Raw genomic sequence first — 47,683 nt, 5'->3', positions numbered from 1 at the left:
CGCGCCGGCGTGGTCTGAACCCTCCCGTTTCGTACTCATAGCGGGAAAGGGGAGCGCTCTCTTTCCCGACAGGAGTACGAAACGGGTAAACGGCGACTTCAGCCCAGGGTGGCGCCCGCATCGGTAGCGCGGCGGTCCCGCGCGTTCGTCGGCCTCCGCCCCCGCGCCCCGCGTGGCACTCCGCGACAGTTCCTCTTGCGCGTTTTGGCTACGTGATGCGATTTGTGAACGTTCAACTTCGCAAGTAGTTGCCAGAACGCGTGGCAGGGAAAGGCGAAGGCGCCGCTGCCCGGATGTGGGCGGCGGCGCCTTCGGAGGTGGTGCGGGGGTGCTACTGGCCGCTGGCGGCCTGGCTGGAGACGACGGCGGCGACGACGGTCGCGGTCACCGCGGCGTTGATCGCGGCCAGCGCCTGCGAAACGCCCTTGGCGGCGGCGTCGTCGCTGGCCAGCTCCTTGAGGCGGGAGCGGGCGTCGCTGCCATCGCCGCCGGGGTACACGTGGCGGCCGAGCTTGCAGGCGTGCAGCAGCGCGCCGAGCGCGGCGGTGCGGTCGTCGCCGTCGGCGCCGCCGAGCACGACCTTGTCCAGGCGCGCCTTGATCTCCGCCTTGGCGGCCGCGTCCTTGACGGGGAAGCGGTGCACGGGGATGAGGCCGAGGACCTTCTTGCTGTTCTCCTCGATCACACCGGCGTTGGAGAGGCGGTCCGCGTAGGTGTCGCGGGTGTGCTTCTTCGCCTTGTTCAGCCAGGAGGACGGCTTGACGGGCTCGCCCTTCTCCACCAGTCCGGCCAGCGCGGAGTCGAGCGCGGCGTCGCCGACCGGCTTGGCGTCGGTGACGACGATCTTCTTGTCCTCGAACGCGATGCGGTCGGCGAGGGCGAGTTCGGTGAGTTCGGCGCCGGCGAGTCCGAGCACGACGGCGTCGCCCGAGTGCAGCTTGCCGTCCTCGTCGTCGAGGGCGAGCAGGAACAGTTCCTCGGGAAGGGTCCTGGAGGTCATGTCGCGCATTGAACCACGCCTCACGTTTGCCCCATCGACGGTATGTCCATCGGAAGGTGGACCAAGCGGCCCAATGTCCTCCGATGTTCGCCGGGTGTTCCCAGAGCGAGCTGGCCGACCTTTGCCCGCTTGAGCGAAAGGTGCGCCGGGTGCTCCCACGTCATGCCGATTCCGCCGTGCAGCTGTACGGCTTCCTCGGCCGCGCGAACGGCCAGCTCCGCGCACTCCGACTGGGCCAACGCCACTGCGATATCGGGATTATCCGAGCCTGTGGCCAGGGTTTCCGCCGCGTGCCGCGCGGTGGCCCGAGCGCACACCAGCTCCAGCCAGAGGTCGGCGAGCCGGTGCTTGATCGCCTGGAACGAGCCGATGGCCCGCCCGAACTGGTGACGCTCCTTGACGTAGCGGACCGTCTGCTCCAAGCACGCCTCCGCGATGCCGACCTGCTCGGAGGCCAGCAAGCCCGCGCCGACGAGCAGCGCCGACTCCACCGCTGCCACGGCGCGATCACCCGATGCGATGACAACACCTGGGGTGGATGCCAAAGACACGTCGGCGATGCGGCGCGTCATGTCGAGCGACACCACCTCGGTCACGGTGACGCCGGGGGAGTCGGCCCGCACCGCGTACAGCGCGGGACCGGATACCGGAACGACGAGCAGTGAGGCAGCTCCCGCGTCCACCACAGACGTCACCCGCCCGGTGAGCAGGCCATCCTCCTCGGACACCGTTGCGGGGAAAGGAGATCCGGGCGCCGTGGTGAGCGGAACGGCGAGCGCCCCGACTGTGGTGCCCGAAGCGAGCGAAGCCACCAGGTCGGACTCGCAGGCCAACAGCGCGGTGGTCGCGAGCACCGCGCTGCCGAGGAACGGCACGGGCGCGGTGGAGCGACCGAGCTCCTCCAGCACCACAGCTGTCTCGCGCAGCGAAGCGCCCTGACCACCGTGTTCCTCCGGCACGTGCAGACCCAACGCGCCGAGCGAAGCGAGCAGTTCCCACAGGGAAGCGTCGTACGGCGCGGCGGATTCCAGGCTCGCGATCACCGCCGAGGGCGGGCAGTGGTCGGTCAGCACCGCGCGGACGCTCGACCGGAGATCTTCCTCGATCTCGGTGTACAGCAGGTTCATCGCGGGAGGTCCTTCCACGGGCCGGAGTCGGAGCGCGGTTCGGTCGGCAGCCCGAGCACGCGCTCGGCGATGATGTTGCGCAGGATCTCCGAGGTGCCGCCCTCGATCGAGTTGCCCTTCGCGCGCAGGTAGCGGTAGCCGGGGCCGCGCCCGGTGAAGTCGACGATGTCGGGGCGCCGCAACGTCCAGTCGTCGTAGCGCAGGCCCTCCTCGGCCATCAGCTCGACCTCGAAACCGGAGATGTCCTGGGCGAGCTTGGCGAAGGCCAGCTTCATCCCGGAGCCCTCCGGACCCGGCCCGCCCGCCGCGAGCTGCTGGCCCAGGCGCATCCCGGTCAGCCGCAGCGCCTCCGCCCGCGCCCACAGCTCGACCAGGCGCGCGTGCAGCTCGGGCGTGCGCAGTTCCGGGCGCTGCCGCCAGGTGCTGGCGACGATGCCGATCATCCCGCCCTCGCGCGGGATCGCCGCGCCGCCGATCGCCACGCGCTCGTTCATCAGCGTGGTCCGCGCGACCTTCCACCCCTCGCCGACCTCGCCGAGCCGGTGCGCGTCGGGAATCCGCACGTCGGTCAGGAAGACCTCGTTGAACTCCGCCTCGCCGGTGATCTGGCGCAGCGGCCGCACCTCGACGCCGGGCGCGGTCATGTCGCAGACGAAGTAGGTGATGCCCTGGTGCTTCGGCAGCTCGGGATCGGTGCGGGCGAGCAGGATCGCCCAGCGCGCGGCGTGCGCGCTGGAGGTCCACACCTTCTGGCCGGTGACGATCCAGTCATCGCCGTCGCGCACCGCGCGGGTGCCCAGCGCCGCCAGGTCCGAGCCCGCGCCCGGCTCGCTGAAGAGCTGGCACCACACCTCCTCACCCGTCCACAGTGGACGGAGGAAGCGGTTCTTCTGCTCATCGGTGCCGTAGGTGAGCACGGTCGGCGCCGCCATGCCGAGCCCGATGCCGATCCGGCGCGGGTCGTTGTCGGGCGCCCCGGCCTCCTCCAGCTCGGCGTCGACGACCCGTTGCAGCTCCCTCGGCGCGGCCAGCCCGCCGAGCCCGACCGGGTAGTGCACCCACGCCAGGCCCGCGTCGAAGCGGGCGCGCAGGAACTCCAGGCGGTCGGTGGTCCTGGGGTCGTGCGCGGCGAGCAGGTCGCGCACCCGGTCCCGCGCCCCCTCGGCCTCCCCGCTGAGTGCAGAATGAGTCATTGATCGAATCTAACGCCGATGGGGGTCCTCGTGGAGTCCGTCTTCGGACCCGGGCTGGTGACCAGGTACTACGGCGGCCATGAGCTGTTCCAGCAGTCGGCGGACGAATCCCAGGACGACCCCGTGTACGTGGTGCTGGACCTGAGTTCGGGCGGGTTGTACGTGGCCACGGCATGGGACGTGCGAACGCTGCGCGGCTTCCCCGAACGCCTCTACCCGATCCCGCCGATGAGCAGGCGGGCAGCTGACGAACTGCTGGACCGGATACACCCGCTGGCCGACCGCGTCCTGCGCGACACGAAGCTGAACCCGCCGGAGACCGGGCCGGACGCCCTGGCCGCGGACGCGGAGATCCGGCGGATCACCGAGGCGTTGAGCGAGGACGACCTGGCCGAGGCCGACAAGGTCCACCTGTACCAGGTCGAGGAGGTCGTGCGCGGCGACGAGGCCGAGGCGTTCGGGATCACCGCGGACACGACCTTCGCCCGCCTGCTCGACATCGAGCAGGAGATCCTGGACCGGATGCCCCGGCGCGAAGGTGTGTGGGTGTGCCCCGGACTGAAGGACTACCTGTTGGACCTCGAGAGGGCTACGCCAGGCGGGTGATCTCCACGTCCACCTCCAACGCGGAGGCGGCGGCGCCGGAGTAGATCCCCTTCAGCGGTGCCACGTCGGAGTAGTCGCGGCCGAGGGCCACCCAGACGTGCCGGTGCCCCACGGGGATCGCGTTGGTCGGGTCGTAGCCCCACCAGCCGCCGGTCCACGCCTCCACCCACGCGTGGCTCTCGCCCTTGACCGTCTCGCGCACTTCGCCGTCGGGGTTGGTGTGCAGGTAGCCGGACACGTAGCGCGCGGGAATTCCTATGGAGCGCAACAACAACAGGCTCAGGTGTGCGAAGTCCTGGCACACGCCCTCCTTTGCCTGCCACGCGTCAACGGCCGAGCTGCGCACCGATGTCCGACCCTGCTGGTAGGTCAGGTGTTCGTGCACCCAGGTGGCCACGTTGAGCACCGCGTCGGCCGGGCTCGCCCCACGGCGCAGCTCACGCGCCACGGCGGCCAGCTCGCGGTGGCGCGGCACGGCCGAAGTCGCCTCCAAGTACTCGGTGTACCGGTCGACGACGTCCTCCGAGCGCAGCCGGTTCCAGGTCGCGGTGGTCACGGGATCGGCCGCGGCCGCGGTCTCCACCACCGACGAGCCGACGATCTTCAGCTCGGTGTGCGGCGCGTGCAGGTCGAAGGAGGTGACCACGTTGCGCCAGTAATCGGTGTAGCGGTAGGCGCGCGTCGCCGGGGTGGTCTCGACGCGGTTGACCACGACCTCCTGCCGGTGATCGCCGCGCGGGGTCAGCCGCACCTCGTTGAAGGACTGCACGACCGGCGCGGAGTAGCTGTAGCCGGTGCTGTGCACCACGCGCACGCGCCAGCTCACGAGACCACCTCCGCGTTGTTCCACGCCACCCACGGCGCGGAGTGGAAGTACTGCAACGACACGGCCTCGCCGACCTCGTGGATCATGTCCTGCAACGCGCCGAGCCGACTGGGCAGGTCCTCCAGCAGATCGGCCGGGCGCAGGAACTCCAGGTCGCTGCGAGCCCGCCCGAGCAGCCGCAGCGCCTCCGCCTTCGCCCCGATCCGCACGCTCGGCCGCTGGTCCAGTTGCTCCAGGCACGCCTCCGCCTGGCGCAGCGCGTGGAAGACCGAACGCGGGAAGAGCCGGTCCAGCAACAGGAACTGCACGACCCGGCCCGCGTCGATCGCTCCGCGATAGGTCCGCAGGTAGGTGTCCTGGGCGCCCGCCGACCGCAGCACCGTCACCCACCCGGGCGAGGAGAGCTTGTCGCCGACGCGGGACAACAGCAGGCGCACCACCATGTCCACGCGCTCCACGGAACGACCCAGCACGAGGAAGCGCCAGCCGTCGTCGCGGCTCATCGTGGAGTCGGCCAGCCCGGCGAACATCGCGGCGCGCTCCTCGATGAAGGAGAAGAACGCGTGCGGGCCGACGCGCCGGGCGTAGCGCTGCCGCTCGGCGATGGCGTTCCAGGTCGCGTTGAGGCATTCCCACATCTCCGTGGAGACCACCTCGCGCGCGCCCCGCGTGTTCTCCCGCGCGCTGGTCAGCGACGACGTGATGGACCCGATCTGCTCGGGGGAGTAGGCGACGAGTTCGGTCAGCGACCACGCGTCCAGCGACAGGTGCTCCGGTGGCGCGATGCCCAGGACGCCGAGCAGCTGGCGGCTCGTCGAGTCCGGGTTGACCGTGGCGTCCTCCAGCAACTGGTGCACCGAGACGTCGAGGATGCGGGCGGTGTCGTCGGCGCGTTCGACGTAGCGGCCGATCCAGTACAGCGATTCCGCGTTGCGTGCGAGCATGTCGTCCTCCTCCCGGTCACTGCTGTTGTTGTTGCGCGGCGGTCAGTTCCGGTCCCTGTTCGGTGACGCGGCCGTCCACCGCGTGCGAGCCGACCAGGCCCGGATCGCCCAGCTCGCGTTCCACTGTGGACGATCGAGACGCCAGTACCCACGTGTCCTTCGAGCCGCCGCCCTGCGAGGAGTTCACCACGAGGCTGCCCTCCGGCAGTGCCACCCGGGTCAGCCCGCCGGGCAGCACGAACACGTTCTCGCCGTCGTTGACCGCGAACGGCCGCAGGTCCACGTGTCGCGGCGCGAGCCGGTCGCCGACCTTCGTGGGCACAGTGGACAGTTGCACCACGGGCTGCGCGATCCACCCGCGCGGGTTCTTCTTCACCCGCCTGCGCATCGCGGCCAGCTCAGCGCGAGAAGCGTTGGGGCCGAACACGATCCCGTAGCCGCCCGAGCCCTCAACCGGCTTGATCACCAGCTCTTCGAGGTGGTCGAGCACGTGCGCGCGCTCATCAGCCAACCAGCACCGAAACGTGTCCACGTTGGGCAGCAACGGCTTCTCGTTGAGGTAGTACTGAACGATCTCAGGAACGTAGGTGTGCACGAGCTTGTCGTCCGCGACGCCGTTGCCCACCGCGTTCGCGATCACCACGTTGCCCGAGCGCGCCGCGTTGATCAGCCCGGCGACTCCGAGCACCGAGTCCGGCCGGAAGTGCACCGGATCGAGGAAGTCGTCGTCCAGGCGTCGGTAGATCACGTCGATGGGCCGCTCGCCCTCGGTGGTGCGCAGGTAGACCACGTTGTCCCGGCAGAACAGGTCGCGGCCCTCCACCAGCTCCACGCCCATCTGCCGCGCCAGCAGCGAGTGCTCGAAGTAAGCGGAGTTGTGCACGCCGGGTGTCAGGACCACCACCGTCGGATCAGCGGCGTTGGGCGCGGCCGAGGCGCGGAGCGCGCGCAGCAGGTGCACGGCGTAGTCGGAGACCGGCCGGACGCGGTGCCGCGCGAACAGATCCGGGAACACCCGCGCCATCGTGCGGCGGTTCTCCATCACGTAGGAGACCCCGGACGGGCAGCGGACGTTGTCCTCCAACACCCGGAACGTGCCCTGCTCATCGCGGACGAGGTCGATCCCGGACACGTGCAGCCGGACCCCGTTGGGCGGCGAGATCCCGAACGCCTCGCGGTGGAAGTGCTGGCAGGAGGCGATCAGCCTGCGCGGCAGCACCCCGTCCCGCAGGATCTGCGCGTCCCCGTAGATGTCGGCCAGGAACGCCTCCAGGGCCCGCACGCGTTGCACGATCCCGCGTTCGAGCTTCGCCCACTCCGCAGCGGTGATCACGCGCGGGATGAGGTCAAGCGGGAACGGCCGCTCCTGGCCGGAGAGCGAGAACGTGATGCCCTGGTCGACGAACGCCCGGCCCAGCGCCTCCGCCCGCGCCCCGAGATCGGCGATCTCCGTCGGTGCGATCGAGTCGTACAGGCTCCGGTAGGCGGGGCGGATGCCGAAGTCCGTCGCGAACATCTCGTCGTAGGCGCCCGCGTGCGGTCGCGTGGGGTTGAGGTAGCCGTCGAACAACGCGCTCGTGATGACCGGGTTCATCGTCCACATCCCGTCTGAGCTGGGCGGCACCCTGGGAGAGACAGTGTTGACCACGCGTTTGCGCGCGAACACCCCTGAACGGCTGATCACCTGCTCCGGGGTGCGCCTACGGTCCTCCTGAACGGCGCACCGGAGAGGAAACAGATCGTGGCCGCACGGGAGAACCACCTTGAGATCGCCACGGAGCTGTTGCGCGCGGCCAAGGCCGAGGGAGCGGGCGCGATCGAACTCGTCGAGGCGCTCCGTGAGCGGTTGGGTGATCTGTCCACGATCATGTTCGTCGCTTCGTTCGGAGGCGCGTTCGGAATCTCCGTCAAGGTGCTGATGGAGGCCCACACCTGGCAGGGCTTTCACGGGCCAGGACCGCTGCACCTGACCGACGAGCAGTTCGTCGCGCTGCTGGCGCGGTGGGTCTGAGCTGTGCCCGCGACCACGACTTCGTCCCTGAGCGGCTGATCGGACTTAGGGTGGGGCGTGACCATGCCTGCTTGGAGGCGAACTACGACGAGACCGGGCGTGGAGCGTCAGGTGATCGAGTTCTTGGAGAGCGTGGCATGAGCGACGAACTGAGCGGACTGCCCGCGTACTTCACCGCAGACGAGGCGGCGGCGGTCGGCCTGGACGAGGCCCGACTGCGGTCTCTCATCGCTGCGGGTGAACTCGCCAAGCGGGAAGACCTCGACCACTACCACCGGACAGGGCACCGGGAGTCGCTGTGGCTGCACATCCACGACGCCACGGCTTACGTGTCGGGATCGGTGGCGTGCCTGGGAAGCGCGCTCGCCCGGCACCACCTGACCGACGTGATCCCGAAGCGCGTGCAGGTCGCCGTTCCGCGCGGGACCGTCGTGGAGCGGCTGCCGTGGTTCCCGATCGAGGTGATCGAGTTCGACGCGCGGACGTTCAAGGTCGGTTGGCAGATGGACGAGGTGAACCGCGGCTGCGACGCCCCGGTGTACTCCAGGTACCGCGCGCTGGTCGACGCGATCGTGCGCAGGGACCACATCAGCGAGGACATCGCGCGCGAGGCCGTGCGCCGCTACAAGACCAATCCGGCCAACCAGCACGAGTTGACGAAGCAGGAGCTGACCGAGACCGCGGTGATGCTCGGCGTGGAGCGTCAGGTCGCGGAGTTCATGGAGAGCACGACATGAGCGACCTGTGGCTGCGCATCCACTGCGCAACGGCCGCACTGCCGGAATCGGTGGCGTGCCCGGGAAGCGCGCTCGCCCGGCACGAGCTGGCCGAGGTGATCCCGAAGCGCGTGCAGGTCGCCGTGCCGCGCGGCACCGGCATCACCGGGAAGCCCCGCGTGCCCGTCGCGCGCGAGGCGGTGCGGCGCTACAAGGCGAATCCCGCGAGCCGCTACGCGATCGAGCGCGGAGAGCTGTGAGATGGCGCGGCAGGTCGGGGTCGAGCGGCAGGTGACGGAGTTCTTCGAAACCGTGCCGTGACCCGCACCGTCCACAGTGGAGACTGCGCGAACCGGGGAGTGCGCACCCGGTGCGAGCACCGGAGCTGAGCCCAATACCCTTGGCGGATGCGCAGGAACACCAAGGCGGGGGAACGCGCCGTCATGCTGGGCGCCCTCGTCGCCTCAGTGGCCAGGGACGTGATCGTGGAGTCCGAGTGCGGGCTCACCGAGTCCGAGGTGCGGCTGCTGTGGATGGTCGACCCCACGGCACCCCCGAAGATCATCGGTGAGTACGCCGAGCTGATGCGCTTCGACCGGGGCTCGCTGAGCCTGATCGGCGGCAAGCTGGAGCGCATGGGCCTCGCCGAGCGCGTGCCCTTCCCGGGCGACCGCCGCTTCCGCACGCTGAAGCTGACCACGGCCGGGCGCAGGCTGCGCACCCGCCTGATCAAGAGCGCCGCCGCGCTGCTGCCGCTGGAGGCGTTGACCGCCAAGGAGCAGGAGCGCCTGGTCACCCTGTTGACCAAGGTCCTCGCAGCCGTCTAGCGCGGCAGCTCCAGCGTGACGACGGCGCCGTCCCCTGACTCGGCGTTGGCGAAGCGCAGCTCCCCGCCGAGCACGCGCGCCTGCGCCACGGCGATCGTCAGCCCGAGCCCGTGCCCGCCACCGCGGTCGCTGCTGCCCGTGCGGAACCGGCTCGGCCCGTCGCGCAGCAGCTCCGCGGAGAAGCCGGGCCCGTGATCGCGCACCCGCAGCACGGCGCCGTCGACCTCGACGACCACCGGCGGCCTGCCGTGCTTGCGCGCGTTGAGGAGCAGGTTCACCAGCACGCGCTCCAGCCGCCGGGGATCGGTGCGCACGGGCTCCTGCCCCGCGACCACCACCTCGGCCTCCGGCAGGATCGCCGCGACCCGGCGCCGGACGAAGTCGCCGAGCACCAATTCGGTCAGCTCCGCGCGCTCGGTCGCGGTGTCCAAGCGCGCCACTTCGAGGATGTCCTCAACCAGCCCGCGCAGCACGCGCACGCGGTCGCGCACCATCTCCGCCGGGCGCCCCGCTGGCAGCAACTCCGCCGCGGTCACCAATCCGGTCACCGGAGTGCGCAGCTCGTGGGCGATGTCGGCGGTCACGCGCCGCTCCGCGACCAGCCGCTCCTGCAACGCGTCCGCCATCGCGTCGACCGCCCGCGCGAGGTCGCTGGTCTCGTCCTGCGGCCGGTCACCGATCGCGTCGTGCACGCGAACGTCCTTCTCGCCGTCCGCGACGTGCCGAGCCGCCACCGCCGCCAGGCGAAGCCGTCGCGACAACCGCGCGCCCAACACGACACCGAGCAGCGTGCCGAGCCCGACCACCGCCGCCGAGCTGAGCAACAGGACCTCGTCCAGGTCGGCCAGCGCGGTGTCGCGGTCCTGGTAGGAGCTGCGCAGCGAGAGCACCTTGCCGTCGATCTCCGCCGCCGCCCAGATCACCGCTCCGCCCGGCGCGCGTTCCAGGTAGGTGGCCCGCTGCCCGCCGCGCACGGCCTGCAACAGCTCGGCGGGCACGTCGGGGGAGTCCAGCGTGCTGCCCAGCACGGCCTGCCCGGTCCGCGCGTAGTCGCGCAGCACCAGCTGGATGCGCTCGTCCTGCAACCGCCGCGCGTCGTCGACCTGCATGCTGATGAACTCGGTGCGCACCAACACGCTCAGCGCGATCGCCACCAGGGCGCTGACCACGGCGATCACCGCGCTCAGCCGCCACCGCAGCGTGGTGGGGAACAGCCTCACGGAGCGCTCTTGAGCTTGTACCCGAAGCCCCGCACGGTCTCGATCCGATCCTGGCCGATCTTCGCCCGCAGCCGCTGCACGTGCACGTCCACCACGCGCGAGTCGCCGCCCCACTGGTAGTCCCACACCTGCTCCAGCAGGACCTCGCGGGTCAGCACGTTGCCGGGGGACTCGGCGAAGCACAGCAGCAGCCGCAGTTCCGTCGGCGTCAGCTCCAACCGCCGCCCCGCGCGCCGCACCTCCAAGCCGTCCTTCTCGATCTCCAGATCACCGAAGGACAGCTGCTTCGCCGAAGGCTGCTCCGCCCGGCCCATCCTGCGCACCACCGCGCGGATGCGGGCCACCAGAACGGTGCTGTCGAAGGGCTTGGTCACGTAGTCGTCGGCGCCCGCCTCCAGGCCCAGCACCACGTCCACCGGATCGGCCCGCGCGGAGAGCATGATCACCGGAGTCGGGCCCTCGTCGCGGATCTGCCTGCACAGGCTCACCCCGTTGATGCCCGGCAGCATGATGTCCAGCAGCGCCACGTCCGGCCGGTGCGCGCGGAAGGCAGCCAGGCCCGCGATCCCGTCCTCGGCCACGGTCACCCGGAAGCCGTCGCGCTCCAGGCTGAGCTGCGTGGCCTCGCGGATCACGTCATCGTCCTCGACGAGCAACACGTGTGTCATGACGCCTCCGCTGGGAGAAGCACGTCGGCGGCGGTGGTCACCGGCCCGCCTTCACGAACGCCGTCCCGTTCCACGAGTACACGGTCGTCTCCTCACCGCTGGGACAGCACGAACGATCACCCGCGCGGTAGCGCCCGCGCACCAGGACCACGCCGGAGCCGGGATCGGGCTGCATGACCACACCGGACTCCTCGACGGCGAACAGCTGCGCGGGCGGCTGGCCCGGCGGCAGCGCGTAGACGTAGGCGGCCCGGTTGTAGCCGTAGGCGGTGTAGGTGACCGCGCGGCACTCCTGCACGTTGAGCACGACCTCGCTGACGCCGTCCCCGGTCACGTCGACGTAGCGGCTGTCGACCGGGTAACGGCCGCTCTCGCACGGGCTGAGCATGAACTTGATCTTCTCGTTGACCTTCGGGTCCCCGCGCAGCAGGCCCACCACGTCCACGGTGACCGGCTGGCCCGCGATCGTGGTCGGCGCCGGGCGCTCGACCTCGGCCGCCCTGCCCTCCACCCGCACCCCGCTCGGGGCGGCGCACCCCGCGAGCGCGGCGAGCACCGCCGCGCAGCCGAGCACCGTTCTCGCCGTCCGCACTCCACCATTCTGCCCGTGCCCGAGTGACCGCCCTCACCAGAACGCGCCGTCGACGTGCGCTGTTACCCAGCCGAGGGCCAGGTGCCGGAGGACTGTTACACGACTGAGGGGAAGCGGCCGGAAAGCGTCCATAGCGTCGAGGACGAGCGAGCCGAGGGGACGATCATGGAGCAGGTACGACAGCCGCGACGGGTGCTGGCCGGGATCGGCAGGACCGTCGTCGTGCTGGTGTCGGCGACCGCGCTGGGGGCGAGTGCCCTCGGCTGGACCGCCTACCGCGGAGTCACCGTAGCGGTCACCACCGATGACGTGATCGCCGCCCCCGCGACCGCGCCGAGCCGGGAGAAGGCCGCCGCGACCGACACGACGTTCCTGCTGGTCGGCTTGGACAGCAGGACCGACGCGCAGGGCCGCCCGCTGTCCAGGGAGATCCTGGACGAGTTGCAAGCGGGCAACCCCAGCGGCGAGCAGAACACGGACACGATGATCGTCGTGCACGTGCCCGCCGATCCCGCCAAGAAGGCGTTCGCGGTCTCGCTGCCGCGCGACTCCTACGTCGACATCGCGGGCGGCTTCGGCAAGCACAAGCTGAACTCCGCCTACACCAGGGCGAAGAACGCCAACGGCGGCAGCGCCACGGCGGGCAGGCGCAACCTGGTCGAGACGGTGAACAACCTGACCGGGCTGCGCGTGAACCACTACGCCGAGATCAACATGTACGCCTTCAGCCAGATCACCAAGGCGGTCGGCGGCGTTCCGATCTGCCTGAACAAGGCGGTCAAGGACAACTACTCCGGCGCGGACTTCCCGCAGGGCGAGCAGGTCCTCCAGGGAGCCGACGCGCTGAAGTTCGTCCGCCAGCGCCACGGTCTGCCGCGCGGCGATCTCGACCGGGTGCGGCGCCAGCAGGCGTTCCTGGCCGGGCTCGCCTCGCGGGTGCTGTCGGCGGGCACGCTGACCGATCCCGGTAAGGTCACCGCGCTGCTCGACGCGATCAAGACCTCGGTCGTGCTGGACCAGAACTGGAACCTGCTCAGCCTCGCCGAGCAGGTGCAGGGCCTCAGCGGCGGCCGGATCGAGTTCCACACGATCCCGACGCTGCGCTCGGACCTGGCCACGCCCGCCGACGGCACCGCGGTCGAGGTGAACCCGAAGCAGGTCAAGGCCTTCGTCCAGGACCTGCTCAGCGCGGTCCCGGCACCGCCGGTCCAGATGCGCCAAGGCCTCGGCTCCGGCACGGTGGCACCCGAGCAGCAGCAAGAGACGATCACCGCGAACGGAGTGCACTGTGTCAACTGATGGGTCGACCGGCCAGCCGCGGGTCCGCCGCCGGGGACTGCCGTGGTGGGCGGTGGCGCTGGCCGGGATCGCGGTCACCGGCGCCGGAATGGCCTTCGGCGAGACCTACTTCCCGTTCGCCCTCGCTGGCGGGTGCGTGGTCGCCGCGCTGCTGGCCGACCGCTCCGCGCTGTTCACCGCGGCCGTGCAGCCGCCCCTGATCGCGCTCGCGGTGCTCGGCGCCGCCGCGTTGTTCAGCGGCTCGCTGCTGCGCTCGGCCTCGGTGTTCGCCTCGGTCTTCCCGATCCTGGCCGCCACCACCGGCTGCGTGGTGCTGATCGTGCTGGTCCGCCTCCTGCTGAACCGCAGGAAAGCCGCCTCAGACGCCCAGTAGCTCGGTCTCGGCGCGGCGCAGACGGGTGGTCCGCCACCCCAGTGCGACCGCGCCGGCCACGAGCAGCGGCGGCCCGGCCAGCAGCACGACCGCGGCGCCGAGATCGACACCCGAGCCGCCCGCCGTGAGCACCCGGCCGAAGCCGCCGAGCAGCCCGCCGAGCACCAGCGCGCCGAAGAACTGCGCCAGCCAGCGACCGCGCTCCGCCGTGATGGCCGTGACCAGCAGGGTCGCCGCGGCCAGCGCCAACGCCACACTGCCCAGCAGCACGTCGATCGCCGGGCTCATCGACACGTACGGCAGCGGCTGCACCAGGTAGTCCAGGTCGGCGCCGGGCTCCGGCGTGACGCTGAGGTCGCCGACGAGCCACCACGCCGCGACCGCCCCACAGGCCAGCAGGTGCGCCTGGGAGCGCAGCGGTGACCGCGCGGGGTGGCGGTCGGCGCCCGACTCCGGCTCGCGGATCAGCAGCCAGGTCCGCTGCACGAGCACGGACGTGACGAACATGATCATGGGCAGCTCGATCACCGCCACGAAGATCGCGCCCATGTTCAGCCAGACCCCGCCGGCGGCGATGATCCGCGCCGCGTGGCCGAGGTAGCCGCCGATCGCCAGCGCGACGAGCAGCAGCGGGTACCACCGCCGGTCCAGCTCGGGCGTGGTGAGCGCCTCCATCAGCAGCGCCGCGACCAGCAGCAGCGCGCCGAAGGCGAGCACCATGTCGATGATCGGATTGCTGGTCAACGGCTTCACCAGGTAGTCCATCCGGATTCCGACCGGCAGTCCGGTGGACTTCTCGCCGGTCAGCGCCCAGCCCGCGAACACCCCTGCGACCAGCAGGAGGAACTGGACCAGCAGGGGCCTCCCGCACACCCCGGCGGGACGGCCGTAGTCGTTCATGGGCACAGCGTGCTGCTTGAACGGTCCAGATGGCCAGAGGAATGTAGAATTTTTAGTGAGGGAATTCGTTATCGGAGGCGATCTCGCGTTCGAGTGGAGTTCGGAAGCGCGGCAGGAATCTGACCCCGCCGATCCACGCCCGCAAGCGTTCCGCCTCGGTGTTCACCGCTTTCAGCACCGCCCGCGGCTGCTTGTCGAACAGCCGGACGCCGATCGTGCCGTCCTTGCGCTGCGCCCAGCCCCCGATCACCTGGCCGTCGCGCCACACGGTCGGCCCGACATTGCCGGTGGAGTCGAACAGCGCAGCTCGGTGGGCCTGCGGCAAATACCAGTCGCGGTGCTTCCAACCCATTGGTGTCGGGTCCAGCGCGGGAAGCAACGCGACCCACGTTTCGGTTTCCACCTCACCTGAATCGTCAAGTTCATGGCGAATGGCAAATCCTTCGCCTTCATCCAAAAGGACTACCTCTGCCCCGGCTGCCTGAAGCGCTTTGCGGGTATCGCCGAGCCCCCATCCGGTCCACCACTTGACGTCCTCCAGCGTGCCGGGGCCGAAGCGCTCCAGCCACCGCCGGACCAGCTCCGCCCTGGCCTCGGCGGCGGGCGGCTCGGGCGCCTGCGGCGGCGCGAGCTGCCACCCGAACTGGTTGCTGGTCCACGACCCGCGCGGCGCCGTCCTGCGGATCGCCCCGTCCACGGCCAACGCCCGCAGCACGCGCGAGCACACGTTCTGCACCGTCTCGTAGGGCTTTCCTGCCGCGACGAGCACCTTCTCGCGGAGCTGCGGCACGGCCGCCGACAGCTCCGCCGCCGTCGCCTGACCTCGTTCGGCGAGCACTTCACGAACCGCGTCGTGCGCCTGCGACAACCACTTCGCGTCCCAGCCGCCGCCCTCGTGCAGGTACTTCGCCAGCGAGACGTGCTCCCGCGCCGCGATCGTCCGCGCCGTTGAGGACCACACCGCGGGCGCCACGTCGGGCGACATGACGAACATGGTGCGGCGCATGCACAACAGCCGTTCCATGTCTTCGAAGAGCTCCCGCGTCATAACGCCGAGATCCGGCGAGCGCATCCGTGCCCACGCCGACAGGAACACCGTGGCCGGATCGGTCGCGTGCAGCGCGAGCACCGCGTTGGCGGCTTCGACGACGGAGTCCACGCGGTGTGAGGGGGCGAGGAGGTGCCGGGCGCCGAGTCGAGCGCGGCGCTGCGCGGCGGTGATCTTTCGCGTCACGCGTCCATCTTCGGCGCGCGACCGGCTCAGCGCTTGAACAAACGCGTCATTCCGGCGGGCCGAAGACGCTGTCGACGTGGTACTCGGCGATCCGCGCCGCGTCCTCCTTGCTGAGCGAGCCGAGCACCACCGCCGCGCGCAGCCCGTCCGCGACCGCGAGGAAGACCCCGGCCTCGCGGTGCGGATCGCGCTCCTCCGGGAAGCCGCCGATCTTCTGGAGCTCGGTGAACTGCCCCGCCAGCGACTCCAGCGACTCGGCGTAGATCCGCTGGTTGATCTCGGCGAGGCGGGGGGCGACGTGCGAGCGGGAGTCGAAGGCGATGATCACCCGGGCCTCCTCGACGCTCTCCTCGTCCATCGGCAGGCCCGCGACGGCGATCGCCCGGAACAACCCGGTGATCGAGGTCGGCGGCAGCATCGGCTCCAACCGGGTGCGGATGCGCTCGCGAGCGCTCTCGACGATCCGCTCCAGCGCGAAGACGAGCATGTCGTCCTTGGTCTTGAAGTAGTGCTGGACCGAGCCCATCGACACCCCGGCCTCGCGCGCGACGTCGCGCAGGCTGACCGCTTCGAGGCCGTCCCGGCTGGTGATCCGCAGCACGGCCTCGGCGATGTGCCGCCTCCGCTGCTCGTGATCGACCTGCTTGGGCACGCGAGCACCACACTTCCCGACGGCGACGTCTTCCGGCACCATAATAATGCAGTCGCATTGCAACGTCGCGTCGCACCGCCCGGCGAGTCGCCGACGGGTTCGCGCGGACCCTACCGCCCCGTCCGCCGCGTCCACAAAGGACTGTCCATCGATCCGCCGACCCCGGCGCGGGGTGTCGGAGCGGGCTACTGGTCGGTAATGTCGAGGGAATGGTCGTCGAAGATCCGGTGCGCGCGCTCGTTGTCGACTACGGCGGGGTGCTCACCACGCCGATCGGCCCCTCCTTCGCCACCTGGATGGCCGGCGACGGCATCGACCCCGCGAGCTACGGCGAGATGCTGCGCGACTGGCTCGGCCGGGACGCGCCGCCGGACTCGCCGGTGCACCTGCTGGAGCGCGGAGAGCTGGACGTCACCGAGTTCAACCGCGTCCTCGCCGCCCGACTGACCACAGTGGACGGTCGCGCCATCGTGCCGGAAGGCTTGCTGGACAGGGCTTTCGCCACCGTGCACGCGGACGCCGACATGCTGGACCTGCTCCGGGCGGCGCGCGCGGCCGGACTGCGCACGGCCCTGCTGTCCAACAGTTGGGGCAACAGCTACCCGATGGACGTGCTCGCGCCGCTGTTCGACGAGCTGGTGATCAGCGGCGAGGTCGGCATGCGCAAGCCGGAGGCGCGCATCTACCAGCTGACCGCCGACCGGCTCGGCATCGCACCCCGGCGCTGCCTGTTCCTCGACGACGCCCAGCCCAACGTGGACGGCGCGCTCCGCACGGGCATGCAGGCGTTGCTGCACAAGGACTCCGCCGTCACCATCCGCGCCGTCGCCGGGCTCGTCCCGGCGCTGGCCGACGAACTGCGAGAAGGAGCGTCGTGAGCGAACTACCCGGCCTCGACCTGGCCTCGGCCGAGTCGTACCTGAGCCGAGAACGACCAGGGCTGCTCACCGGCCCGCTCAGCGCGGAGCTCATCGCGGGCGGCCGGTCCAACCTGACCTACCTGCTCACCGACGCGGGCGGCACCGAGTGGGTGCTGCGCAGGCCGCCGCTCGGCCACGTCCTGGCCACCGCGCACGACATGGCCAGGGAGTACCGGGTGATCTCCGCGCTCGGCGAGACCCCCGTGCCGGTCCCGCGCGCGGAGCTGCTGTGCTCCGATCCTGACGTGCTCGGCGCGCCGTTCTACCTGATGGAGCGCGCGCCGGGCTCCGTGCTGCGGCGCAGGGAACAGGCCGCTGCGCTCGGCGAGGGCGGCGCGCGCCAGCTCTCCGACCAGCTCATCGACGTGCTGGCCGACCTGCACGACGTCGACCCGGCATCGGTGGGGCTGAGCGACTTCGGCCGCCCCGAGGGCTTCATGGCCCGGCAGCTCGCGCGCTGGCGCAAGCAGCTCGACGCCTCGCGCAGCCGTCCGGTGCCGGAGCTGGACGAGCTGGGGGAGCGCCTGGGCGCCAACGTCCCCGACAGCGGGCGGGCGGCGATCGTGCACGGCGACTACCGGCTGGACAACGTGCTGGTGGACACGGCCAACGGAGCGCGGATCAGCGCCGTCCTGGACTGGGAGATGGCCACGCTCGGCGACCCGTTGGCCGACCTGGGCCTGTTGGTCGTCTACTGGGAGCGCCTCGCCGGGATCGGTGACGCCATCGCGGACAGCTTCGCGGACGTGCCCGGCTTCCCGTCCGCGGCGGAGCTGATCGCGCGCTACACCGCCCGCCGCGACGTCGATCCGGCCGAGCTGCCGTGGTACGTCGCCTTCGGCCACTTCAAGCTCGGCGTGATCGTCGAGGGCATCCACTACCGGCACACCCAGGGCAAGACCGTGGGCGCCGGGTTCGAACTGCTGGGACAGATGGTCGGGCCGCTGGCCAAGGGCGGCGTCGCCGCGCTGGAGGGGGAACTGTAGATGGACTTCGCCACCGACGAGACCACCCGGGAGCACCAGGCCCGGCTGACCGCGTTCATGGACGAGCACGTGTACCCGGCCGAGGCCGCCCACCACGAGCAGCTGGCCGCCGAGCCGGGCCGCTGGTCGGCTCCGCCGCTGATGGACGGGCTCAAGGCCGAGGCGCGCAAGGCCGGGCTGTGGAACCTGTTCCTGCCCGACGCCCGCCACGGCGCCGGGCTGACCAACCTCCAGTACGCGCCGCTCGCCGAGATCACCGGGCGCAGCCCCGCGATCGCCCCCGAAGCGCTCAACTGCGCGGCCCCGGACACCGGCAACATGGAGCTGCTGGCGGAGTTCGGCACCGAAGAGCAGCAGGACCGCTGGCTCAAGCCGTTGCTGGAGGGGGAGATCCGCTCGGCGTTCTGCATGACCGAACCCGATGTCGCTTCCTCCGACGCCAGCAACATCGCCACCCGGATCGAGCGCGACGGCGACCACTACGTGATCAACGGGCGCAAGTGGTGGTCCTCCGGGGCGATGAACCCGAACTGCGCGATCTTCATCGTGATGGGGCAGACCGATCCCGACGCCGAGCGGCACCAGCGGCAGAGCATGGTGCTGGTGCCGAGGGACACCCCCGGCGTGCACGTCAAGCGCGGGATGACCGTGTTCGGCTACACCGACTCCGCGCACGGCGGGCACGCGGAGATCGAGTTCCGCGACGTGCGCGTGCCGGTGGCCAACGTGGTCGGCGGGCAGGGCAAGGGCTTCGCGATCGCACAGGCCCGCCTGGGCCCCGGCCGCATCCACCACTGCATGCGGCTGATCGGGATGGCCGAGCGCGCGCTGGAGCTGATGTGCCGTCGCGCCGTCGACCGGGTCGCCTTCGGCAAGCCCCTGGCCGACCAGGGCGTGGTGCAGGAGTGGATCGCGGAGTCCCGCGTGCGCATCGAGCAGGCGCGGCTGCTGGTGCTCAAGACGGCCTGGCTGATGGACACTGTGGGCAACCGCGGCGCGCACACCGAGATCCAGGCCATCAAGATCGCCACGCCGCAGATGGCGGAATGGGTGATCGACAAGGCGATCCAGGCCCATGGCGGCGCCGGGATCAGCCAGGACTTCCCGCTGGCCCAGCTGTGGGTGCAGGCGCGGCTGCTGCGCTTCGCCGACGGCCCCGACGAGGTGCACCGCATGTCGCTGGCGCGGCGCGAGCTCAAGCCCTACCGCGCGGGATAACCGCCCCGCGCGAGAAACAGCCCCGCACGGAAACGGCCCCCCGGCTCAGCTGAGCCGGGGGGCCGTTCGGTGAAGCTTCAGGTACCCGAGTCCTTAGAGCGGACGGACCTGCTGGGCCTGCGGGCCCTTCTGGCCCTGGCCGATCTCGAACTCGACCCGCTGGTTCTCCTCCAGGCTGCGGTAGCCGCTGGTCTGGATCTCCGAGTAGTGCACGAAGACGTCAGCGCCGCCGTTGTCCGGGGTGATGAAGCCGAAGCCCTTCTCGGAGTTGAACCACTTCACGGTGCCCTGCGTTGCCATTTACTGATCTCCTCGACAGGTGCCGGGGTAGGGGGTCGCGGTCGCGACCTCCTGGTCGGTACTGCACGCGACTTCTCCGGCCGAACCTGGAGAAAACAACGCCCGCATGTTCCGTTCCGCGAGCTTGAACCACACGAAACTGACGACCGCGCAGAGTCAATCACGAAGTCGGCTCATGAGCCACCGCTTCATGACGGAATCCCTGCGGCACTTGTCCGCCGGCTGTCGGCCGAACCGTCCCAAGAGGCCGGTGAGCTGGGCGATTCCCCTGTCGCACAGGGGATAGCGGATCTCCCACCTGGTAACGATCATCACCCGGACGGCCGCATCCAGGGGATGGGACGCCGTCCGGAGGCTCGCCGCACCGTGATGCTCTTGTGACGAAAAACCAGCCGAGTCGCGTCCTCAGGATGATCTGGCCAGCGGTTCCTCCGGCGCTTCGACCTCGCGCAGCAGGCGGTCCATGGACAGTCCGAGCGCGTCGGCGAGTGAGGCCACGGTGAAGAAGGCCGGGGTCGGGATGCGGCCCGTCTCGATCTTGCGCAGCGTCTCCGTGGAGATCCCCGCGCGCAGGGCGATCTCCACCATGCTCCGCCCGGCCCGCGCCTCACGCAGCGCGCGGCCCAGTCGCACGCCGCGCTCCCGCTCCGACTCGCTCAACGGCACTCGCACCATGCTGTGATAGTAATACCGGTATAGTTATCCCGCTTGGAAGGTGTGCCGTGATCGAGCTGAAGACCCCCGGAGAGATCGAGGCGATGCGCGAGGCAGGCCGCGTCGTCGCCGCCACCCTCGCCGCCGTGCGCGCCGCCGCCCGCCCCGGCGCGTCCCTGCTGGAGCTGAACGAGGTCGCCGCGACCGTGATCGCCGAGGCGGGTGCGAAACCGGCGTTCCTGGGCTACCACCCGGACTGGGCGCCGAGCCCGTTCCCCGGCGTCATCTGCACGAGCGTCAACGACGCGATCGTGCACGGCGTGCCAGGGCGGCTCGTGCTCGGTGACGGCGACCTGGTGAGCATCGACTCGGCGGTCGTGCTGGACGGCTGGTGCGGGGACGCCGCCGTGAGCTTCGCGGTCGGGTCGGCTCGGCCGGAGGACTTGGCGCTGATCTCGGCGACCGAGCGGGCGTTGGCGGCCGGGATCGCTCAGGCCGTGCCGGGGAATCGGCTGGGGGATATCGCGCACGCGATCGGCGTCGTGGCGCGGGCCGAGGGTTACGGGATCATGGAGGGATACGGCGGGCACGGGATTGGGCGGACCATGCACGAATCGCCGCACGTGGCCAATGAGGGGCGCGCGGGGAGAGGGATGGTCTTGCGACCCGGGTTGGTTTTGGCGGTGGAGCCGATGTTTACGGCTGGTGGGTTGGATTCTTATCGGACGGATGTTGACGGGTGGACGTTGCGGACCGTGGATGGGGAGCGGGCTGCGCATTCTGAGCACACGGTGGCTGTTACTTCTGGCGGTGGTGTGGTGTTGACTGTTTTGTAGGGTTTTTGTAGCTCTTTCCAGCGGGGTACGGCTGGGCTTCCCGGTTTGGTTGGGTTCGCTGGTTTGTGGGTGGGGTCGGCTTGACCTGGGAACCCCTTGCGCGTGCCCCTGGGCCTTACAGGGGCACGGGTAGTGAACCCGGCCCTCGCGCGAGCGTATGGCACGCGCACCCCAGGTAAAGCCGACCGTTTCGTGTGCGCCTTGCGTTAGGTGGGGGTTGCGTTTTTCGGGTGGTGGGACGCCTGGGAATTCATTCTTTAGAGCCATGATCGACTATTATTTGCGGGTAGAATCGAGGTGTGACCCTCGATGAGTTGTTGGTCGAGGTTGAGGCGAGTCGCGCTGCTTTGTGTCATGCGAAAGCGAATCTCGCTTCGGCCTTGACCGCATTCCAGAACGCTGCCGATGATCGTGACGACCGGTACGTCCAGAATGAGGTCGCTTCCTCCCTGCACATCTCCCGACGTGCCGCTGACGGCATCCTCTCCAACGCCCTAGAACTCACCGAACGACCCCGAGTGTTGGCAGCCTTGTCGGCGGGGTCGATCGATGAGGGCAAAGCCCGCCTCATCGCCGACCAGCTGCAGATCTTGAAGGAACCTCAGGCTTCGATCGCCGAGGCGGATCTCCTGGCCTACGCCCCGACCCGCACCCACACCTCGGTCCGGCGCCGTGCTCAGACGTTGATCCACAAGCTCGACCCCAAGGCAGCTGAGCGCCGTCACGAGGAGAAGCGCAAAGAGCGGTTGGTGTGGAAGACCAACCTGGACGACGGGATGGCCGAACTCCGGATGGCCTTCACCGCCCACGACACCGCCATGGTCTACGACCACATCGACCGCATCGCCAAGTCCCTGCCCAAGGATGACCGCACCCTGGACCAGAAGCGCGCCGACGTCGCACGGGACCTGTTGCTGGGCCTGGACACTCCCGCGCCGCAGGGGCAGACGATGGTCTACCTGACTATGCCGGTGACCGCCCTACTCGGCCTGACCGACGACCCCGGGATGCTCGCCGGATACGGCCCCATCCCGACAAGCGTCGCCCAAGACATCGCGGCGGGCGGCATCTGGAAACGCATCCTCACCGACCCCGTGACTGGGATGGCGGAGGAAGTCAGCAACACCTACCGGCCCACGGCGAAGCAGCGGGAGTTGATCAACGCCCGCTACCCGAGGTGCACGGCGATCGGATGCCAGCAACCGGCACAGCGCTGCGATGTGGATCATTGCCGCCCCTACAACGGCAGCAACACGACCATCAAGAATCTCCGGCCGAAGTGCCGCCACCACCACAACATGAAGACGCACTCCAACTGGCGGTGTGAGAACCGTGAGGACGGCAGCCATGTGTGGATCACGCCGAGCGGCAGGGTTCACGAAACGGAACTGGAGCCGATCGCCGAGCCCGCGCCGTTCTGAAACTGGCGGCGGGACTGCTCGATGTGGCCCAGGTAGCGGTGGGTCCAGTCGCACATGGTGTGCACGGTCGCGCGCAGCGCCTGGCCGGGTTCGGTGAGGGTGTATTCGACGCGCGGCGGGACGGTGGGGTGCACGGTGCGGTGGGCGAGGCCGTTGCGCTCCAACATGCGGAGGTTCTGGGTGAGCATCTTGTGGCTGATGCCCTCCACCTGGGCGCGCAGCTCGCTGAAGCGGAGCGTGTCGTCGCCGAGCGCCTCGATGATCAACAGGGCCCACTTGTTGGCCACGTCGGAGAAGATCTCGCGGGCCAGGGAATCGGCGCGGCGGAGGTCGGCGTCGTCGGGCGAGCCCGTGAACTGCTTGGTCACCATGAGGTTCCCCAGTCACCGAAAAGTGCGTTCTTCCAGGTCGGCGCACACTCTCCTACGGTTTCCCGGTAACCACAAGAGAGCACGAGGAGAACCCGGCATGGCCATCACCCTGGTGAACCCCGAAGCACTGCCGACGGTCGACGCCTACCGGCAGGTGTCGGTGGCGACCGGCACGAAACTGGTCTTCGTGGCCGGACAGGTCGCGTGGAGCGGGGTGGACGACCTCGCGGCGCAGGTGGAGGAGTGCTACCTGAACGTGGCGGCGGCACTGGCGGAGGTCGGCGGCAGCTTCGACGACGTGGCGAAGCTGAACGTGCACGTCGTGAACTGGACACCGGACAAGATGCCGCAGCTGCTCGACGGGATCGCGCGGGCCGGGGCGAGGCTGGGCACGACGCCGGTGCCCCCGGCGACCCTGCTCGGCGTGGCGGCGCTCGACGTTCCCGAACACCTCGTGGAAATCGAAGCCACCGCAGTTCTCGACTGAACCCTCATTCGCGACTCAGGCGAGCGCGGAGGCGGTAGAACAGCATTTCCACCGCCTTCGCGGAAATGCCGAGCCGCAGCGCGATGTCGGCGTGGGAATAGCCGTCGAGACGCAGCTCGATCGCAGTCCGGGTGCGCGGGTCCTCGGTTTCGCGAAGGATCGCCGCCACGCGCAGCCGGTCGAGCACGACGGGTTCCGTCTCGACGGGATCGGGTGGGTCGGCGATCTCATCGAGGCGGACCGACGAGGTGGGCACACCCGCGCGGTGCTCGCGGCGCCAGCGGCGGTACTCGTTGGGGAAGCACAGCAGGCAGTGGCTGACGAAGAGCGTCTCCATCCGCGCCCCGCGCCCGGCGTCCCAGCCCTGCGAGCCGATCACGGTGCGGTGGAAGTGGTTCAGGGCGACCGCGACGGTCAGACCGGCCAGCTCGTCGGCGACATCGGGTTCGCGCAGCACCGCCGACCACGGCAGGCCGATGCCGGTGACAGCGCGGACCTGGCGCAGCACCGCGCCGGAGACGATCCACGCGCTGAGCACGCCCTGGGCGTAGCCGGCCAGCCGCGCCGCCGTCCCGCTCCACGGCTCGACCGGCGGACGCGGAGCCGGAATGGCCGGGGTCGATATTTCAGATGCCAATTCCACGTGGCCACGTTCGCGCGAAACCTGAATGTGGTCAATAACACGGCCGAGTGAGTCGATCATGTTTTTGTAGAAAGCATGCAAATGCCGACCAGGCCGAATCGGCAAGCGCCGACTCGGCCTGGTCGGAACTGATCAGACGTGCGGGCAGGGCATTCTCAGCGCGACGGACCTCTCGCCGGAGTTGATCTGGTAGGTCTTCTCCGTCCAGTACGGGCCGTCCTGCTGGAACTGGAAGACCACGCTGTAGTCACCGCGCCCCTTGGCCGGCACCGAGTAGAGGGTGCTGCCGCCGCTGTTGACCGTGGTCGGCGTGGTGTCGACGCCGTAGGGATAGGTGTCGAAGTCGCCGAGCCGCGTCTTGCCCAGGTACACCGTCGCGGTGAGGCGGTAGGTGTGGATGCCCTCTTTCGTGCCGCTCGGGCGGTACCAAGTCTTGAACACGCCGCGAGCCCACTGGGTGTCGTCGACTCTGGCGCGCACCCACAGCTTCCCGTCGCCGTTGGTGACCAGGCATGCGCGCATCTTGACCCAGGTCCACTCCCCGCCCGCGCCGTAGAACTCCATGGCGGGGGAGCAGTACTCCCATTCCGTCGTGCCGTCGGCGGCGGCCCGGCCCTCGCACGCCGCGAGCGCCTGCGGGGTGGCCGCGACCAGGAGCGCCAGAGCCACCGAGATGGCGGACAGAACACGTGTCATTGCCAGACTCCTCACGGGACAACGCATTCGGCGTCGCTGTTGCAGCGGATCAGAGCGGTGACCAGGCCCTCGGTGTCCTCCGGGTAGTCCATCGGCACAACTCCGAGCCCGGGGCGGTTCTGCGTCACCGGGAACTTCTCCGGCCAAGCCGCGGCGTGGTCGCGCAACAGCGGGTTCACGTGCGCGGCCACGGAGGACGGCGCGGCACCCACGCCGGTACCGCTGGCGAAGTTGACGTAGAGCTTGCCGTCTGCGGCTGCCTGGGCTTTGGCGAAGTGCGCCAACACTTTCTCCCACTTTGCCTGGCGGTCGAACAGCGTGGGCACGTTGTACTCGTCCTGGATGACGAGCCTGCTGCCGCCGCCCCACGGGATGCCGGGCAGGCCGCTGACGTTGGCCAGCAGCACGACCCTGCCGCGCACCTCGCCGACCGTGGGAATCCTGTTCTCCAGGAAGAAGAGCCGACGCCAACCCCGTCGGTCGAGGTAGTCGGTGAAGATGCGCAGGAACACCGCGTCGCTCTCGCTGGAGTACTCCTGCTTGACGCGCATCAGGACCGTCTCCTTGGGATGCGCCTTGAGGTACGCATCGCACGCGACGAGCACGTCACCGAACATCAGGTCCAGGTAGAGCGCGTCGTGGTGGATCGCGAAGGAGTCCCCGGTGACCCGGCAGCGGACGTCGAAGAACCGGATGCCGAGCTGCAACTGCTCGGCGAGTGTCAGGTCCTGGGTCCGCAACCACAACGCGCCCTTGCGGGCGGCGGTGTCGTGCGTGCCGGGGATCGTCAGGTTGTTGAGCGCGATCTTGTCGGGGAGCGCCGACATCCAGTCCGGTACCGACACCACCGCCTCGGCCGCCGCGGCCGGAGCGCGGCCCCCGAGCACCCCGCTGGCCGCGACGGCCGCCATCACGCCGAGGAACCGCCTGCGCTCAACTCCCATGCCCCCTTATCTGTCCGCTCCCGCGCAACACCCCTCGCGCGAAGGCGGGCCTGGCCGGTTCGGTCGTGCGCGTGTGGCGCCGGGTTTGATGTCGGATTGGCCGCGAAACAACTTCTGCACAGTGACGGAGCAGGGCTGGAGATGTCGCTCCGGGCGGTGCGGGGCACCCTTTCAGGCTTTCCTGAAGGGGTTCGACAGCAAATCGATCCCCATGTGACCGTCCTGCTGTGAAAACTGGACACAAGAAAAGGGCGGCCGTCGTCGCCGGACTGGTCAGCGTCGTCGGCCTGATCGGCTCAGGCAGCGTCTCGGCCGCGCCACAGTCCGGTGCCACGACGGACAAGTACTGCATGACCACGATCAAGAAGCTCAAGCCGGGCCAGACGGAATCCGAAGTTGTTTCTCGTAAGTGTGGTCACGAAGCCGTCGTCGCCGCGAGAGCGGCGGGATCAACGGCCCTCCTCGTCACGCTGTTCGAGCACAATCACTACACCGGCAACTGGGAGGATTTCTACGGACAGGACGGGCCCTGTGACCACAGTGGCTACGGCATCAACTCGGTCAGCATGAAAATGGAAAACGCGACTTCGTCACTCATTTCCAATGCGTGGTGCAACAACATCACGTTGTACAACTGGGTCGGACGTGACCCGCGCGGTGGTACCTACCGACTGCTGAGTTTTGGCACCTTCGCTTCCTACTTCGAAGCGCTGCCGGGGTTCAACGACATGACCTCCTCGCTCCACCTCTCCCGGCGCTGACTAGGTCGCGGAGCCGCCGTCGAGGACGAGGGTCTGGCCGATCATGAAGGCGGCGGCGGGGGAGGCGACGTAGCGGACGGCGGCGGCGATCTCCTCGATCTTGCCGACGCGGCCAACGGGGAGTGCGTCGCGGAGGCGGGCGTCGCGGTCGGCCTCGGTCTCGCCGCGGCGCAGGGACATCGGGGTGTCGGTGGAGCCGGGGCTGACGGCGTTGATCCGCACGCCCTGCGCGATGTGGTCGAGCGCGGCGGCCTTGGTGAGGGCGACGACGGCGGCCTTGCTGGCGCCGTAGGCACCCAGGTTCGGCAGTGTCCTGTGCGCGCCGATGGACGACGCGACGTTGATGATCACGCCGTTGCCCTGCGCAGCCATCTGGCGGATCTCGTGCTTCATCGACAGGAGCACTCCGGTGACGTTGACGGTGAGCAGGCGGTCCCACTGCTCCTCGTCGATGTCGGCCACCGGCCCGACCGCGGTGAGGATGCCCGCGTTGTTGACGGCGACGTCGAGCGAACCGTGACGGTCGACGACAGTGCGCACGGAGGACGCGACGGACGCGGAGTCGGCGACGTCGGCGGTGACGAGGCTGGCGGTGCCGCCGGTGGACTCGACGAGCTTGACGGTCTGCTCCAGCGATTCCGCGGAGCGGCCGAGCACCACGACGGTGGCGCCCGCCTCGGACAGTGCGAGCGCGATGCCCCGGCCGATGCCCGTCCCGCCGCCCGTTGACCAGCGCCGTCGAGCCCGAGAGTTCCGTCATCGCTCTACCCTTTGATCTAGACTGATCGATCCAATATCGGGGCACAAAGTGAACCAGGGCCCCAAGGGGACCCTAGGCTCAACGAGAACGATCGGTCAAGATAGGGCGGGTTCGGTCAACCGCAGCAGCCCGGCGTCGGCGTCGAGCTCGGCCTCGACGCCCAGCGGCAGGCTGAACTGACCGGCGCAGTGCCCGAAACCGACCTCCCACGCCACGGGAACACCGAGCCCGGAGAGGCGGTCCTCCATCAGCGCCCGCACCTCCGGCAGCTGACCGCAGTCGGTCCACGAGCCGAGCGCGATCCCGGCGACGCCCTCGAACCACCCCGATCGCAGCAACTGCGTCACCAGGCGGTCGAGCCGGTAGACCTCCTCCGTCACGTCCTCCAGGACCGCGATGGCGCCCGACGCGCGCGGCGGGGCCTCGGGAGCGCCGAGCGCGGAGACGATGAGGCTGAGGTTGCCGCCGGTCAGCACTCCACGAGCCTTGCCGCCGACGATCGCCTCACCCGTGCCCGCGCCGATGACCAGAGCTTTCTCGGGCTCGAACAGCATGGCGCGCAACAACTCCGCGGCGCGCGGGTCCTCGGTGAGCGCGACGCTGGCGCTCATCGGCGTGAACAGCGTCGACTGCCCGACGTAGGTCGCGAAGGCGTCGTGCAGCGCGGTCACGTCACTGGAACCCGCGAAGACCTTGGGGGCGACCGCCGCGATCGCAGGCCAGTCGACGAGGTCGAGCATTCGCAAGCAGCCGTAGCCGCCGCGCGCGCACAGCACAGCGGAGATTTCCGGGTCGCACCAAGCCTTCTGGAAGTCCGCGGCACGGTCGGCGTCGGAGCCCGCGAGGTAGCCGAAGTCGGGGTGGCGGTCGAGCACGTGCTCGCCGACCTGGACCTCCAGACCCCACGACTTCAACAGGCGCACGCCGTCGTCGAGGACGTTCGCGGGCACCGGGCCCGCGGGCGCGACCACCGCGACACGATCACCGGGACGCAGTCGCCGCGCACGTTGCCGGACTCTCATCGGCTCAGCTCCAAGATCGGGACACCCACGGGCACGAAGCCTAGGACCTGTCCGTAGAAGGACAACTCCGCTTCGAGCGACACCGCGACCGTCTCGGCCTTGCGGAAGCCGTGCTGTTCGCCCTCGAAGGTCAGGTGCGCGTGCTCCACGCCGGTCCCGGCGAGCTGCGAGGCGAAGCGCTCGCACTGCACCGGCGGGCAGATCTCGTCCTCAAGCCCTTGCAGCATCAGGATCGGCCCGGCGAGCTGGTCCACGCGCGTGCTGGGGGAGCGGTCCAGGTAGCGCCGCTCGGTCTCGGGCAGCTTGCCGACGATGCTGTCGAGGTAGCGCGACTCGAAGTCGTGCGTCTCGCCGGAGGCCCAGCCCAGCAGGTCCAGGATCGGGTAGTACGCCGCTCCGCAGCGGTAGACGTTCACCGAGGTCAGCGACGCGGCCGTGGTCCAGCCGCCCGCGCTGCCGCCCCGGATCGCCAGCCGGTCGGGGTCGGCGGTGCCCTCCTTGGCGAGCGCCGTGGCGACAGCCGCGCAGTCCTGCACGTCCACCACGCCCCACTGCTCGCGCAGCCGCTCGCGGAACGCGCGCCCGTATCCGGTGGAGCCGCCGTAGTTCACCGCCACGACGCCGATGCCGCGGCTGGTGAAGTAGGCGAACTCGTTGTCGAGCGTGCCGGAGACCCGTCCCGTCGGGCCGCCGTGCACGTGCACCACGTACGGCGGCAGTTCGCCCTCGGGCGCGGCGAAGTCGGGGTTGGTCGGCGGGTAGACGTAGGCCGGGATGCGCTCGCCGTCCGGCCCGGTGAACACCCGCGCCTCGGGAACGGGCAGCCAGGCCGGGTCGTCGAGCCCGGCGGGCGGCACCGTGACCTGCTCGCACTCGCCAGTCTTGAGATCAACTCGATACACCGCGCCGTGGCTGGTCGGCCCGCTCGCGGTGCCGACGACGACCGAGCCGGACGCGGCGAGGGGAGACGACCACGACAGCGGCGGCAGGACGACGTCGGTGACCGTGCCCGCGTTCTCGTCCAGCACGGCCAGGGCTCCCGCGCGCAGCACGGCGTGCCTGCCGTCGCCGAGCGGGGCGAACCACCGCGCGCCGAGTTTCCACAGCGGACCGCCCAGCTCGTCCTCGACCGGCGCGAGGTTGCGCGCGGTGCCGTCGAGGTCGATGCGGAAGAGGTTCCACCAGCCGTCAGGATCGGTGACGGCGTACACCGATCGGTTGTCGGCCCATTCGACCTGGCACACCGCCTCGCCGGGACCGCCAGCCAGGACGCGGTGCTCGCCGACGGAGCCGTCCGGGCCGATCGGGGCGACGCACAGTTCGGTGGCGTCCCACGGCATGTCGGGGTGGTTCCAGCCGATCCACGCCAGGTGCGCGCCGTCGGGGCTGCACTGCGGGGCGGTCATGAAGCGGTGGCTGGCGCACAGCTCGCGCACGGTGCCGTCCAGGCCGATCGCGACGAGGGACCGTCGCACGTCGGTCGGACCGGGGCCGGTGACCTCCTCGCGCACGCACCACACCTCGGTGCCGCCGGGCGGAGCAACGAGGTCGCCGAAACGCAGGCCGTGGTGCGTCTGCGGCTCCGGGGTGAGCGCGACGGGCTCGGAGCCGACGACCAGCAGGTAGACCCGCTGGTCGTCCCAGTTGGTGAAGACCACCCGCGAGTCGTCGATGACCACGTAGGGGCGCCCGCCGTACTCGTGCACTCGATTGCGGACGTTCCACGGGGCGCTGAGCAGGCGGACCGGCGCCTCGCCGGGAACCCGGCGGAACAGCGCGACGCGCCCGCCCTCGGTCGGCTGGCCCTCGGCCCACCACAGGTGCTCACCGGAGCCGGAGCTGTCGGGGTGCGTGCCGACCCACTGCGGGCCGGACGCGACGGCGGCGGCCTCGACCGCGCTGATGGGGGAGGCCCAGGTCCCATAGGGCGAGATCGTCACCACGCGAGGACGGTAACGCGCCAACGACAGTCCACTGTGGACGATTATGGCGCTGGCCGAAAAGCGGTGCTCGAGTGCTCCCTTTTCACGCTCGGCTTAATCGCTCGGGCGGAGCAGCGGCGCGCGACCCTGGGCAAACCGGGCGGAGCCGACACCCGAAGATCAAGGATCGGGCGGGGGAATGTGCCTGGAGGGCGTTCGTGACCTAGGGTCGAGGGTGCCATGGCCAGGATCATTCATCTCTTTCGCGAGCCGGACCGTTTCGTCGCAGGAACGGTCGGGCAGCCCGGTGACCGCGTCTTCTACCTGCAAGCCTCCGAGGAGGGCAGGACGGTGAGCGTGTCGCTGGAGAAACAGCAGGTCGCCGTGCTCGCCGAACGACTGGGGGCGTTGCTGGAGGAGGTGCAGCGGCGCTTCGGCGCCGAGGTGCCCGCCGCCACCCCGGGCGAGAACGTCGACAACCAGCCGCTGGAAGTGCCGCTGGACGAGGAGTTCCGCGTGGGCACCATGGGCCTCGGCTGGGACGCGGAGTCCCACGCCGTGGTCATCGAGCTGCTCGCGGTCACCGAGGAGGAGGTCGACGAGTCGGTCGTGCTCGACGACACCGAGGAGGGGCCCGACGCGGTGCGGGTCTTCCTCACCCCGGTGCTGGCGCGCGCCTTCGCCCAGCGGGCCGAGCGGGTCGTCGCGGCGGGGCGCAAGCCGTGCCCGCTGTGCAACGGGCCGCTGGACGCCGACGGTCACATCTGCCCCCGGCAGAACGGCTACCGCAGGAACGCGGTCGCCGAGGCAGACGAGGCCGACGAGTAGTGCGCCCTGACGAGCCGGGCGCGCTGGAGCTGGTGCGGCACGGCCGCATCGAGGTGCAGGGGCGGTTGGTCGACGCGTCCAACGCCACGCTGTTCGGCTCGATCAGCCACGAGGGCGTCCACGCGGAGGCGGTCTACAAGCCGATCCGCGGCGAGCGCCCGCTGTGGGACTTCCCCGACGGCACCCTGGCCGGCCGCGAGGTGGCCAGCTACCTGGTCTCCGACGCGACCGGCTGGGGTCTGGTCCCGCCGACGGTGCTGCGCGACGGCCCCTTCGGGCCCGGCATGGTCCAGCTCTGGGTCGACGTCGAGCCCGAGGCCGACCTCGTCGACGTGATCTCCCCGGACGCGGTGCCCGAGGGCTGGCGCACGGTGCTGGAGGCGCACGACCGCTTCGGCGATCCGGCGGTGCTCGTGCACGCCGACCACCCGAGCACGCGGCTGCTCGCGGTGCTGGACGTCGTGCTCAACAACGCCGACCGCAAGGGCGGGCACGTGCTGCACGCCAAGGACGGCGCGGTCTACGGCGTGGACCACGGGATCTGCCTGCACCACGAGGACAAGCTGCGCACGGTGCTCTGGGGCTGGGTCGGCCAGCCGCTGCCGGAGCAGGTGCCCGAGGTGCTGACGGTGCTGCGCGAGCGGCTGGCGGGCGATCTCGGCGAGTCGCTGGCCGAACACCTCACGCGCAAGGAGGTTCGGGCGACCGAGGACCGGATATCCCGGTTGCTGGAGACCGGCGTCTTCCCGGAGCCCTCCGGCGAGTGGCCCGCGATCCCGTGGCCCGCCTTCTGACGCCCTGACCCTGCCGAGGGGGAGACCGATGATCGTCATCGCGCACGTCAGCGACACCCACTTCGACGGCGAGGACCACGCCACCGGGCGGGCGAAGGCGGTGATGGACTACATCAGGGGCCTCGCCGAGCCGGTGGACGCGATCGTGGTCAGCGGTGACATCACCGACCACGGCAGCGAGGCCGAGTACGAGCTGGCGCGCGAGGTGCTCTCCGCCGACGTGCCGGTGCTGATCGTCCCCGGCAACCACGACGCGCGCAGCAACTTCCGCGAAGTGTTGCTGCGCAAGGGTTTCTCCGACGATCCCGAAGGGGATGACCCGACCGGCACGGACTCGCCGATCAACCGGGTGCGCGAGGTCGGCGGCGCGGTGTTCCTGCTGTGCGACTCGGTGATCCCCGGCCGCGACGAGGGCCTGCTGGACGACGACACGATCACCTGGCTCGACGAGCGGCTGACCGAGGTCTCCCCGGAGGCGCCCGCGCTGATCTGCGTGCACCACCCGCCGGTGCGGCTGCACGACCCGTTCATCGACGCGCTCGGCATGCGCGGCGCCGACCGGCTGGCCCGGGTGATCGAGAAGCACCCGAGGGTCGCCGGAGTGCTCTGCGGGCACGCGCACGCGGCCGCCGCGACGACCTTCGCCGGGCGGCCGTTGCTGGTCGCGCCCGGCGTGGTGTCGACGGGACTGCTGCCGTGGGAGCACGGGACGGCCAGCACCGAGCTGCCGCCCGGGCTGGCCTTCCACGTGCTCGACGAGGAGAACCGGCTCACCACCCACTACCGGGTCGTGCTCCCGGGGGCCTGACCAGCGAGGTGTCCGTGCTGAGCCGGACCCCGTCGGGCACCTGGTAGCGGTGGGTCCCGCGCGACCAGTCGAGATTGCCGCGCATCCACGCCCGCAGCCCGTGCGTGAAGTCCGCGAGCGCGGCGCGTTCGGCCGCGCCCAGGCCCAGCCAGTCGTCGGAGATCGCCGCCAGCTCGGCCTCGGCGCGGTGGAACTCCTCGACGTGCCAAGCGACTCTGCGGTAGACGGCGTCGACCGCGTCCTGGAGGCCGCCGCCGCGTTCGCGGGCGAGCACGAGCACGCCGTTGGTCGTCTCCCCGGCCACGAGTTCCTTGCGCAGCGACACGATGTCGTTGACCCACACCACGACGTCGGCGGCGTGGTTGTACATCGCGCGGAGCTGGTCGGTCTCGTGCAGCAGGGCGGGGACCTCGCGCCCGGTCGCGGCCTCCAGCAGGTCCAGCGACGGCGTGATGCCGCCGGAGGAGCGCCGGAGCTGGGCGTAGCCGCGCAGTTCGGGTGTGTGGCCGGTGCCGCGGTTGAGCGACTCGTACTTGAACGCGGCCAGGAAGTGCGTCATGTGCAGGCTGAAGCGCATCCGCCACGCCGGGCTCCGATCGGCGGCGAGGCCGTGCCAGACCTCGGAGAGCAGCGCGTCCAGCCGCGTGGTCGCTGGCGCCCGCGAAGCGTCTGGGGTGAGCACGAGCAGCATCCGACCGGCCACAGCGTCGTGATCACTCCCGGCGAGGCTGTCCCCGTCGAAGCAGTCGTCGATGACGAAGGCCCAGGTGAACCAGCCCGCGACGGCGCGAAGGCGCTCCGGCTCGATCAGCGGGTAGGAGCGGGCGACCAGCTCACCGAGCCGGGTGCCCGCGAGCTTGGCCCGCGCCTGCGCGTCGTCCAGCAGGTCGTAGTCGTCGGCCCAGGCGAGGATGTGCCGCTCCAGCTCCGCGCGGTGCGCGGAGACGACGGGGGTGATCGCCAGCAGCGGGTGGTCGGGTTCCGGCCACGGGTGCAGCTCGGACGGGGACTCCGTGTGGGTCACCCTCGGCCCTCCACGGTCATGGGCAGCGGGCCCGTGGTCAATTCGGCCTTCGCCACCGGTCGAATGGTGTGGCCGGGTACCGGGCGCAATCGGTAGCGTGCCGCGATCGAGGCCAGTGCAATCGTCATCTCGTGGTTCGCGAGGACGTCGCCGAGGCACTTCCTGCTGCCGCCGCTGAACATGATCGGCGCGTTTTTCGGCAATTTTCTGACATTCTCCGGGAGCCACCGGTCAGGAATGAACTCGTCCGGGTCGGAGAAGAGATCGGGATCGCGGTGCAGTGCGTACGGGCTGAACAGGATGCTCGTTCCGCCGGGAATCGGGTGCCCGGCGAGGGTGGTGTCCTGGGTGGTCCTGCGGGTGATGAACCAGACCGGCGGGTACATGCGCAGCGCCTCGGTGGCCACCCGGGTGGTGTAGGGCAGCGAGGCCACGTCGTCGAAGCCCGCGGTGCGCCCGCCGAGCACCTCGTCGACCTCCTTGAGCAGTTCGCGCTCGACGTCGGGGTTCTGCCCGAGCAGGTAGAAGGCCCAGGTCAGGCCGGAGGCGGGAGTCTCCACCCCGGCGGCCAGGATGGTCATCAGCTCATCGCGGACGCCCTCGTCGGTGAGCCCTTCGCCGGTCTCCTCGTCCTTGGCCGAGAGCAGGATCGAGAGGATGTCGTCGCGGTCCTTGCGCGGGTCGGCGCGGTAGGCCGCGACCATCTCGCTGATCACGCCCTCCAGGCCCTGAAGCGCCTCGTGGTAGGCCTTGTTGGACTTGGTCGGCGCGGAGTGCAGCAGCGGGACCGGCAGGATCATCCGCCGGTAGATGCCCTTCCAGACCACCGGGAAGCAGCGCTGGACCTCGGCGATCGCGTCGGCGCCGATGTCGGAGGAGAACATCGCCTGCGCGGTGACGCGCGCGGTCAGCTTGCTCAGCTCGGTGCCGACGTCGACGCGCTGGCCCTCGTGCCAGGAGTCGATGAGCTCGCCGACGCGCTCCTGCATGACGGTGGAGTAGCGCTCGAGCTTGGCCTTCTGGAAGGCGGGCTGGATGAACCGCCGCTGCCTCTTGTGCGTGGTCACGCTGCACGTGCCGACCCCGTCACCGAGCAGCAGGCGCATCTTCTCGATGAACTCGCCGCCCTTGTCGAAGACGCGCGGGTTGTGCAGGACCTCCTGCACCACGTCGTGGGTGACGGCCATGTAGACGGTCTCGCGGCCGAGCTTCAGCGTGACCAGGTCGCCCCGGTGGCGCAGGTCAGGCAGAAAAGTGAGTGGGTTTCGGAAAATTTGCAGGGCGTTTCCCAGGAAGGGAATTCCACCCGGCGCGGCGCCCAACCGGTACGTGCGCGTGCTGGTCATCAGAAAACCTCGGCTCTGTCCGAAGGGTGCAGAATTTCGTCGAGCGCGTGTTGGCAAACGCCGACGCTACGGCGATGTCTGGAGAAATTGGAATACGACGATCGAGTGTTTCCTTGAAGCGATCTTCATGTATGTTGTTTTTCGCTCTTGTCCGAAATGTTGTTGCTATGAGTCTTGTCTTTTCATGAATGTGACGGTGGGCTACCCTGCGCTCACTCCGAGGAGGTGCGTGGTGCTGGTCGGACTGGCTCTGGGCAACGGTGGGGCGCGCGTGGACGCGCGGGAACTGGTCGCGCAGGCCGTGCGCGCGGAGGCCGCCGGGCTCGACTCGGTGTGGGTGATGGACCGGTGGCTGCGCCCGCACGCGGCCGTGGACATGCCGGGCGTGCCGGTCCCGGTGACCCTGCCCGCCGAGGCGTACTCGTGCGTGTTCGACCCGATCGAGACGCTGACCTTCATCGCCGCGCGCACCGAGCGCGTCCTGTTGGGCACCAGCGCGATCAACGCGCTCTACCACCCGCCCGTGCTGCTGGCGCGGCGGCTCGCGACGGTGGACCAGCTCTCCGAAGGCCGGGTCATCGCCGGGCTGACCTCGGGGTGGATGGCCGAGGAGTTCGCCGTTGCCGGAGTGCCGCGTGAGCGCACGGGGGTCGCGCTGGACGACCACGTGGCGGCGATGCGCGCGGTGTGGGGGCCCGACCCCGTGACGCACTCCGGTGCCCACTACGAGATCCCGGCCGCTGACATCGGCCCGAAGCCCTTGCAGAGCAACGGGATTCCGGTCGTCATCGGCTACACCACGCCTGCCGGGGCTCGTCGTGCCGCGCGGGTCGGCGACGGGATTCACCCCTACCGCAACGACTTCGACTCACTCGCCGCCGACATCGCGGTCGCGGCCGGAAAGCCCGTGGTGCTGCGCACGGACGTCGGAGCGGGCATCCTCTCCGGTTCCGCCGAACAGTGGTCCGACGCCTTGGCGCGCCTGGCGGAGCTGGGCGTCGCCCACGTGCTCGTCGCTGGCGCTCAGCCCGAAGACCTCGCCGCAGCCGCCCGCACCCTCCGCTAACCCCACCCCCACCCACGCGTTTTGGCAACGCGTTTTGGCAACGCGTTGTGAATGAGAGCGCTCCCGAATCACAACACGTAGCCAAAACGCGAAACGGCGGCTGGGACCTAGGGGTGGTCGAGCCAGTGGGTGATCTCGTTGTGGAGGCGGGTCTTGAGGGGCTCGGGGGCGAAGGACGCGTCGACCCCGGCGCGGGCGAAGCGGGCCATGTCGGTGTCGGAGTAGCCGAAGGTGTCGCGCACGCGGGCGTACTCGTCGCTCAGCGAGATACCCATCATGTTGGGGATGTCGGTGTTGAGCGTGACGATCAGCCCGGCGTCGACGAGCCGGGGGAACGGGTGCGCGGCGAGCGACGGAGCGACGCCGAGGATCACGTTGGAGGACGGGCAGACTTCGAGCGGCACACCGCGGTCGCGGACCTCGGCGACGAGCGAGGGGTCGTCGAGCACGCGCACGCCGTGCCCGAGGCGCGCGGTCTGTCCACTGTGGAGCGCCTCGCGGATGCTGTCCGCGCCGCAGTCCTCGCCGGCGTGGTGCAGCAGCTCCAGTCCCGCCTCCTTGGCCGCGGCGATCACCTCGACGAACGGGGCGAGCGGGTAGCTCTCCTCGCCCGCCATGCCGATGCCGATCACCGCATCGTGGGCCTTGGCGAGCTTGAGGGTGTTCCACGCGCGGTCGACGGAGCGCCTGCGCGAGTGGTCCAGGATCACCCGGCAGACGATGTCGTTGCGGCGCTGGCCCTCGTCGAGCCCGCGCAGCACGGCTTCGAGCGGCATCTCCAGGTCGCCGAGCCGTTCGCCGTGCGCCGCGGCGGTGAAGGTGACCTCGACGTAGCGGGTGCCCTGCGCGGCCTCGTCCTCGCAGAACTCCACGGCGATCCTGGTGAAGTCCTCCGGGCGCAGCAGGCAGCTGCGGATGATCGAGTTGGCGTCGGCGAACTCGCGGAAACCGGTGAAGCTCGTGCTGCCGTCGCCGAGGTGCGCGGGGACCTCGACCCCGTTGGCCGCGCCGATCTCGTGCAGCGTCTGCCACCGGATCGTGCTCTCCAGGTGCACGTGCAGGTGGGCCTTGGGCAGCTGTGTCAGGTCCCTCATGGGCGCGACCCTATGCGCCCCGTGCCCTGCGAGCACGGGGATTAACCGGTGCCTGGATCGCGAAGGGTCTCGGCGCGGGCCCGGGTGACGAAGTTGTTCAGCGCGTGCTCGCGCAGTGCCGGGTTGCCAGCGAGCTGACCGGCCGCGGCGACCTGGAGGGACAGCGTCGCGCGGTGCGTCATGGCGCGGTCGAGCGTGACGGGGTCGGTGATCTCCGCGACGTGCGCGGCACCGTAGATCCCCACGAGCGGAGCGAGGTCGATCGCGGGGTCTCCGGCGCAGAGGTGGTCCCAGTCGAAGAGCCCGCTGATCCTTCCGTCGCGCCACAACAGGTTGTGCGGCCCGAAGTCACCGTGCACGAGGCGGACGGGGGCGCGGAACTCGGTGACGATCACGGCCGCGACGATCTCGGCGGCGGTGTCGCGGAGGTCCCTGGGCAGCAGCGGCACCAGGTCGTCCATCACCACGGCGGGCCAGCGCTCGCCGCCGCACCACACGCGCGGTGCGGGCAGACCGGGCGGCGGTGTGATCGAGGACAGCGCGTCGAGCGCTTCCGCGAACTCCGCCGCCGCCTCGGCCCACGGGATGTCGGGGTGGAACTGCCCGGCCAGCCGCGACACCAGCACTCCGGTGCGCCCGTCGTGCGTGCGCGGCTCCGACAGCGGCTTCGGCACGGCGAACGGGAGCTCGATGCCGTTGAGCAGCTGGGCGGTGCGGTGCTCGCGGGCGACGCGCTCGGCGTCGGTGGCGATCCTGGCGACCACCTCGGGCAGCACGAGCACGTCGTGGAAGGCGCCGTGCCGGTAGCGGGCCACCGACCAGTCGTGCTCCGGCCAGCACGCCGCCGCGTGGTCCTTTGTGGACTCGACGAGGCGGTTGCCGACCGAGGACATGATCAGAAAATACCTATTTCCCGAGCTTGAGCAGCTCCGACACGGTAACGAACCGATACCCCTGTTCGCGCAGCCCGCTGACGATGCCGGGGATCGCGGCGCGCGACTGGGCCCGGCTCGGGTACATCACGTGCATCAGGATGATCGAACCGGGACGGGTCTGCTCCAGCGTGGTCCGCACGATCGTGGCGGCGTCGTGGTCCACCCCGGAGTCCGGCTCCACGTCCCACATAACGGTGACGCGGTTGTGCTCGGCGAGGTAGCTCGGCAGCGTCCACAGCTTCTTGCCGAACGGCGGCCGGAAAGTGATCTCCCCGTCCTGCCCGGCCGCGCGCAGCTCCCGGTCGGTGTCCTCGACCTCGCGCCGCACGAACTCCGGGCCGACGAGGGCCATCCGCTGGTGGGAGTAGCTGTGGTTGGCCAGCTCGTGGCCCGCCACGCGGATCTGTTTGCCCAGGTGGGGCCGTGCGGCGAGGTCGCTGCCGTTGAGGTAGAAGGTCGCGGGCACGCGCAGCTCGGCCAGCTGGCGCAGCACCTCAGGGGCGAGGTCGGTCGGCCCGTCGTCGAGGGTCAGCGCCACGACCTTCTCCGGCGTCTGCACGCGGTGCACCAGCTCGCCGAAGAGCTGGTAGGTGCGGGAGTTGGTGAGCTGGTAGAGCCCGAAGACGCCGATCCCGGCGATGAGGACGACCACGGCCGTGATCACGAGAGCCTTGCGCATGCGGGTCACAGTCGCAGGCGCATGTCGTACTGGTCGATGCCAGGCGCGAAGCCATCCGGGACCACGTTCTCCGTCACGAAGCCGAAGCGCTCGAAGAACCCCGCGCTGTGCTGGCTCGTCCCCAGGAGCACCGTCGCGGGGCCGGTCGCGGCGATCGCGTCCAACCGCAGCCGGAGCAGCTGAGCGCCGAGACCGCGCCGGTGCTGCGACGCGGTGACCATGCCCCAGCAGAGGGTCCACGTGGTCGGGTCGTCCCGGCGCGGCGCGTGGCCCCCGCAGGCGACGACCTTGCCTTCTTCCCGGCCCACCAGGTAGTGGTCGGCGAAGCCGTCGAGGAACTCCAGGAACTCGGCGCGCTCGGCCTCAGCGAAGTACTTCGGCACGTTGCTGTCGAAGACGGCGAGTACTTCCTGCTGGTCAGCGGCCTGGTAAGGGGAAACAAGCATGTATTGACGATCTCAAACCGTCATCGATTAACCAAATTGTGACGGCTGACCGAAAGAATCCGTCTAAAGGGCCTTGCTTGAAACCCGGTACCGCGCGGAACGTGTTGGACGCCTACCTCATCCGTTTGGGGTTCCCTGCCCCCAATCCGAGGAGTAACCGCCATGGAACCGATTCTCGCGCGCCGCACCCTGCTCGGCAGCGGGCTCACCCTCACCGCACTCGGCCTGGTCGGCGCCTCGCCCGCGCTCGCATCGGTGCGCGAGGCCGCGGCCGCCCCGGCCATCGCCGGAACCGGGGTCTGGGGGGCGCGCGCCAACAGCGCCGCCATCAGCGTGCTCGCCCGGCGCACCGCGAAGATCATCATTCACCACACCGCCACCGCGAACAGCAACGACTTCAGCCAGGCGCACGCCTTCGCGCTGTCGAGGTCCATCCAGAACCACCACATGGACGTCAACGGCTGGCTGGACACCGGCCAGCACTTCACCAACAGCCGCGGCGGTTACCTCACCGAGGGACGCCACCGCAGCCTCGAAGCGCTCAACAGCGGCAACAAGCACGTCTCCAGCGCGCACACCAGCGGGCAGAACGACGTCGCCTTCGGCATCGAGAACGAGGGCCTCTACACCAGCGTCGGCCCCACCACCGCGCAGTGGAACTCGCTCGTGCAGCTGTGCGCGTACATGTGCCAGAAGCACGGCATCGCGTCGTCGCAGATCTTCGGCCACCGCGACTACAACAACACCGCGTGCCCTGGCAACACCCTCTACGCGCGCCTGCCCGAGCTGCGCACCGCCGTCGCCCGTGCGCTGGGCCGGGCCGCCGAGCCCGACCCGGTCACCTGGCGGCTGCTCCAGCCAGGTGACACCGGTGAGCGCGTGCTGGTCGCGCAGCACCTGTTCCGCGCCATCGGCGAGACCTCCGTCCCGCTGACCGGCGTCTACGACCAGGAGCTGGACGCCGCCGCGCGCCGGCTCGAAGCCAAGCACGGCATTCCCGTCAGCGGCCTCGTCGGCGCCGAGACCTGGCCGTTGATCACCGCGCCGGTGAAGGTGGGGGAGCGCGGCGACGTGGTCCGCGCGCTGCAACTGCTGTTGACCGCGCACGGGGTGGCCAACCGCTCCGACGGCGTCCTCGACGGCAACACCGCCACCGGCGTGCGGAACTTCCAGGCGCGCAGCGGACTCCGCGCCGACGGCGTCGCCACCGCCGACACCTGGAAGCACCTGCTGTTCTAACGCCCCCGCCTGCGCGTGGTGGTCCTGGGACCGGGAGTACCAGGACCACCACGCGCAGGACGGCCATACTTCGTCGGGTGGAGCATCGAGCCGAGATGGGGGAGTTCCTGCGTTCGCGCCGGGCTCGCCTCAGCCCGCAGGACGTCGGGCTGCGCAGCTTCGGCGGGCGTCGCCGGGTGCCCGGGCTGCGCCGGGAGGAGCTGGCGCCGCTGGCGGGGGTGAGCGTGGACTACTACGTGCGCCTGGAGCAGGGACGGCCGATCAACGTGTCGCTGACCGTGCTCGACTCGCTGGCGGGCGCGTTGCGGCTCACGGCCTCGGAGCGCGAGCACCTGCACAACCTCGCCCGCCCCGGCCGTGTGGCGGTGGCGCCGCGCCAGGTGCGGGAGCCGGTGCAGCGCCTGCTGGACGCGATGACCGGCGTGCCCGCGTTCGTGCTGGGGCGGCGGATGGATGTTCTGGCGTGGAACGACCTGGCGTGCGCGCTCATGGGGGACTTCGGCGCGCGCGAGCCGGAGCGGCGGAACATGCCGTGGATCATCTTCATGGACCCGCGCAGCCAGGAGCTGTACCCGAAGTGGGAGAAGGTGGCCCGCGAGGTCGTGGCCTACCTCCGCCTGGACGCCGGGCGGTATCCGGACGACACCCGGCTGGCCGCGCTGGTCGGCGAGCTGTCCGTCCACAGTGAACAGTTCCGGCAGTGGTGGGCCGGGCACAACGTGCAGGAGAAGGTCCACGGCAGCAAGGTCTTCCGGCACGCCGAGGTCGGCGAACTGACCCTGGACTACGAGTCGATGACGTTGCCGAGCGATCCTGACACGATCGTCGTGGCCTACACGGCGCCGCCCGGATCGGAGTCCGAGGAGGCGCTGAGGCGCTTGGCGGCGCTGTCGAAGCCCTGATCCAACGGCTCGCCGTGTCCGAAGAGGACGGTCCTGGGATCGAGCCGCACCAACGCTTTCACGGAATCCAGCAGGCGCGCGGCGTCGAGGTTGAACACGCCGGGCGTCACCTGGCCGACGTTGGCCATCGTGTCGCCGGTGAACAGCACGTCGTGGTGGGGGAGGTGGAGCGCGACGCTGCCGTCGGTGTGGCCGGGCAGGTGCAGCACGTGCGCTCCACCGCCGAAGGGCAGCACCTCGCCGCCGGCGAGCGTCACGTCCACGCGCGCCGGGGGAGCAGCGGGAAGACCCGGCGTGATCTGTTGGTGCAGCGCGCGCTCCCAGTCCTCCGTGATCACTGGGGGAGGGCCGGGGAGTACGCCGGTGATGAACGGCTCATCCGCCCGGTGTGCGTGGACGCGGGCGTTCGGCCAGGTGTTGACCTCCGAGGCGCCGCCCGCGTGGTCCTCGTGGAAGTGGGTCAGCACCACGTGGTCGACCTCGTCGACGGAGCGGCCGAGCGCGCGCACGGCCTCGGCCAGCTCCGCTCCGGAGCCCGCGACCCCGGTGTCGACCAGCGTCACGGAATCGCTGTCCTGCCAGAGGTATGCCTGGCCGAACGCCAGCCGGACCATGTGCAGGTCGGGCAGCACCTCGACGATCTCCATGCTGGCGAGGGTAGGCAGCGCGCGGGCCCGTGGTGCCCTCAGTTCGCCAGGGGCGGAACTACGCCCAGCTGTCCAGCGAGCGGCGGACGTAAGACTCGAAATCCCTTGGCGGGCGACCGAGAACGCGCTCGACGTCGCCGGTGGCCCCGGTGATCGTGCCTTCGCGGACCGCCTCGAACACGATGCGCAGCACCTCCGCGGCATCCGCTGGAAAGCCCTGCGCCACAAGGTGGTCCACGTACTCCGGGCCGGAGACCTCCTTGTAGCTGATCGCCCGGCCGCTCTGCTCGGCGACGATCGCGGTGGCCTCGGCGAAGGAGATCCCGCGCGGGCCGGTCAGCACGTGGGTTCGCCCGGCGTGGCCCTCCTGGGTGAGCGCGGTGACCGCGACCTCGGCGATGTCCTCCGCGTCCACCATCGGATCGGGGTGGTCGCCGGTCGGCAGCACGACCTCCCCCGCCAGGACCGGATCGCGCAGGACGTCCTCGCTGAAGTTCTGGAAGAAGTGGTTGGGCTGCAGGATCGTCCACTCCACACCGGACTCGCGAGCCGCCCGCTCGGCGCTCACGATCGCGTCGAAGTGGTAGAGGTCCGCTCCGCGTGCGGACAGCACGACGATCCGCCGCACGCCCGCGGCGACCGCGAGCTGGACGAACTCGTGCGCGCTGTCGACGTCGGGCGGCGGGACGAGGTAGAGCGCGCCGCCGCCTTCGACCGCGGGCCCCCAGGTGCCGCGGTCCGCCCAGTCGAAGGGGATCTCGGTGGAGCGGGAGAGCGGGCGGACCGGCAGGCCCAGCTCGCGCAGGCGGGAGACGACGCGGCGGCCGGTCTTGCCGGTGCCGCCGAGGACGAGGTTCACGCTGGCTGTCATGGGCTCAGCCAACCGCGCTGCACGTGGACGTTCCATGGCGAATGCGCTCCAAACCATGCGTCATCGTCTACGGTGGGGGAGTGGACGCATTCGGAGACCTGTTTCGCGGGGTGCGGGCGGACGGCGCGCTGTTCGGCCGGACGGTGCTGACCTCGCCGTGGGCGCTGCGCTTCGTCGACGGCGCGTCGCTGACGATGTGCACGATGATCAACGGCTCGGGGTGGCTCATCGCCGCGGACGGCGAGCGCACGCACATCCCGCCGCGCGGCACCGTGATCGTGCGCGGCCCGGCTCCGTTCGAGATCGTCGACGACCCGAACCGCGTCATCGATGACGCGCTCGACATCCGTTGCGCCACAACATGTTCCAGTACTCTCAACGACGGCGCCACCGCGATGGTCGTCGGCGCGTACACCTTTGAGCGCGGAGTCGGCAGGCGCCTGCTCGCGGCGTTGCCGCCCGTGCTCGTCGCGCCCGAGGAGTGCAACGAAGGTGACGACGCCGTGCTCCGCTTCATCGCCGAGGAGGCGGCCGCCGACCGCCCCGGGCAGCAGGTGGTGCTGGACCGCCTGCTCGACTGGCTGCTGGTGTGCACGCTGCGCGCGTGGTTCGACCGGCCCGACGGCGATTCTCCGGCGTGGTACCACGCGCAGAGCGATCCCGTTGTGGGGCAAGCACTTCGTGCCCTGCACTCCGATCCGGCGCGCACGTGGACCGTCGCTTCGCTCGCCTCCGAGGCCGGGGTGTCCAGGGCCGCGCTGGCGAAGCGCTTCACCGCGCTGGTGGGGGAGCCCCCGCTGACCTACCTCACCGGCTGGCGCATGGACCTCGCCGCGGACCTCCTCGTCGAGCCGGGCAGCACCGTGGCCTCGGTGGCCCGCCGCGTCGGCTACGCGGATGGCTTCGCCTTCAGCGCGGCGTTCAAGCGAGTGCGCGGAATCGCTCCTAGCGCCATGCGCTGACCTGCTCAAACGACTCGCCGTCAGCTCTGCGCGCCGAAATATCTTTCTTGCCACAATGGCTTCAGTGTTGAGTGAAATTAATGCACAAACAGGGAAGAACCAACCCCGCCAAGACGGGAGAAGGCCGTCGATAGGGTTGGTGGCATGAGTGACGTGCTGCTGCGGGTCGAGCGGGGGCTGGGGCGGATCACGCTGAACCGGCCGAAGACGCTGAACGCGTTGACGCCGGGGATGGTGCGCGAGATCTACGCGGCGCTGGGCGACTGGGCGAGCGACGACGCGGTCCGCGCGGTGCTGATCGACGGAGCCGGTGAGCGCGGGCTGTGCGCTGGTGGGGACATCCGGGGCATTTACGAGCATGCGAAGGCTGGGCAGGACGGGCCGAAGACCTTCTGGCGCGAGGAGTACCTGCTCAACCACCGGATCTCGCAGTTCCCGAAGCCGTACATCGCGCTGATGGACGGGATCGTGATGGGCGGCGGCGTCGGGGTCTCCGGGCACGGCAGCGTCCGCGTGGTCACGGAGCGCTCGGTCGTCGGCATGCCGGAGGTCGGCATCGGGTTCGTGCCGGACGTGGGCGGGACGTTCCTGCTCTCGCGCGCGCCTGGTGAGTTGGGCACGCACGCGGCCCTGACTGCGGCGCGGTTGTCGGGGGCGGATGCGGTTCACCTGGGCTTGGCGGATCACTTCGTGCGCTCGGAGCGGCTGCCGGAGCTGGTCGAGGCGTTGCTCGGGGGCGAGCTGGACGTGCGGGCGTTCGCCGAGGAGCCGCCGCCGAGCGAGCTGGCGGAGCAGCGGCGGTGGATCGATCCGTGCTACTCGGCGGATTCGGTCGAGGAGATCGCGAGCCGGTTGGCGACCAGCGGGGTGGCGGCGGGGGAGGCCGCGGCGAAGGAGCTGCTGGGGAAGTCGCCGACGTCGGTGAAGGTGACGTTGCAGGCGTTGCGGGCGGCGAAGGTGCTCGATGATCTGGGTGAATGCCTCGACTTGGAGTACCGGGTGGCGTGTGCGCTGCTGGAGCGGCCGGACCTGGTGGAGGGCATCCGGGCGGCGATCATCGACAAGGACCGGGAGCCGAGGTGGAGTCCTGGGCGCCTGGAGGACGTCGACCGGTTGTCGGTGCAGCGGTGCTTCGCGTGGCTCGGGGATGGTGAACTCGGGCTGGCTGTCCGCTAGGGTCGGCGTCGCTGGTGGTTCGGCCGTCCATCCAGGGCGGTCGTCGCAAGAGGGAACCCGGTGGGAATCCGGGACTGCCCCGCAGCGGTGAACGGGAACGACCGCCGTCATGAGCACTGGGTCCGCGAGGGTCTGGGAAGCGACGGCCAGTAGGAGAGCCGGTGTTGAGCCGGAGCCGCCCGTGAGTCCGAAGACCTGCCACCGGTACGCGCACCGAGGGTGTGCGTGGGTCCTACGGCCTCGCGGGTGGCCTGTGCGGACGGCGGCGTCTTGTCTTCTTGGCGGGCGTCTGTCCTCGCGTGCGCTCGTGGGTCCGTGGTGGCTCGTCAGCGCGAGCTCGCGAGGAGAGAGCTGTGAACGTTGGAAGCACCGTGCTCGGGTATCCGCGGATCGGTCCGCGGCGTGAGCTGAAGCGTGCTCTTGAGGACTACTGGGCGGGTCGGACGTCTGTTGCGGCGTTGGAGTCGGTGGCCTCGGATCTGCGTGCGCAGACGTGGGCGGAGCTGGCCGCGTCGGGGTTGGATTCGCTTCCTGGCAACACGTTCTCGTACTACGACCAGATGCTGGACACCGCGGTGATGTTGGGTGCGGTTCCTGAGCGGTACCGCGGTCTTGGTCTGTCCGATGTGGACACGTACTTCGCGATGGCGCGCGGCAACGACGCCGTTCCGCCGTTGGAGATGACGAAGTGGTTCGACACGAACTACCACTACCTGGTGCCGGAGTTGGGTCCGGATTCGGTGTTCTCGGTGGCGGACAACAAGCCGTTGCGGGAGTACCAGGAGGCTCTTGGGCAGGGTGTGACCACGCGGCCGGTGGTGATCGGGCCGGTGACGTTCCTGTTGCTGTCGAAGGCTTCGCAGGAGGGTTTCGCTCCGCTGGGCCTGTTGGACCGGGTGCTCGACGCGTACGAGGCGCTGTTGGCGTCGTTGGCGGAGGCGGGTGTCGAGTGGGTTCAGCTGGACGAGCCGGCGTTCTGCGCTGATCGGAGTCCGGTCGAGCTGGCGGCGTTGGCGACGGCGTACGAGCGGTTGGGCAAGCTGGCCAATCGGCCGAAGATCCTTGCTGCGTCGTACTTCGGGACGTTGGGTCCGGCGTTGTCGGTGCTGGCGGGGAGCCCGGTCGAGGCGATCGCGGTCGATCTGGTCGCGGGTGGTCTTGACGGGATCGCTTCGGTGACGGCGTTGCAGGGCAAGACGGTTGTGGCGGGTGTTGTTGACGGCCGCAACGTGTGGCGGACCGATCTGAACAGCGCGTTGGCGAAGTGCGCGACGCTGTTGGGGTCGGCTGCGCGGGTTGAGGTGTCGACGTCGTGTTCGTTGCTGCACGTGCCGTACGACGTTGACGCTGAGCCGAACTTGGACCCGGAGGTGCGGCCGCGGCTGGCTTTCGCGCGGCAGAAGCTCGCTGAGGTCGTGTTGCTCGGGCGTGCGTTGCGCGAGGGCACGGACGGGGTGGCCGATGAGCTGGCTGCCGCGGCTGAGGCTGTTCGGGTGCGCAGTGGTCGCAATGACCGGGTGCGGGCTCGTGTTGAGGCGTTGCGGCCGGAGGATGCGCGTCGGGCTGAGTACGCGACGCGGGCGAGGGCTCAGCAGGAGCGGTTGAACCTGCCGCCGCTGGCGACGACGACGATCGGGTCGTTCCCGCAGACGGGGGAGATTCGCAAGGCACGGGCGGATTTCCGGGCTGGGCGGTTGGGTCCGAACGAGTACCGCCGGTTGATGCGCGCGGAGATCGAGCGCGTGGTGCGGTTGCAGGAGTCCATCGGTCTTGACGTTCTGGTGCACGGTGAGCCGGAGCGCAATGACATGGTGCAGTACTTCGCGGAGCTGTTGGACGGTTTCGCGGCGACGGAGTTCGGGTGGGTCCAGTCCTACGGTTCGCGGTGTGTGCGTCCGCCGATCCTGTTCGGTGACGTGTCGCGGCCGGAGCCGATGACGGTGGAGTGGGCGGAGTACGCGCAGTCGCGGTCGGAGCGTCCGGTGAAGGGGATGCTGACGGGTCCGACGACGATCTTGGCGTGGTCGTTCGTGCGTGATGACCAGCCTTTGGGTGAGACGGCGCGTCAGGTTGCGCTGGCGCTGCGGGACGAGGTCCGTGATCTCGAAGCGGCGGGGATCGCCGTGGTGCAGGTGGATGAGCCGGCGCTGCGGGAGTTGCTGCCGTTGCGGGAGCAGGATCGCAAGGAGTACCTGGACTGGGCGGTGGAGTCGTTCCGGTTGGCGACGGCGGGTGCTGCGGACAGCACGCAGATCCACACGCACCTGTGCTACTCGGAGTTCGGTGACGTGATCTCCGCGATCGACGGTTTGGACGCGGACGTCACGACGATCGAGGCCGCGCGGTCGAAGATGGAGGTGCTCGACGATCTGCGGGCCGTTGGTTATGGCCGGGGTGTCGGGCCTGGTGTGTATGACATCCACTCGCCGCGTGTTCCGGGTGAGGACGAGGTCGTGGAGTTGTTGTCCGCCGCGGTGCGGGTGATTCCGGCGGAGCGGTTGTGGGCGAACCCGGACTGTGGTCTGAAGACGCGTGGCTATGCCGAGGTTGAGGCCGCGTTGACGCACATGGTGGCTGCGGCGAAGAAGGTTCGCGCGCAGCTGTGATCGGCGGGCGGTCGTGTGGGGCTCTCGGGTCTCACACGACCGTCGTGATCAGCAGGCGGGTGATGGGGTGCCAGCCGAGCTTGGTGTAGAGGTGCTTGCCCATGGGGCTCGCGACCAGCAGGAGGCGGGGG

General features: G+C 69.9%; 51 protein-coding genes, 1 pseudogene and 1 riboswitch. Of the genes and pseudogenes, 23 read left to right on the top strand and 29 right to left on the bottom strand.

The features are described from left to right. Positions 1-331: 331 nt before the first annotated feature. From CCN37_RS23795 to CCN37_RS23785, 3 genes are read right to left on the bottom strand one after another with little or no spacing between them, the layout of a single operon-like run. Positions 332-1,000: a GPP34 family phosphoprotein gene (locus tag CCN37_RS23795; protein ID WP_168200823.1), complete on the bottom strand. Its 669-nt coding sequence runs from the start codon at positions 998-1,000 to the stop codon at positions 332-334. Between the two features lie 20 nt (positions 1,001-1,020). After that, positions 1,021-2,127, bottom strand: coding sequence for an acyl-CoA dehydrogenase family protein (locus CCN37_RS23790; protein ID WP_086824819.1), 1,107 nt, complete (start codon positions 2,125-2,127; stop codon positions 1,021-1,023). After that, positions 2,124-3,320 carry an acyl-CoA dehydrogenase family protein gene (locus CCN37_RS23785; RefSeq protein WP_086824817.1) on the bottom strand — a complete coding sequence of 399 codons (1,197 nt, stop codon included), beginning with the start codon at positions 3,318-3,320 and terminating at the stop codon, positions 2,124-2,126. Before CCN37_RS23785 ends, CCN37_RS23790 begins: the two co-directional genes overlap by 4 nt. A gap of 18 nt (positions 3,321-3,338) precedes the next feature. Here CCN37_RS23785 and CCN37_RS23780 point away from each other — a divergent pair, with 18 nt between their 5' ends. After that, positions 3,339-3,926, top strand: a complete 588-nt coding sequence (locus CCN37_RS23780) for a hypothetical protein (protein ID WP_086824815.1) — start codon at positions 3,339-3,341, stop codon at positions 3,924-3,926. On the opposite strand, the gene CCN37_RS23775 is transcribed toward CCN37_RS23780, so the two are convergent. The 3 genes from CCN37_RS23775 to CCN37_RS23765 are packed head-to-tail and all read right to left on the bottom strand — an operon-like array spanning position 3,910 to position 7,290. Then, positions 3,910-4,752 (bottom strand): transglutaminase family protein, encoded by an 843-nt coding sequence (locus CCN37_RS23775; protein ID WP_086824812.1) that lies wholly within the window; start codon positions 4,750-4,752, stop codon positions 3,910-3,912. The two genes, CCN37_RS23780 and CCN37_RS23775, sit on opposite strands and share 17 nt — an antisense overlap. Further along, a complete protein-coding gene (locus tag CCN37_RS23770) occupies positions 4,749-5,696 on the bottom strand; it encodes an alpha-E domain-containing protein (RefSeq protein ID WP_086824811.1) in 948 nt (315 codons plus the stop codon). Before CCN37_RS23770 ends, CCN37_RS23775 begins: the two co-directional genes overlap by 4 nt. A 16-nt stretch (positions 5,697-5,712) precedes the next feature. After that, complete coding sequence (locus tag CCN37_RS23765) at positions 5,713-7,290, bottom strand: circularly permuted type 2 ATP-grasp protein (protein WP_246843252.1); 1,578 nt, start codon at positions 7,288-7,290, stop codon at positions 5,713-5,715. Between the two features lie 147 nt (positions 7,291-7,437). Here CCN37_RS23765 and CCN37_RS23760 point away from each other — a divergent pair, with 147 nt between their 5' ends. The 4 genes from CCN37_RS23760 (at position 7,438) to CCN37_RS23745 (ending at position 9,250) form a co-directional block, all read left to right on the top strand. Next, positions 7,438-7,707, top strand: a complete 270-nt coding sequence (locus CCN37_RS23760) for a hypothetical protein (RefSeq protein WP_086824809.1) — start codon at positions 7,438-7,440, stop codon at positions 7,705-7,707. A 137-nt stretch (positions 7,708-7,844) separates the two neighbouring features. Continuing rightward, positions 7,845-8,444, top strand: coding sequence for a hypothetical protein (locus tag CCN37_RS23755; RefSeq protein WP_086824807.1), 600 nt, complete (start codon positions 7,845-7,847; stop codon positions 8,442-8,444). Further along, complete coding sequence (locus CCN37_RS23750) at positions 8,441-8,683, top strand: hypothetical protein (protein WP_086824805.1); 243 nt, start codon at positions 8,441-8,443, stop codon at positions 8,681-8,683. Before CCN37_RS23755 ends, CCN37_RS23750 begins: the two co-directional genes overlap by 4 nt. A 147-nt stretch (positions 8,684-8,830) precedes the next feature. Next, a complete protein-coding gene (locus tag CCN37_RS23745; protein WP_086824803.1) occupies positions 8,831-9,250 on the top strand; it encodes a MarR family winged helix-turn-helix transcriptional regulator in 420 nt (139 codons plus the stop codon). Here the strand turns inward: CCN37_RS23745 and CCN37_RS23740 are convergent. Genes CCN37_RS23740 through CCN37_RS23730 form a run of 3 tightly spaced genes read right to left on the bottom strand, consistent with a single transcriptional unit; the run spans position 9,247 to position 11,730 of the window. Continuing rightward, the gene (locus tag CCN37_RS23740) at positions 9,247-10,470 is read right to left on the bottom strand and encodes a HAMP domain-containing sensor histidine kinase (protein WP_168200822.1); all 1,224 of its coding nucleotides are present in this window, start codon (positions 10,468-10,470) and stop codon (positions 9,247-9,249) included. The two genes, CCN37_RS23745 and CCN37_RS23740, sit on opposite strands and share 4 nt — an antisense overlap. Then, the gene (gene cseB, locus CCN37_RS23735; protein ID WP_086824801.1) at positions 10,467-11,138 is read right to left on the bottom strand and encodes a two-component system response regulator CseB; all 672 of its coding nucleotides are present in this window, start codon (positions 11,136-11,138) and stop codon (positions 10,467-10,469) included. The genes CCN37_RS23740 and cseB overlap by 4 nt, the downstream gene beginning before the upstream one ends. A 37-nt stretch (positions 11,139-11,175) precedes the next feature. After that, the gene (locus tag CCN37_RS23730; RefSeq protein WP_143261773.1) at positions 11,176-11,730 is read right to left on the bottom strand and encodes a hypothetical protein; all 555 of its coding nucleotides are present in this window, start codon (positions 11,728-11,730) and stop codon (positions 11,176-11,178) included. A gap of 165 nt (positions 11,731-11,895) precedes the next feature. Here CCN37_RS23730 and CCN37_RS23725 point away from each other — a divergent pair, with 165 nt between their 5' ends. Beyond that, positions 11,896-13,029, top strand: coding sequence for an LCP family protein (locus tag CCN37_RS23725; protein ID WP_086824798.1), 1,134 nt, complete (start codon positions 11,896-11,898; stop codon positions 13,027-13,029). Then, entirely contained in the window at positions 13,019-13,402 is a 384-nt protein-coding gene (locus CCN37_RS23720) for a DUF6542 domain-containing protein (protein ID WP_143261772.1), read from the top strand. The genes CCN37_RS23725 and CCN37_RS23720 overlap by 11 nt, the downstream gene beginning before the upstream one ends. Here the strand turns inward: CCN37_RS23720 and CCN37_RS23715 are convergent. From CCN37_RS23715 to CCN37_RS23705, 3 genes are read right to left on the bottom strand one after another with little or no spacing between them, the layout of a single operon-like run. Further along, positions 13,388-14,302 (bottom strand): hypothetical protein, encoded by a 915-nt coding sequence (locus CCN37_RS23715; protein WP_086824794.1) that lies wholly within the window; start codon positions 14,300-14,302, stop codon positions 13,388-13,390. The genes CCN37_RS23720 and CCN37_RS23715 overlap by 15 nt on opposite strands. A 52-nt stretch (positions 14,303-14,354) precedes the next feature. Beyond that, positions 14,355-15,536, bottom strand: a complete 1,182-nt coding sequence (locus CCN37_RS23710) for a winged helix DNA-binding domain-containing protein (RefSeq protein WP_086824793.1) — start codon at positions 15,534-15,536, stop codon at positions 14,355-14,357. Positions 15,537-15,582: 46 nt separating this feature from the next. Continuing rightward, positions 15,583-16,188: a TetR/AcrR family transcriptional regulator gene (locus tag CCN37_RS23705; protein WP_168200821.1), complete on the bottom strand. Its 606-nt coding sequence runs from the start codon at positions 16,186-16,188 to the stop codon at positions 15,583-15,585. Between the two features lie 209 nt (positions 16,189-16,397). Here CCN37_RS23705 and CCN37_RS23700 point away from each other — a divergent pair, with 209 nt between their 5' ends. From CCN37_RS23700 to CCN37_RS23690, 3 genes are read left to right on the top strand one after another with little or no spacing between them, the layout of a single operon-like run. Further along, a complete protein-coding gene (locus tag CCN37_RS23700) occupies positions 16,398-17,066 on the top strand; it encodes an HAD family phosphatase (protein ID WP_086824789.1) in 669 nt (222 codons plus the stop codon). Next, a complete protein-coding gene (locus CCN37_RS23695; RefSeq protein WP_086824787.1) occupies positions 17,063-18,094 on the top strand; it encodes a phosphotransferase family protein in 1,032 nt (343 codons plus the stop codon). The genes CCN37_RS23700 and CCN37_RS23695 overlap by 4 nt, the downstream gene beginning before the upstream one ends. Then, complete coding sequence (locus CCN37_RS23690; protein WP_086824785.1) at positions 18,095-19,312, top strand: acyl-CoA dehydrogenase family protein; 1,218 nt, start codon at positions 18,095-18,097, stop codon at positions 19,310-19,312. It begins immediately after the preceding gene. A 93-nt stretch (positions 19,313-19,405) separates the two neighbouring features. On the opposite strand, the gene CCN37_RS23685 is transcribed toward CCN37_RS23690, so the two are convergent. Beyond that, the gene (locus tag CCN37_RS23685) at positions 19,406-19,612 is read right to left on the bottom strand and encodes a cold-shock protein (protein WP_086824783.1); all 207 of its coding nucleotides are present in this window, start codon (positions 19,610-19,612) and stop codon (positions 19,406-19,408) included. Positions 19,613-20,017: 405 nt separating this feature from the next. Beyond that, a complete protein-coding gene (locus CCN37_RS23680; protein WP_086824781.1) occupies positions 20,018-20,287 on the bottom strand; it encodes a helix-turn-helix domain-containing protein in 270 nt (89 codons plus the stop codon). 47 nt (positions 20,288-20,334) lie between these two features. Here CCN37_RS23680 and map point away from each other — a divergent pair, with 47 nt between their 5' ends. Together map and CCN37_RS23670 are read left to right on the top strand one after the other, a co-directional pair. Continuing rightward, positions 20,335-21,102: a type I methionyl aminopeptidase gene (gene map, locus CCN37_RS23675; RefSeq protein WP_086824779.1), complete on the top strand. Its 768-nt coding sequence runs from the start codon at positions 20,335-20,337 to the stop codon at positions 21,100-21,102. A gap of 299 nt (positions 21,103-21,401) precedes the next feature. After that, positions 21,402-22,523, top strand: coding sequence for an HNH endonuclease signature motif containing protein (locus CCN37_RS23670; RefSeq protein ID WP_086824778.1), 1,122 nt, complete (start codon positions 21,402-21,404; stop codon positions 22,521-22,523). Here the strand turns inward: CCN37_RS23670 and CCN37_RS23665 are convergent. Continuing rightward, positions 22,478-22,894 (bottom strand): helix-turn-helix domain-containing protein, encoded by a 417-nt coding sequence (locus tag CCN37_RS23665; protein WP_086824776.1) that lies wholly within the window; start codon positions 22,892-22,894, stop codon positions 22,478-22,480. The genes CCN37_RS23670 and CCN37_RS23665 overlap by 46 nt on opposite strands. 97 nt (positions 22,895-22,991) lie before the next feature. Here CCN37_RS23665 and CCN37_RS23660 point away from each other — a divergent pair, with 97 nt between their 5' ends. Further along, a complete protein-coding gene (locus CCN37_RS23660; RefSeq protein WP_086824774.1) occupies positions 22,992-23,381 on the top strand; it encodes a RidA family protein in 390 nt (129 codons plus the stop codon). A gap of 4 nt (positions 23,382-23,385) precedes the next feature. Here CCN37_RS23660 and CCN37_RS23655 read toward each other — a convergent pair whose 3' ends face one another. The 3 genes from CCN37_RS23655 to CCN37_RS23645 all read right to left on the bottom strand — a co-directional run bounded on the left by CCN37_RS23655 (position 23,386) and on the right by CCN37_RS23645 (position 25,664). Continuing rightward, entirely contained in the window at positions 23,386-24,024 is a 639-nt protein-coding gene (locus CCN37_RS23655) for an RNA polymerase sigma factor (RefSeq protein WP_168200820.1), read from the bottom strand. 132 nt (positions 24,025-24,156) lie between these two features. Further along, positions 24,157-24,720, bottom strand: coding sequence for a hypothetical protein (locus CCN37_RS23650; RefSeq protein WP_086824770.1), 564 nt, complete (start codon positions 24,718-24,720; stop codon positions 24,157-24,159). Between the two features lie 11 nt (positions 24,721-24,731). Then, the gene (locus CCN37_RS23645; RefSeq protein ID WP_086824769.1) at positions 24,732-25,664 is read right to left on the bottom strand and encodes a phosphatidylinositol-specific phospholipase C; all 933 of its coding nucleotides are present in this window, start codon (positions 25,662-25,664) and stop codon (positions 24,732-24,734) included. Between the two features lie 227 nt (positions 25,665-25,891). On the opposite strand from CCN37_RS23645, the gene CCN37_RS23640 reads away from it, so the two are divergent. Then, positions 25,892-26,425, top strand: a complete 534-nt coding sequence (locus CCN37_RS23640) for a hypothetical protein (RefSeq protein ID WP_086824767.1) — start codon at positions 25,892-25,894, stop codon at positions 26,423-26,425. Here CCN37_RS23640 and CCN37_RS23635 read toward each other — a convergent pair. The 3 genes and pseudogenes from CCN37_RS23635 to CCN37_RS23625 all read right to left on the bottom strand — a co-directional run. Then, positions 26,426-27,151 (bottom strand): annotated as a pseudogene (locus tag CCN37_RS23635) (SDR family NAD(P)-dependent oxidoreductase); the annotation flags it as partial. Positions 27,152-27,280: 129 nt separating this feature from the next. Next, a complete protein-coding gene (locus tag CCN37_RS23630; RefSeq protein WP_086824763.1) occupies positions 27,281-28,207 on the bottom strand; it encodes an LD-carboxypeptidase in 927 nt (308 codons plus the stop codon). Next, entirely contained in the window at positions 28,204-30,150 is a 1,947-nt protein-coding gene (locus CCN37_RS23625; RefSeq protein WP_086824761.1) for a prolyl oligopeptidase family serine peptidase, read from the bottom strand. The genes CCN37_RS23630 and CCN37_RS23625 overlap by 4 nt, the downstream gene beginning before the upstream one ends. Before the next feature lie 219 nt (positions 30,151-30,369). On the opposite strand from CCN37_RS23625, the gene CCN37_RS23620 reads away from it, so the two are divergent. Genes CCN37_RS23620 through CCN37_RS23610 form a run of 3 tightly spaced genes read left to right on the top strand, consistent with a single transcriptional unit; the run spans position 30,370 to position 32,559 of the window. After that, positions 30,370-30,957 (top strand): DUF3090 domain-containing protein, encoded by a 588-nt coding sequence (locus CCN37_RS23620; protein WP_086824759.1) that lies wholly within the window; start codon positions 30,370-30,372, stop codon positions 30,955-30,957. Next, on the top strand, positions 30,957-31,751 hold the full coding sequence (locus CCN37_RS23615; protein WP_086824757.1) for an SCO1664 family protein: 795 nt from the start codon (positions 30,957-30,959) through the stop codon (positions 31,749-31,751). The genes CCN37_RS23620 and CCN37_RS23615 overlap by 1 nt, the downstream gene beginning before the upstream one ends. Before the next feature lie 28 nt (positions 31,752-31,779). Continuing rightward, on the top strand, positions 31,780-32,559 hold the full coding sequence (locus tag CCN37_RS23610; RefSeq protein WP_086824755.1) for a metallophosphoesterase: 780 nt from the start codon (positions 31,780-31,782) through the stop codon (positions 32,557-32,559). Here CCN37_RS23610 and CCN37_RS40095 read toward each other — a convergent pair. Beyond that, on the bottom strand, positions 32,522-33,583 hold the full coding sequence (locus CCN37_RS40095; protein WP_086824753.1) for a hypothetical protein: 1,062 nt from the start codon (positions 33,581-33,583) through the stop codon (positions 32,522-32,524). The two genes, CCN37_RS23610 and CCN37_RS40095, sit on opposite strands and share 38 nt — an antisense overlap. Beyond that, positions 33,580-34,929 carry a cytochrome P450 gene (locus CCN37_RS23600; RefSeq protein WP_086824750.1) on the bottom strand — a complete coding sequence of 450 codons (1,350 nt, stop codon included), beginning with the start codon at positions 34,927-34,929 and terminating at the stop codon, positions 33,580-33,582. The genes CCN37_RS40095 and CCN37_RS23600 overlap by 4 nt, the downstream gene beginning before the upstream one ends. A gap of 232 nt (positions 34,930-35,161) precedes the next feature. On the opposite strand from CCN37_RS23600, the gene CCN37_RS23595 reads away from it, so the two are divergent. Further along, on the top strand, positions 35,162-35,995 hold the full coding sequence (locus CCN37_RS23595; RefSeq protein WP_168200819.1) for an LLM class flavin-dependent oxidoreductase: 834 nt from the start codon (positions 35,162-35,164) through the stop codon (positions 35,993-35,995). A gap of 107 nt (positions 35,996-36,102) precedes the next feature. Here the strand turns inward: CCN37_RS23595 and add are convergent, their stop codons facing one another. From add to CCN37_RS23575, 4 genes are read right to left on the bottom strand one after another with little or no spacing between them, the layout of a single operon-like run. Then, positions 36,103-37,089: an adenosine deaminase gene (add, locus tag CCN37_RS23590; protein ID WP_086824746.1), complete on the bottom strand. Its 987-nt coding sequence runs from the start codon at positions 37,087-37,089 to the stop codon at positions 36,103-36,105. 41 nt (positions 37,090-37,130) lie between these two features. Next, the gene (locus tag CCN37_RS23585) at positions 37,131-37,982 is read right to left on the bottom strand and encodes a phosphotransferase family protein (RefSeq protein WP_086824744.1); all 852 of its coding nucleotides are present in this window, start codon (positions 37,980-37,982) and stop codon (positions 37,131-37,133) included. A 13-nt stretch (positions 37,983-37,995) separates the two neighbouring features. After that, positions 37,996-38,703, bottom strand: coding sequence for a polysaccharide deacetylase family protein (locus CCN37_RS23580; RefSeq protein ID WP_086824822.1), 708 nt, complete (start codon positions 38,701-38,703; stop codon positions 37,996-37,998). A gap of 5 nt (positions 38,704-38,708) precedes the next feature. Then, a complete protein-coding gene (locus tag CCN37_RS23575) occupies positions 38,709-39,149 on the bottom strand; it encodes a GNAT family N-acetyltransferase (protein ID WP_086824742.1) in 441 nt (146 codons plus the stop codon). Positions 39,150-39,311: 162 nt separating this feature from the next. Between CCN37_RS23575 and CCN37_RS23570 the strand changes: the two genes are divergently transcribed. Together CCN37_RS23570 and CCN37_RS23565 are read left to right on the top strand one after the other, a co-directional pair. Next, on the top strand, positions 39,312-40,388 hold the full coding sequence (locus tag CCN37_RS23570) for an N-acetylmuramoyl-L-alanine amidase (protein ID WP_086824740.1): 1,077 nt from the start codon (positions 39,312-39,314) through the stop codon (positions 40,386-40,388). A gap of 77 nt (positions 40,389-40,465) precedes the next feature. Then, on the top strand, positions 40,466-41,290 hold the full coding sequence (locus tag CCN37_RS23565; RefSeq protein WP_210408174.1) for a helix-turn-helix transcriptional regulator: 825 nt from the start codon (positions 40,466-40,468) through the stop codon (positions 41,288-41,290). Here the strand turns inward: CCN37_RS23565 and CCN37_RS23560 are convergent. Together CCN37_RS23560 and CCN37_RS23555 are read right to left on the bottom strand one after the other, a co-directional pair. Next, the gene (locus CCN37_RS23560; protein ID WP_086824737.1) at positions 41,221-41,937 is read right to left on the bottom strand and encodes an MBL fold metallo-hydrolase; all 717 of its coding nucleotides are present in this window, start codon (positions 41,935-41,937) and stop codon (positions 41,221-41,223) included. The two genes, CCN37_RS23565 and CCN37_RS23560, sit on opposite strands and share 70 nt — an antisense overlap. A gap of 58 nt (positions 41,938-41,995) precedes the next feature. Continuing rightward, a complete protein-coding gene (locus CCN37_RS23555) occupies positions 41,996-42,808 on the bottom strand; it encodes an NAD(P)H-binding protein (RefSeq protein WP_086824735.1) in 813 nt (270 codons plus the stop codon). Positions 42,809-42,888: 80 nt separating this feature from the next. Here CCN37_RS23555 and CCN37_RS23550 point away from each other — a divergent pair, with 80 nt between their 5' ends. From CCN37_RS23550 to metE, 3 genes are all read left to right on the top strand, one after another. Beyond that, positions 42,889-43,770, top strand: coding sequence for an AraC family transcriptional regulator (locus CCN37_RS23550; RefSeq protein ID WP_086824733.1), 882 nt, complete (start codon positions 42,889-42,891; stop codon positions 43,768-43,770). A gap of 144 nt (positions 43,771-43,914) precedes the next feature. Further along, positions 43,915-44,946, top strand: a complete 1,032-nt coding sequence (locus CCN37_RS23545) for an enoyl-CoA hydratase/isomerase family protein (RefSeq protein ID WP_086824731.1) — start codon at positions 43,915-43,917, stop codon at positions 44,944-44,946. Next, positions 44,945-45,164, top strand: a riboswitch (cobalamin riboswitch). (Overlaps the previous gene by 2 nt.) A 135-nt stretch (positions 45,165-45,299) precedes the next feature. Then, the gene (gene metE, locus CCN37_RS23540; RefSeq protein ID WP_086824729.1) at positions 45,300-47,552 is read left to right on the top strand and encodes a 5-methyltetrahydropteroyltriglutamate--homocysteine S-methyltransferase; all 2,253 of its coding nucleotides are present in this window, start codon (positions 45,300-45,302) and stop codon (positions 47,550-47,552) included. Positions 47,553-47,683: the final 131 nt, after the last annotated feature.

Origin of the sequence: Allokutzneria sp. NRRL B-24872, from assembly GCF_002155965.1 — a bacterium.
Taxonomy (GTDB): Bacteria; Actinomycetota; Actinomycetes; order Mycobacteriales; family Pseudonocardiaceae; genus Allokutzneria.
The sequence above is the reverse complement of the archived record's forward strand: the minus strand, read 5'-3'. Positions and strand labels throughout refer to the sequence as shown.

Coding starts and splice junctions, on each gene's coding strand:
- CCN37_RS23795 (WP_168200823.1), bottom strand. CDS start 1,000: ATGACCTCCAGGACCCTTCCCGAGGAACTGTTCCTGCTCGCCCTCGAC.
- CCN37_RS23790 (WP_086824819.1), bottom strand. CDS start 2,127: ATGAACCTGCTGTACACCGAGATCGAGGAAGATCTCCGGTCGAGCGTC.
- CCN37_RS23785 (WP_086824817.1), bottom strand. CDS start 3,320: ATGACTCATTCTGCACTCAGCGGGGAGGCCGAGGGGGCGCGGGACCGG.
- CCN37_RS23780 (WP_086824815.1), top strand. CDS start 3,339: ATGGGGGTCCTCGTGGAGTCCGTCTTCGGACCCGGGCTGGTGACCAGG.
- CCN37_RS23770 (WP_086824811.1), bottom strand. CDS start 5,696: ATGCTCGCACGCAACGCGGAATCGCTGTACTGGATCGGCCGCTACGTC.
- CCN37_RS23765 (WP_246843252.1), bottom strand. CDS start 7,290: ATGAACCCGGTCATCACGAGCGCGTTGTTCGACGGCTACCTCAACCCC.
- CCN37_RS23755 (WP_086824807.1), top strand. CDS start 7,845: ATGAGCGACGAACTGAGCGGACTGCCCGCGTACTTCACCGCAGACGAG.
- CCN37_RS23750 (WP_086824805.1), top strand. CDS start 8,441: ATGAGCGACCTGTGGCTGCGCATCCACTGCGCAACGGCCGCACTGCCG.
- CCN37_RS23745 (WP_086824803.1), top strand. CDS start 8,831: ATGCGCAGGAACACCAAGGCGGGGGAACGCGCCGTCATGCTGGGCGCC.
- cseB (WP_086824801.1), bottom strand. CDS start 11,138: ATGACACACGTGTTGCTCGTCGAGGACGATGACGTGATCCGCGAGGCC.
- CCN37_RS23725 (WP_086824798.1), top strand. CDS start 11,896: ATGGAGCAGGTACGACAGCCGCGACGGGTGCTGGCCGGGATCGGCAGG.
- CCN37_RS23715 (WP_086824794.1), bottom strand. CDS start 14,302: ATGAACGACTACGGCCGTCCCGCCGGGGTGTGCGGGAGGCCCCTGCTG.
- CCN37_RS23700 (WP_086824789.1), top strand. CDS start 16,398: ATGGTCGTCGAAGATCCGGTGCGCGCGCTCGTTGTCGACTACGGCGGG.
- CCN37_RS23690 (WP_086824785.1), top strand. CDS start 18,095: ATGGACTTCGCCACCGACGAGACCACCCGGGAGCACCAGGCCCGGCTG.
- CCN37_RS23685 (WP_086824783.1), bottom strand. CDS start 19,612: ATGGCAACGCAGGGCACCGTGAAGTGGTTCAACTCCGAGAAGGGCTTC.
- CCN37_RS23680 (WP_086824781.1), bottom strand. CDS start 20,287: ATGGTGCGAGTGCCGTTGAGCGAGTCGGAGCGGGAGCGCGGCGTGCGA.
- CCN37_RS23665 (WP_086824776.1), bottom strand. CDS start 22,894: ATGGTGACCAAGCAGTTCACGGGCTCGCCCGACGACGCCGACCTCCGC.
- CCN37_RS23660 (WP_086824774.1), top strand. CDS start 22,992: ATGGCCATCACCCTGGTGAACCCCGAAGCACTGCCGACGGTCGACGCC.
- CCN37_RS23650 (WP_086824770.1), bottom strand. CDS start 24,720: ATGACACGTGTTCTGTCCGCCATCTCGGTGGCTCTGGCGCTCCTGGTC.
- CCN37_RS23645 (WP_086824769.1), bottom strand. CDS start 25,664: ATGGGAGTTGAGCGCAGGCGGTTCCTCGGCGTGATGGCGGCCGTCGCG.
- CCN37_RS23630 (WP_086824763.1), bottom strand. CDS start 28,207: ATGAGAGTCCGGCAACGTGCGCGGCGACTGCGTCCCGGTGATCGTGTC.
- CCN37_RS23620 (WP_086824759.1), top strand. CDS start 30,370: ATGGCCAGGATCATTCATCTCTTTCGCGAGCCGGACCGTTTCGTCGCA.
- CCN37_RS23610 (WP_086824755.1), top strand. CDS start 31,780: ATGATCGTCATCGCGCACGTCAGCGACACCCACTTCGACGGCGAGGAC.
- CCN37_RS23600 (WP_086824750.1), bottom strand. CDS start 34,929: ATGACCAGCACGCGCACGTACCGGTTGGGCGCCGCGCCGGGTGGAATT.
- add (WP_086824746.1), bottom strand. CDS start 37,089: ATGAGGGACCTGACACAGCTGCCCAAGGCCCACCTGCACGTGCACCTG.
- CCN37_RS23585 (WP_086824744.1), bottom strand. CDS start 37,982: ATGTCCTCGGTCGGCAACCGCCTCGTCGAGTCCACAAAGGACCACGCG.
- CCN37_RS23580 (WP_086824822.1), bottom strand. CDS start 38,703: ATGCGCAAGGCTCTCGTGATCACGGCCGTGGTCGTCCTCATCGCCGGG.
- CCN37_RS23575 (WP_086824742.1), bottom strand. CDS start 39,149: ATGCTTGTTTCCCCTTACCAGGCCGCTGACCAGCAGGAAGTACTCGCC.
- CCN37_RS23570 (WP_086824740.1), top strand. CDS start 39,312: ATGGAACCGATTCTCGCGCGCCGCACCCTGCTCGGCAGCGGGCTCACC.
- CCN37_RS23560 (WP_086824737.1), bottom strand. CDS start 41,937: ATGGAGATCGTCGAGGTGCTGCCCGACCTGCACATGGTCCGGCTGGCG.
- CCN37_RS23555 (WP_086824735.1), bottom strand. CDS start 42,808: ATGACAGCCAGCGTGAACCTCGTCCTCGGCGGCACCGGCAAGACCGGC.
- CCN37_RS23545 (WP_086824731.1), top strand. CDS start 43,915: ATGAGTGACGTGCTGCTGCGGGTCGAGCGGGGGCTGGGGCGGATCACG.